Genomic DNA, 57,671 nt, shown 5'->3' on the forward strand with positions numbered 1-57,671 from the left:
ATATATATATCCTTGTCTTTCTAGCTCTCTATATGCCTTTTGAATAGTATTTGGGTTAATTGTAAGCTGTTTTGAAAGTGTACGTACCGAAGGTAGTTTTTCATCTACTTTTAATACCTCACTAATTATAAGTTCTTTAAATCTTTCTACTAATTGTTCATATATAGGTAGTCTGCTTCTTAAATCTAATTCAAACATGTATGCCCTCCTTTCATTCTATCTGTATCATATGTATTATCTGTATTATTATATGTAGTACAGTTTTAATTATAGCTCAAGTTTTATATTTTGTAAATACAAAAACAAAAAAAGAAGGCTAAAAGCCTTCTTCAATATTTATTATTCAGTTACTAACTTTAATTCAACAGGTATGAATTTTTCTAAACTCTCACCTTTTATTACCTTATCTGCACTTTCAACTCCTAAAGAACCTATTTGATCTGGTTGTTGAGCAACTGTTGCAGCCATTTTTCCTTCTTTTACAGATGCTACAGCATCATCTGTTGCGTCAAATCCTACAACCATAATTTCTTTTCCACTTGTTTGTATTGCCTTTAAAGCCCCTAGAGCCATTTCATCATTATGCGCAAATACTGCATTTATTTCCGGATTAGCTTGTAACATATTTTCCATTACTGAAAGTCCTTTTGTTCTATCAAAGTCAGCAGCTTGTTTTGCTACTACCTCTATTTCACTAGTTTTTATAGCATCATTGAACCCTTGTCCTCTATCTCTTGTAGCAGAAGCTCCTGGTATCCCTTCAAGTTCAACCATTTTACCTTTTCCACCTAATTTTTCTATTATATATTCTCCTGCCATTTTTCCACCAGCTACATTATCAGAAGCTATATGTGTTACAACATCTCCTCCATTAGCAGCTCTGTCTAATGTTATAACTGGAATATTAGCATTATTTGCAGTTTGAACAGCATTTACTACTGCATCTGAGTCAACAGGATTTATCATTATTAGAGATACTCCTCTTGTAGTTAAATCCTCCATATTTGCAATTTCCTTAGCAGGATCATTTTGAGAATCAAGTACAACAAGTTCATAACCTAATTCTTTCGCCTTAGCCTCTGCTCCATCTTTTAATGTTACAAAGAATGGATTATTAAGAGTTGATAATACTAACCCTATTTTTTTGCCACCTTCTTGTGTTGTATTGTCTTGTTGTTTTCCACATCCAGCAAGCATTCCTAAAGTTAAAATAGCAACAAGTAAAATCGAAAATATTTTTTTCATTTGTATTTCCTCCTCTTTAATTTTTATCCGAAAGCTAAGAGTTCTATATATACCCTCTTGCGATTGATGACAAAAACTCTATAGCTTCTAGATTGATTCAACTATAAATCCAGATTATAAAAATTGAATCTGAATTAAGTTTCACTTTATATTAAGGCATTAACCATAATATCTATTTTGATTTTCTGTCTAAAAGAACTGCTATTAATATTACTGCTCCTTTTGCAATCATTTGATAATAAGAGGATACATTTAGCAGGTTAAGCGAATTGTTTAATATTCCTATAATCAAAGCACCAACAACTGTTCCAAGTATACTTCCCTGTCCTCCCGCAAGACTTGTTCCTCCTAAAACTACAGCAGCAATAGCATCTAGTTCATATCCTGAACCAGCATTTGGCTGAGCAGAAAAAAGTCTTGAAGTTACTATAATTCCTGATAACGATGCTAGTATTCCACTTATTGTATAAACCCATATTTTTAATTTAGTAGTATTTAGTCCTGATAATCTTGAAGCTTCTTCATTTCCACCTACTGCATAGACATATCTACCTAGTTTTGTTTGAGTTAATATATAGTAACATATAGCAAATACTACAATCATAAAGTATACAGGTACTGGTATTCCTAATAATTGACCTGCTCCTAACTTTGAAAAAGCCATGGCACCTTTGCTATTTCCTAATCCTATAGGTCTTCCATCAGTAAAAACTAAAGTAGCTCCTCTAAGTATTGTCATCATTGCAAGAGTTGCAATGAAGGGTTGGATTTTTCCTTTACTTATAATTAACCCACTTACCGCTCCTAAAACTCCTCCTACTGCAAGTGCTGCTATAATAGCTACGAATACATTCATTCCTGAAGCTATTAAACTTGCACAAATAGCTCCCGAAAATGCAAGTACTGAACCTACCGACAGGTCTATTCCTCCAGTTAGTATTACAAATGTCATACCCGCTGCAATAACAGCATTTATAGATGTTTGTTTAAACACATTTAGCATATTAGGTACTGTTAAAAATCTAGGACTTAAAAAGGAAATTATTATAGAAAATACTATAAGTCCTATTATAGATTTAAATTTCATAAGTTTTTCTTTATTCATTATTAAGCCTCCTTTACACCGACTGCACTCTTCATTATCTTTTCTTGAGTTGCATCATTCATATTGAATTCTCCTGTAATTTTACCTTCATGAAGTACCAGTATTCTATCACTCATCCCTAAAATTTCAGGCATTTCTGAAGATATCATTATAATTGCTTTTCCTTGCTCTTTTAATATATTTATAAGATCATAAATTTCTTTTTTAGCTCCCACATCTACTCCTCTAGTAGGTTCATCTAATATCAAAACCTCTGGCTCTGTCATAATAGCTTTTGCAATAGCTACTTTTTGTTGGTTTCCTCCGCTTAGATTCTTAATTATTTGATTAATACTAGGAGTTTTTATAGACATTTTATTTATATAATCTTTTACATTACTTTCTTCTTTAGTTTTATCTATTTTAAATACAGTAGAAATCTTGTCCAAAGATGATATAGTCATGTTTTCCTTTACAGAAAGTCCCAATATTAATCCTTCTGACTTTCTATCCTCACATACATAAGCGATTGCTTCTTTTAATCCTTCTTTTGGAGAATTTATACTCACCTTTTTACCATTTATAAAAATCTCACCTGTATTTTTACTTATAGCTCCATATAAAGTTTTTGCAAGTTCTGTTCTTCCAGCTCCCATAAGTCCTGAAATCCCAAGTATTTCTCCTTTTTTAACTTCAAAATTTATATCTTTTACATATTGATTACTAAGATTACTAACCTTCAATACTGTTTCTCCAGTTGAAGTATTTATTTTTGGAAACTGTTCCGTAAGTTTTCTTCCTACCATCATTTCAATTACTTTATCTTCATCTAACTTGGAAACCTTTTCCTCTCCTACATACTTTCCATCTCTTAAAATAGTAATATCATCACATATTTCAAATATTTCCTTTAGTCTGTGTGAAATGTAAACGATTGCCTTGTCTTCATTCTTAAGTTCATTTATAACTTTAAATAAACTTACTGTTTCTTTATCTGTTAACGCATCTGTAGGCTCATCCATTATTATTATCTTTGCATTTAAAGAAAGAGCCTTTGCTATTTCAACCATTTGTTGCTCACCTAAACTAAGACTTCCCAACAATTCTTTAGGACTTTTATCTACTCTTAACTTCTTTAAAAGCACTTCTGAATCTTTATAAAGCTTTGACCAATCTATTTTTCCAAATGAATTTAGAGGTTCTCTTCCTAAAAATATATTCTCACCTATAGTTAACTGATGAATCAAGTTAAGCTCCTGATGTATTATTGCTATTCCTTTTTCTTGTGCATCTTTAGGTCCCCTAAGTTCTATTTTCTGTCCTTCATAATAAATTTCACCATCATTTTTCTTATAAACACCACTTAATATTTTCATTAGTGTTGATTTACCTGCTCCATTTTCTCCAAGTAGTGCCATTACTTTTCCTGTATATAACTTCAAATCAACTCCATCTAAAGCTTTTACTCCAGGAAACTCTTTAGTTATACCTCTCATTTCTAAAATTGGTTTCTTCATATTTTTCACCTCTTAAAATACTACTCCAGATTTTAATATCACATTAGCATATGGTGTAAACTCTCCCGTCCTAACTATAGCCATAGAATCTTTTGTTATATTCTTAAATTCTTCATGGTCTACTTTTACTATTTTTATATCATTAAATCTGTTTAAGATTTCTTCATATAATTTAGGACTTATTTCTTCCATTTGGGACGCTATAATAATTTCTTCAACTTTCAATTCTTCTAATACTGCATCTAACGTGTCTAAGAATGAAGGAGTTCCATGTTTCAAAGCTAAATCTATTCTTTGAGTATTTTGGGGAATCGGAAGACCACTATCACAAATAGTTAACATGTCTGTATGTCCCATCTTAGATATAATATAAGATATTTCACTGTTAATAAGTTTTCCTTTTTTCATTAATTATTCCCTCCTTCAAAGTTTATAACTTCTTCTAAATATGGTAATGAACTTTGTGCTCCTTCTTTTGTTACACTAAGTGCTCCAACCTTTGATGCAAAGTCTATAGCTTTATCTATAGTTTCATCATTAGCCAAAGAAACTACTACTGCTCCTGTAAAACTATCTCCTGCTGCTGTTGTATCTACTGCACTTACTTTGTATGATTTATACATTTTGTGCATATCTTTATTTATATATAAAGCACCTTTTGATCCTAGAGTAACTATAAGCTCTTTTACTCCTTTATTTATAAGTGTTTTTGCTGCACTCAATATATCCTCATCATTCTTTATTTGAATGCCACTTAATATTTCAAGTTCTGTTTCATTTGGAGTTAATAGATCTACATTTTTTATTATTTCATCTCCTAGTTTAACTGCTGGAGCTGGATTTAATATTGTATATTTGTTTAACTCTTTTGACTTTTCAAGTGTATATCTTACCGTATCTATTGGAACTTCAAGTTGAGTTACTATTATATCTGATTCTTTTATTGCATCTATACAATTATCTATATCATCTTTTTTTAATTCATAGTTTGCACCTGGCGCAACTACTATACTGTTATCTGCATCTTCATTAACTGTAATCATTGCAACACCTGATGCTATATTTTTTTCTGTCTTTACATACTCTATATTTACTTTATCTTTTTTAAGAGAATTTAATAATTCTTTTCCGAATCCGTCTTGTCCCACTTTTCCAATCATATTTACTTTTCCATTTAGTCTTGCCATAGCAACAGCTTGATTTGCTCCTTTGCCTCCTGGAACTTCTTTAAAATTCAATCCAATTACTGTTTGACCAACTTTTGGCATTTTCTCAACATTAACTACTAAATCCATATTTAAACTTCCTACCACAGTAATTTTTTTCATACTTTTCACCTCTTTGAAGTAGATTTTCTAACTACAAGCTGTGTAGATAAATCTATGTGTTTTATATTTTTTTCTTTATTTTCAATTGCATCTATAAGTATCTCAATAGCTTTATATCCCATTTTATAATTAGGTTGTCTAATTGTAGTTAGTTCCGGATCAATAAGGTTTGACATATATATATCATCAAATCCTACTACGCTTATATCTTTTGGAACATCTAGTTTCATTTCTTTTAGAGCTTTAATTGCTCCTATTGCAATCAAGTCGTTTCCGCAAAATACACTAGTGTATTTAAGTTTATTCCCTATATCCTTTATTGCTTTATATCCCCATTCACTTTTGTAATTTCCTTCTTTTATATACTCTTCTTTGAACTTAACATTAAACTCATTTAAAGCTTTTTTATATCCTTTTAATCTATCTAATGCAGTCTTACTTTCTAATGGTCCTGATAAATATAATATTCTTTCATGTCCTAATTGAAGTAAATGTTTAGTTCCTTCATATCCTCCCTTGAAATTATCTACAGTAACTTTTCCTATTATGCCGTTTATATCTACATCTCTATCTACTAACACTATTGGAACAGAGGTTTTTTTCTTACCTTCAAAACCTTTTTCTCTTTCAGAAGCTGCTGTAAATACTATCCCATCTACCATTTTTTCAACTAACATATTAATATATTTTTCTTCTTTATCTGAATCGTCATCTGTATTACAAAATATTATATTATATCCTTTTTCATTAGCCTTATCTTCAGCTCCTCTTGCAAGTTCAGGGAAGAAAGGATTTCTTATATCTGGTATTACAAGACCTATAGTATTTGTTTTCTTAGTAACTAAGCTTTTAGCTATTTTATTAGGTCTATAATTATGTTCTTCAATTAAATTTAGCACTCTTTCTCTTGTAGCATTACTTATATCCTTATCTTTATTATTAAGTATTTTTGACACTGTTGTTGTAGATACACCTGCAAACTTTGCAATATCTTTTATTGTAACACCCATTATATTTTGCCTCCATATTTTTAGGTAAACGTTTTACTAAATCGTTTACCTAAAGTATATCATCGCATAAAATATATTTCAATATCTTTTTTTGTAGTTTTCATATAGTGATTATGATATCCATTTATATAAATAAAAAAACTTGTATCTTATTAAGAAACAAGTTTTTTATCCTAAATTATTTTTTCTCTATACTGCCTAAAAACTTCATTAATTCTTTTTGGTTCTTTAATATAAATATATTTTTTTCATTTTTATATTTATCTAGTTTCTTTAATATCATATTCCTATCAGATTTTGGAAAATTCCAAATCCATTGGAAAAACTCTAAATCAAATGTTTCAACACAACCTTCTGTTATATCTGGTCTAGATTTATTTTTATACATAAATCTTCTTTTAATAGCTCTTAATAAACAAGTATATCTTGAAAAATCAAGAAAAATAATTGTATCAGCCTCAATTAAACGAATATCCATAGTACTTGCATAATTTCCGTCAATAATCCAAGATTTCTTCTTTACTTGTTTTTTTATAACCTCAATCCATTCATCGTGTTCAGTTTCCACCCAGTTACTTTTCCAAAATAATTTATCTAAGTGAATAACCTCTATATTCATTAGACCTCCTAATTTTCTTGCTAATGTAGACTTTCCAGCTCCCCCAGAACCAATTATCATTATTTTTTTCAATATATTCACCATACCTTTAAGCTTTGTATATAATTTTCATTCCTGTATTTGTGAATAAATTTTATCATGCTATTACTTTATTTTGTATAATTAAGGTTAAAAACATGGCATTAATTTCAAATAAATTACAAATATGAATAATATTTAAATATAGGTACCTAAAAAAAATATATAGTACGTAGTCTATAATAGATTAAAAAATGAAGGAGGCAAAGTTATGAAAAGAATAATTAGTTTTATATTGGCAGTAGCATTAATACTTCCGATGACTTTAACATCAAGTTATGCTAATTCTAAACATGGTTTTATTCCACCTGGATTAGCAAAAAAAGGAGGCTTACCACCGGGAATAGCCAAAAAATTTAGAGATATCGACGAATATGAGTGGGCTCAAAGTTCTATAGAAAGAATGTCATTAAAAGGTATAATAAAAGGAATTAGTGACAATGAGTTTTCACCTTCGAAAAATGTTACTAAAATAGAGTCATTAGCAATGATTATTCGTACAATGGGATGGGATGATGAAGCTAATGAATGTCTTGACTTAATAAAGAAAGGCAAGAAAGATGATAAGCTAGAAGAAAAATTACAAGATTGGGGAAAAGGATACATAGAAGTAGCTCTTGATAAAGGCATAATTGATGAAGTTGACATATGGCAGGATAATTTCACTACTCCTGCAACAAGACAAGAGGTAGCAAAATATATTATAAGAGCTTTAGGATATGAAGAAGAAGCTCAAAAATATATGAAAGAAGACCTTAGATTTAAAGATACATCAGCAGTTCAAATAGGAAACGTTGGATATATATACTTAATTGATAAAAAAGAAATTATGGCAGGATATCCAGATGATACATTTAGACCAAATCAATCAGTAAAAAGAGCAGAAATGGCCAAATTAATTGACAATTTAGATGAAAAGTTAAATGATGAAGACACCAAAGAAGATGAAGATAAAGATGAAGTAGAAACAAAAGATATTTTCAAAGGAAAAATAACTGAATTAGACTTAGACGATGAAGAAATTGTTGTAAAAATAGATAATAAAGAAAAATTATTCGAAATCGAAAATAATACAGTTATAAAAATAGATAATAAAGAAGAAAATATTGAAGATTTATATGTAGGAATGAATGTTAAAATCATAGTAGAAGATGAAAAAGTAGTTAAAGTATATGCTTATTATGATGAAGAAGAATATAAAGGAACTATGTTAAGTACTAATATAGAAAAAAACGAATTAACAATAAAAGTAAATGATATTGAAAAAACTTTTAAAATAGACGAAGATGCAGATATTGAATTAGATGACAAAAATGTAAAATTAGAAGAATTACAAAAAGGAATGGAATTAGAAATAAAATTAAAAGACGGAAAAATTATAGAAATAAATGCCGAATCTATAGAGCAGGAATATGATGGAAAGATAGTAGAAAAAATTGAAGGAAAAACAAATAAGCTTACTGTTAAAATAGATAATGATAATGAAACTTTTGAAGTAGATGAAGATGTAGAAATAGAACTTGAAAACAATGAAGATGGACAATTTGAAGACTTAATAGTAGGTTCAGAAATCGAAATAAAAGTAGTCAATAATGTTATTGTAGAAATAGAAGTTCAAGATTAGTATTTAAAAGCTCTATAATTTAAGCCATTAAATTTCCACAAGAAAGAATACCATAAAATAAAACCTTCAATTAATTGAAGGTTTTATTTTATGGTTATGTAATTAAATCTGTGTCTAAGCGACTTTTTCAATCCTCTGTAAACCTTTAAATATTGATATAAAAATACCTTAATTAAAAAAATACTCTCTAATTTTGATTTTTGGATTTTTATGGAATATATGTGTTGATTTATAAGATATCACAATGATTGATATGAATCAATAGGAGTTCATGTTTAATATATAGATACTCTATAGAGATATTTTACTATACGATATATATAAGTTTATGCTTTGTTATACTCATTTCGTAAATGCTATCAAACTTATATTTCATTAGTAAAGGTATATTCCCATAAAAATCAATATAACTGAAAATATGACTACACTCACGTTTAATTTGAACATTTTATTTTTATCATTTAATATATTACTAGCAAATTTACGGAACCCCTCATAATTGAATATAATTGTACTAATCTTAACAATAGTTACAGAAGATAGTGCTGATATAATCCAACTATAATTTACGTGAGTTGTAAAATGTTTATACCATGTATATCCTACTAAAAAATAAGCAATCAAGGCTACTATATAAATCCATTTAGATTTATTAACAGTATAGGCATTATTTAATTCCCATTCCTTCCATCTCGATCCCATTATTGACATCACAATCCTAGATCCAATTCCTATGGATGCCCATAAAAAACAAATAAACTGAAAATAACTAATAGAAATCATATTTTTTATCCCCTTTATACTAACCTAAATAATTAAAACTTATTTACTCACTTTTTTAAGCGTATTTTCAAATACTTGCCCCATTCTACTTCTTAAGTTATTTAATCTAACATTCTAATTATTTTTAGCCTTAATACAAAAAACTCTAATTTGATTTACATAAATATTTTATAAATTATTTATTAAGGTTTATAATTACTTTTGCTATTTTTATTAAATTATCCATTGATACTTCATCTGAAGGTGAACTTATAGTATAATACACTTTATTTTTAATCCAAAAAACACATTTATTATTTTCTTCATAAATCACTTCATAACCTTCTAATTCAATCTTTTGTTTTTTAGTAGCATTTTCTTTATATGATATTATATCATTTCCAACCCAATGTGACATGTTAATATTTATTATATTTACACCATCACTATAAGTAGCACCTATTCCTGCTACACTATCAGAAACATCAGTATATTTCACAAATACTGGATTGTCATATGTGGTACTTTTAGCTGCTTCTCTAGATATTTCTTCTGTATTCACATCTTTAGGTTGTTTAGTAATTCGTCCTTAAGTGAAATTATATTTTTCAACATGCCCATTTTGAATTTCATTTACTATATTCTCTATCGTATTCATCTTTTCACCTCATTTAATTAGCTCTCATATATATAACAAATTAATTATATATTTTGTGACACTTGTTTCACTCAAATTATCTGAATACAAGTTGAATCTATATCAATATTTCATTTTTCTACTTCCTCAGATGTTTTTTAATCTAATGCTCCATGAATAATTGCACATAAAACAAATGCATTTCATATGCAATTCTTGTATATGTTAGAGCTCTTTTGTAATTTAAAAACGATCACCACTCTTTAACCCCATAAGTTTAGCAAAACAAAAAAACTTTGATACATAATATCAAAGCCTATAAGCAAAACTCCTTTTTTCCTTATTTTGATTGAATTTATATTTCATTATAGATGCATAACCTTCATCATATGATTTCTTCGTTTCTTCAAATGTTCAAATTGTTTTATTTACTTAGTACTATCCCATTCATTATCTAGCATCCCATAAACAACATGACTTACATAATGATTATATAGCCATTCTGCTTCTCTTAATACTCCTTCATTCTTGAAACCTAATCTTTGTGGTATTGCCCTACTTTTTACATTTATTTTTATAAACATTATTCATCTTTAGTGAGATAATCTATTCAAGTCCCAATCTCTCACTAAATCTCACCTCATTTCTTTTTATACATTTCTTAATATATAGCAAACTAATGATTCTCTATATTTTCTAAATAAAAAGCAGCATTATATAAATACATTTTTTTGGTTTATTAGTATATTTTAACATAAAATATAATGTTTTAATTATTTTTATGTCTTTATGCAAAAATACTACTTTTGATTACTTGCTGATTTTATATAAATATTTCAAATCCAAAAAAGAAGTAAAATCCGAGGATTTCACTTCTTTCTTTATAGTTAACTTATTATTTTTTAATTCTTATCTAATTTTTTAACTCTTTAATATTATTTTCAAATTTTTCTATCTTATTGTCTTTTTGAAGCTGATCCATTTTTTCTTTGTATGAGTCTCGTTCTATAGTATCCTTTATTTGATTCTTAACATCTTCAAAAACCCTAATTTCATCAACTCTATCCATAACCTTTATTATATGGTATCCAAATTCAGTCTCTACTAAATCAGATATTTCTCCAGCTTTAAGTTCAAAAGTCGCCTTTTCAAACTCTGGAACCATAACGCCTTTTCCGAAGTATCCAAGATTTCCTCCGTTAATTCCAGAAACGGTATCCTCAGAGTATTTTTTAGCTAAGGATGCAAAGTCTTCTCCATTTTTAGCTCTTACTAATATGTCCTCTGCTTTTTTCTTTGCTATTTTTTTATCTTGATCAGATAAAGGCTGCATACTATCATCAACACTTTTGAATAATATATGAGAAGCTTTTGCCTCTTCTTTTTTGTATTGTTCTTTGTTTTTTTCGTAGTACACTTTTAGTTTTTCATCATTTAATTGTAAAGATGTTATATAGCTGTCTTTATATTTAGATACTAACATATCTTTTTTTAATTGATTCTTTAAAAATTTATCGTCTATACCATTGTCTTCTAAGTACTTCTTAAATTGTTGATTTAATTCAAGTTGAGTTTTAAACTGTTTGAATTTTTCTTCTACATCTTTATCATCTACATTTATACTTTCCTTTTGAGCTGCCTGATAAACTAATTCATCATCGATTATGTTATTAAGCACTTGTTCTTTTATAACCTCTATTACAGTTTTTCCTTTTTCAACTTCCACATTCCATATATCAGGTCCATATATAGCCTCAAAATTCTTTTTGTACATAGCTAAAACCTTTTCATACTCATTAACAGTTATTACAGTGTCGTTAACCTTAGCCACTATATCTTTTGATTCTTTATAAGTAAATCCTGTAATAGAAAACACCATTAAAGCCATAAGTAGTGCTGCTATTATTTTTTTCATATCGAACATCCTCTCATTTTTTAAGGCTATTATATCACCTTTTGTAACATATTTACAATTTATGATTTAATAAACCCTCTTTCATATCTACTCATTTTTAATCATTTTATCCATGTAATACTGATTCTACTGAATTGAAGTTTTTAACTAATTATATACTAATTATTCGTTTATATAAGTACCTACTATTTCCCCATAATATAATACATGATAATCGTCAGTTGAATATTTTTTTTCTTTTATTTCACTGTCTATTATACATTTAGGATCCATTTCTTGTTTGTAAACTATTTTACACTCAATATGAAGATCACAGTCTTCTATTATAGGTGAATTTATGTTTTTGCTATCTACTGCATGTATATTAGATTCTTTAAATTTATCTATATCTCTGCCTGATTTAGTTCCACATATACTTAATGCTTCTTTTAACTGTCCTTTTAGTGGAAAGCTTACAGAAAAATCTTTAGCATTTTCTATTAATTTGTATGTATGTCTTGAATATCTTACCATGGCAGTAAAAATAGGCTTATTCCACATAAAACCTAAATTTCCCCAAGCTATTGTCATTGTATTTACATTTCCATCATTATCTTTAACATTTAAAAAAGCTCCCTTTTGAAGCTGATTTAAAAGTTCTTTAGATAATTCATTATATTTTATTTCCCTCACAAAAATCACTCCTTAAAATTTATCCGAAAGCTAAAAGTTCTAAAACTCCATCCGCTTAAGGCTGTAGATAAGAACTTAACAGCTTCTGGATTAGCTTACCCCTAGGGCACTTACGCAGCTAAAAATTCAGTTGGAGTAAAAACTCCACCTAAATTAAGTTTCGCTTTATATTTCTATTCTATATAAGATTTAATATATATTAAATTTATCACTTAGCCATAGAGGCATCAAGCTAAGATATATATTTTCTTTAAATATTTTTTTTTAATCAAAAATTCTAGTCACGAGTAACTCTTGTCGTTGGATAGGCTAATTGAATATCTTCTTCATCTCTAAATACTCTAAGAATATCTTCCCATATATCATTAACAGTATTACGCATTTGACGTGGTGGACACAAGTATCTCATAGTTAACTGTATTCCACTTTCTTTAACATCTGTATATACAATTGGAGTTAGGTTATTATAATGAATCATATAATTTTTTTTTGCTTCATCTACGCTTCTAGCGGCTTCATCCGATAAGTGCAAAGAATGTTTATTGCTTATATCCGTCAAAATCATTTTAGCCTTTTCCCAATCACTTTCAAAAGTAATAAGTACCTTTATTTCACTCCAAATATATTTAAAGCCTTTATTATAGTTAATTAAAGAATGTGAAAAAATGTAATGGTTTGGAATAATAGCAATACACCCTGTACTCTGCTCCCCATTCTCAAAGGATGACACTTCCATTAAACTAAACTGAAACATCCTTATATCAATAACATCCCCTTTTTGATTATTTATACTTATACGATCACTTACTTTAAATGGTTTTTTTATAATTATAAATACCCATGCTGCTATATTTGAAAATAGATTTTTTAAAGCAATAGCAATACCAGCTGATACAAGCCCTAAATAGGTTGTTAAACTAGTTGTAGTATTCGACCAAAGAAATATACAAACGATCACAAAACTAGAACTAAAAAAATAATAAACTCTTTTTCTAACTAAATAATACTTATTCTTATCATCAATATTAGTATAAATAATATGATTAATAATTTTAATACTTAGCATAATAGCTATAAGAGCTATAAAAGTCCAGAATACCTTTATCACCAAATCATTTCCATTTATATATGTAAAAATCGAATTCATTAGTATAACTCCTTCCAATATAGATTATCATTTATATACATACTATATCGGCTCTAATCAAATTATTCTATATTTTTTATATATGTTCCAATCCTATACCGTTGCACCAAAGTGTTTAATCTATTGATGCATATTAAAATGTTATGTGCTGTAAACCTCTATGGTCAATTCGAAGTAATCTTATTGCATAATATATTCATCAATTCTTTTTTTGTAGATAGCTGCCCACAAAATATTTCATACTCTTTACTCCCAACTTCCATATAAAAATTAGAACCAAAGTCATCCCTAATACTTTTTATTCCTTCTATATCATATAACTTATTCCCTATTACTAAAATATTTTCTCTATACATAACCTTATATTTGATATACATACTTATTTTCATTGAAATATATTGTACTATCATAACTATGATCATATCATTGCACACTGTCCTTAAAAACTTTGTTCTGATAATCATGCCTATATTTATGCACCATGCTATAGCAATGAAACCAATAAAAAGTATGCAGTATTTTACTATCGATGACTTTCCGTAAGGTTTTATATAATTCAAATCTAAATCCTTCACTCTGTACTTTACTATTTTTCCCTCTATAAAACTAAGAATTAGAACTAATACATTCATATATATATAATAACGACTCACTAACTTAGACCCATTTCTTGCTCCTATATTTTCATACATTTTAATATTCATAAAAACTAGTGCTATTCCTAATAATATAATCAAATATTTAAAAATAGACTCTCTTATCTTAATAATTCTTTTCATATATGTTCCCTTAAAATATCCATATATTATTTCACACCCTTTTATAAAGTTTATAAGATTAAATCGTTCCACTGTTCTAATACTAAGCTATTAATAAATCATGCAACGAGTAGCTGCTTATGCAGCCCTCGATCCCATTAGTAGATAAGATATAAGTAAATAATATTGTTACATGGTATTGCTATATTCTCCAATCAGGACCTGATATTCCACCAAACTTTACCCATCCTTCCTTTTTTATACCATCAACTTCATATTCTATTCTATAAATCATTCGCCCCTTACCAACAAACATAAATGGCCCAATCCCTGTAAAAAAATTACGTCGCTCATAACCAATTAAGCGTCCCCCAAGAGAATCAATCTTACTCGCGATACTATCCTGGTGGCTTTCAATTCTTGAAATATATATTATAATAATTATTATTATAAAAGCCAACATACCTAAAGCATCCATACAATTCTCTCCTATCTAAATATATGTTTTTATTCATAAATTCATTATATTTTCATATCTAATTAATATTGAACTCTAATACTTAATCTTATATGCAAAAAATATCAATTTACTTATTGTAACAAAAGTTGCACTAACGATCTAAATTGTGATAATTTTATAAAGCATAATCTGTAGTTTTATTAAAACGTTGACAAAGTAGCGTTATTTTAATGTGTATTATTTTGAGCCCAAGTGCAAACAGTCTCTATATCCACCATCCATATCCATACTATCAAATAAAACCAAATTTTTCCACGATATTTTTGTGTATTGTACTAAAAAAGACCCTGATATATAACATATCTAGATTTAACTCTTTTACAACAGCTATAGACAGTGGTGCAAAAATCTTATTATAGGTTAGAGTTATATATCACTGTTATAGTAAAACAAATCCTATAAAATTATTAAGAGAATGTACAATAATACATGCTTATAATAAATTTATTTTATTGAAAAATTTAACACCTTTCCTATTGTATAGGATTCTTATATCTTTGAAAAACTATTAAAAGATATATAATTTTAGGAGTGATATAATGAATCATATTTCATTAGACATGTTGGCACCACCTATTACAGCACAAGCATATGTAAATGGAACACAAAAACAAATCTCTCTTGGAGACTATACAGGAGAATGGCTCATACTCCTTTTTTATGGTAGTGACTTCACATTTGTATGACCAACCGAATTGGCAGCAGTTGCTGATAGATATACTGAAATCACTGGACTTGGAGCAGATGTTTTAGGTATCAGTACAGATAGTATTTATTCTCATAAAGTATTTCATGAAGTTTCTCCAAGTGCAAAAAAAGTAATGTATCCTTTAATTTCTGATAGAACACTTAATATTTCTAGATCCTATGGTGTTTTAGATGATAAAAGTGCATCATCTTACAGAGCTACTTTTATAATTGATCCTAATGGGAAAATAAAACTTTGGGAAGTCTATCCTTCTACTGTAGGTAGAAATATTGATGAAATAATTCGAGCATTAAAAGCAATACAATATAATGCTCAAAGTAATGAAGGCACACCAGCAAATTGGCAACCTGGTGAAAATGGCATAAAACCCGATTTACAATCTGCAGGGAAAATATGATATAAATTTGATAGTAACTTATACAGTGTAAGAGTAAAATTGCAAAATAATACACATTAAAACGTTGACAAAGTAGGGTTATTTTAATGTGTATTATTTTGATTTTAAGCACAAAAAAGACTCTGATGCATAACACATCAAAGCCCCAAACGAACACTATCTTTTAACTACAACAGCAGTACCCATTCCACCACCAATGCACAAAGTAGCAAGCCCATACGTAGAATCCCTTCTCTTCATCTCATGAAGTAATGTTACAAATATCCTAGCCCCAGATGCTCCTATTGGATGACCTAGTGCTATTGCTCCACCGTTTACATTTACCTTTTTCATATCAAGATTTAACTCTCTAGCAACAGCTATAGACTGTGCTGCAAAAGCTTCATTAGCTTCTATTAAGTCCATATCATCAATACACAAATTAGCTTTATCAAGAGCTTTTTTAACAGCATCAACTGGTCCTATTCCCATTATAGACGGATCTACTCCTTTTGATGCATAACTAACTATAGTTGCTAAAGGTTCAAGCCCTAACTCTTCGCACTTTTCTTTACTCATTATAACAAGACCTGCTGCACCATCATTTATTCCAGATGCATTTGCTGCAGTTACTGTTCCATCCTTTTTAAACGCAGATTTTAGCTTTTGTAATTTTTCTAATTTAGCACCATATTTTATAAACTCGTCTTTATCAAATACTATAGGATTTTTTTTTCTTTGAGGTATAACAACTGGAACTATTTCATCATCGAATTTTCCATCTAACTGTGCTTTCTCAGCCTTATTCTGAGATCTAAGTGCAAATTCATCTTGTTCTTCTCTAGTTATATTATATTTTGTAGCTAAATTCTCAGCAGTAATTCCCATATGGTAGCCATTAAAAGCATCCCAAAGTCCGTCCTTTATCATCATATCATTTATATCAGAATCACCCATTCTATATCCCCATCTAGCATTTTGAAGTAAATAAGGTGATTTTGACATATTCTCAACTCCACCTACTACAACTATATCATTATCCCCTGATAATATAGTTTGAGCAGCAAGTGATACACTTCTAAGACCTGATCCACATACCTTATTTATAGTCATTGCAGGGACATTATCCGGAATACCTGCATCTAATGAACACTGTCTAGCTATATTTTGACCAAGGCCACCTTGAAGGACACATCCAAATATAACTTCATCTACATCATTTGGACTTATATTAGATGTTTTTAAAGCTTCTTTAATAACCAAACTTCCAAGTTGTCTAGCTTCTATATCCTTAAGTGATCCCCCATAATTTCCTATAGGTGTTCTAACTGCTGAGACAACTACAGCTTCTCTCATCCCAACTCCCCCTTTAATATTTATAAAATCCGTTCTTTGTTTTTCTTCCTAGTAAATTTCCTCTGACCATCTTTTTAAGAAGGGTATGAGGTCTATATTTGTCATCTCCAAATTCTTTATGTAGTATTTCCATTATGAATAAAACAACATCATTTCCTATAAGGTCAGATAACTCAAGTGGTCCCATAGGATGACCAGCTCCTAGCTTCATAGCCTTATCTATCTCTTCACTAGTAGCTATTCCATCACCTAAAATACCTATTGCTTCATTTATCATAGGTATTAATATTCTATTAACTATAAATCCCGGAGCCTCTTTAACCATAACGGGATCCTTACCTATTTGAGTACATAGTTCATGAACCTTATCTACAGTATCTTGTGAAGATGCTATCCCTTCTATTATTTCAACTAATTTCATAACTGGTGCAGGATTGAAAAAATGCATTCCTATTACCTTATCAGGTCTTTTTGTTGAAAGTGCTACTTCTGTTATACTAAGAGATGATGTATTGGTTGCAAGTACTGCATCTTCTTTTACGATTTCATCTAATTTTTTAAACAATTCTTTTTTTACTTCTATATTTTCAACTATTGCTTCAATTATAATGTCACATTCTTTTAATTCCTCTATTTCAACACAAATATTAAGTTTTTCTAAAATACCTTCTTTATCTTCTGATGTTATTTTTTCTTTTTTAACTTTTCTATCTAAATTTTTATCTATAATATTAAAACCTTTCTTTACTCCATTTTCACTATTTCCTTTTAGAACAACCTCATATCCTTTTTCTATAAAAACTTGTGCGATACCACTTCCCATAGTTCCAGTTCCTATTACCCCTATTTTCATAAAAATTACCCCCTATTTATTCTCAAAATTAGCTTTTCTCTTTTCATCAAATGCACTCATTCCCTCTTTTTGATCACTTGTACTAAAGCAAGAGGCAAAACATTCTACCTCATAATCAATATATAAATTTTTATTATAGGCAAAATTTATAGATTTTTTAGCTTGTTTTACGGCTATAGGAGCTTTTTTAATTATCTTATTTGCCATTTCTATTGATTCTTTTATAGGATCTTCCTCTATTTTATTTAAAATCCCCAATCTTAAAGCCTCTTTTGAATCTACAATATCTCCTGTATATATCATTTCCTTAGCTTTTGAAATACCTATAGCATTTGATAGTCTCTGAGTTGCTCCAAATCCTGGAATTATACCAAGACCAACCTCAGGTTGAGCAAATTTAGACTTTTCATTTCCTATTCTAATATCACATGCTAGTGCAAGCTCTAATCCTCCACCTAAACAATATCCATTTATTGCAGCTATCACAATTTTTTCTAAGTTTTCTATCTTTTTAAATACATTATTTCCAAGCTTTGAAAATCTCATAGCTTCAACGCATCCCATGTCCTTCATCTGCTTAATATCAGCTCCAGCTACAAAAGCCTTATTACCTTCACCAGATATTAGTAAAACATGGATATTTTTGTCTTTTTCTATTTCATCTAAAAATATATCTAACTCAATCAAAGTATCTTTATTTAAACTGTTCATATACTTAGCTCTATCTATTTTTAAAATACCTATATTATCATTAATCTTCTCATAAAATAAATTTTCCATAGTAATCCCCCTATACTATTTGTTTATTTATCATCTCTGTAACTGCAAATGTAGCTACATCATTCGCGTATTTTCCAGCACCAAATCCAGCATCATATCCAAGTTCTTTGGCTAATTCATGATCAATTCTAGCTCCTCCACATATTAAAATAATCTTATCTCTTAACCCTTCAGCCTCTAATATTTCTACTAAATTAGTTAGATTGTTTATATGTACATTTTTTTGAGTTACAGTTTGAGATACTAAAAGCACGTCTGCTTTAAGCTCTATAGCTTTTTTTACAAACTCTTCATTAGCAACTTGACTTCCTAGGTTATAAGCTTCTATCATATCGTATCTTTCAAGCCCATAATGTCCTGCATATCCCTTCATATTCATTATTGCGTCTATTCCAACAGTATGAGCATCAGTTCCAGTACTAGCTCCTACAACCACTACTTTTCTCTTTATATTATCTTTTATATATTCATCTACCTCTTTCATAGACATTGTATCCACTTCAACAGTTTCAACATGTACAGTAGTATAATCAACAGTGTGATTCAAACTTCCATACACAACATAATATGTAAATTCTTTATCTAGCATCCTATGATAAGCTACAGACGGCTCACTAAGTCCCATCTTTGAAGCAAGTATTTTTGCACACTCTATACCCTTTTCATCATCTTTGACAGGAAGAGTAAAACTTAATTGAACCTTTCCATCATTCATTGTATCTCCGTAAGGCTTTAGTTTTGTTAAATCAAGAGTCTTATCGAATTCCTTGTTATCCATAGAGTAAAGTCCACCGCTCATTATCTCTTCCCTCCTAACATAATATCTATAAATGGATTGAAATACTTTGTATCCTTTTTTATAACTCCTTCAAGCCCTTTACCTGAATCTATAGGTCTTTTTATTCCACCAAAAGTTCCCATTTCTAATGTCTTGAATAATCCTTTAGCTTCTATTTCCTTTAATAATTCGTATGCCTTATTTAATACCTCATTAGCTCTATTTTCTATTATTCCGCCTTTTTTAAATATTATCTCTTCTCCTAAAGAACTCATAGTATTAGATACATAACTAGCATTTTCTATTGAAAGCGCTCTATCAGACATAAAAGGTGTATGAAGAGCTTCTGTTAGCATCCCTAGAAGATGTATTTTTTGATTTGTCATTATAGTTATCATATTAAACATAGCATCTTGTATATGACCCTTAAATATATTTCCTGTCATAAACTTTGTAGGTGGCATATATTTTAATGGAGCCTTCGGAAATATCTCCCTAGCCATTTGTGCTTGTGAAAGCTCTAATAAAAAACCATCTTTTATATCAGGATTCATTTCAAAAGCATGCCCGAGTCCCATTAATTCCTCTGAGAGTCCTGCCACTAAAGCAAATTGTTCATTTATAAATTGAGATGCAAGTACAGTATGAGCTTCTTCTACTGCATCAGCTGTAGTTAGATAGTTGTCTTCACCTGTATTTATAATAACTCCTGCATATCCGTTTATAGCTCTTGAGAAGTACTGATCTATCATTGTTCTTTTCATATTTATATCTCTAAATAATATTCCATAAAGAGCGTCATTTAACATTACATCGAGTCTTTCAATAGCTCCCATGGCAGCAATCTCTGGCATACAAAGCCCTGAACAATAATTACAAAGTCTTATATATCTTCCAAGTTCTTCTCCAACCTCATCAAGAGCCTCTCTCATTAATCTAAAATTTTCTTGAGTTGCATAAGTTCCACCAAAACCTTCAGTAGTTGCACCATATGGCACATAGTCAAGAAGACTTTGCCCAGTAGTTCTTATAACTGCTATTATATCCGCTCCTTGCTTTGCAGCAGCCTTTGCCTGAACTATATCTTCATATATATTTCCAGTAGCAACTATTACATATAAATATGGTCCTTTTTTATCTGAAAATGTATTTAAATACTCTTCTCTTTTCATTTTATTAGCATCTATTTTATCCATAGTTTCCTTTACTGTAGATACTAAATTCATCTTTATATCAAATAAGTCATGAAGAGGTATTTTGGTTATATCTATTTCTTTTTTACTAATCCTTTTTGCTACCTCCTGTGCGCTTATCTCATAAGTTAGCATTGCATTTCCAACAAATAAAGCAGCCCCTAAGGATAACATATTTTTACTTTTTATACTATCTACAACTATATTAGAAAGAGGTACACCATATTCATCAATTCCATCTATTCCCATCAATCTACATACAGTTCTTTCAACCGCTACGGTAGTATGATCATCTATAAATCCCTGAACATCATTTGCAATATTTTTAGCACACTGCCTAGCTTTATCTACAATATCAAAATTCAAATTAAGCTTGCTTTCCATTTTATCTCATCCCCCCAGTAACTATTTAATAATATTGTTTTGCTATATTCACTATTGATTCATCAAGTCCCATGAGAATGGATATATTTAGAGCATCCTTTGGAACCTCACAATCTTTTGTAACTCTTTCTAATCTATAGTCCATATTATCTTGTATTATTTGTATAGATTTTGATTTATTCAAATGTATTTTATATTTTAATGAATCAAAGTCTATGTCTTTTAGTCCTCTAACTTGATAATGAACTGTATTATAATCTATAACGCCATCATAATGAGTCGATATTACACTTATACTATCAAAATTTTCTAAATATTCACACACAGATTTTACTAATATAGAGCCTTCTTTTGGATTTGTTCCTCTTGCAAATTCATCAAGAGCAACAAATCCATTTTCTCTTTTTATGGATTCTACAACTTCCTTTAACTTATGTATTTCAGCTCCAAATGTACTAAGACCCTTAGTTACAGATTGCATATCATCGGATATAAAATATATAAAATCTAGTATTGGAAATATAGCCTTTTTACAGAATACGAAAAATCCCATTTGCCCAAGCATTAAATTCAATACTATAGTATTTAAACTAATGCTCTTCCCCCCCATGTTAGCTCCTGTTATTACTGTCGATCCGCTATTTAAATCTATACTTATAGGTGTGAATTTCTTATTATTTTTTTCAACAATATCTTTTACATATGGATTTACACTGTCATTTATAGTTATAATCATTTCATCACATATTTCAGGCCTTACCCCTTTATATTTAATGGCTAATTTTGTTTTCCCTATTAGAAAATCGAGTTTTGCTAAAGAACCTATATTGATTCGTATATTGTCTACAAACTGTTTTATTTCATTTGATAAATATTTCTTTATTTGTAGTTCTTCTTTTTCCTCAAGTATTACTATCTCTAGTCGTTCTTGTTTTAAGTTGTATATTATTTCTTCATCTATTTGATTAAATATTTTTTGCTCTATCTCCATTTTTCTATATCTTATTTTTCTTAAATTCGCACTATACGAATCGTATATATAAAATGTAGGTATTCTTGTTTTTTGAGGGTCTAATAAATCTATTATTTTATCTGGTGATTTAAATTTTATATCATATATTTGAATATTTATTTCTTTATATATCTCTATTAACTCCTCAATCAAAATACAAAAACATTTTATTTCAAATATCTCAACCTCGTCCAAAACATTAGATTTTTCACATCTTTCAAGAGATTTTCTTATATCTTTAAATTTATATAGAATGTTTTCTACTTTCATATAATAATCTTTGTTTTTGATAAAGCTATTTTTCATTGTTTCTATGTAATTTAATTCCTTTACAAGAATGTCCTTTTGATTTTTTTTATAAGGTTTTATATCTTTTTTCATCTGTAATCCATACGGTGTTAAAATATCTAGATTTCTCATTATATAATTAAATCCTATGGCTTCTCTTTGACTATCATCTAAAAATCTAATATTAACCACCTCCAATAACGTCAAATACAGGTAGTTTAACTTGTGCTCTTATTTTCTCTAAAAATTGATTTTTATCAAATTCATATCCATATATTGATTTAGGATTTACACTTATCCCTATTAAATTTATTTTATTTATCACTTTTATATTTCCACCAGTTTTTAAGAATCTATACATTGTGCTGTTGCTTACAAATGACTTGGTTGAATCTTGTATTAATATGGTTAGTTCCTTATACAAATCAGTGGATTTCATTATATCTTGAACTACTTTATCAAGAAGTAAACCTTTTATAACTATATGAGTTGAATTCTTATTTAAATTTTGTACTATTTCTTTTGATGAATCTATAGATGTTAAAAGATTCAAATCTTTAAATTGTAAATCTTCGTATATAACTCCAACTCTAGATATATTGTTTGCTTTTTCTAATACAATTTCATCTTCCTCCTTATCTAAAGATAAAGTATTGACAATATGTATAGTGTCTTTTACAACATCATTCATGCTTTTAGATACACAAGCACCCGTACAAAGTATTGTTGCATCTGTAATAAATGGTGATGCAGAAGTTTTTCTTGATAAGGCTCCATCTACTAATGCAAGTTCAGCTCCTAATTTAATCAAGCTGCCACATATACCCTTTATATCTTTATTAGAAGATGCTCCAGCAAGTTCTACATGTCCATCACTTAACGATTTGGATATTATAACCTGTCCCATAGGAGTGTTTATATTTGTGCTAATTAGTATTTCTTTAGTTACATCGCTATTTAAAAAACACGTTTTACTAGTTGCAATCAATGTACCTTTAGAAATATATATCTTAGGCTTATAAGTACTTGTAACTACATCTTTTTCTTCTCCATCTCTACCTATGGAAGTAAGACCAAGGGTCATCTTGCCCTTGGTTTTACTTAATATATAATTTAAAGTTGTAGTTTTACCAACATTCTTATCCATACCTATTATGGATACACTTTTATATTTTTTAAGAGTTTTTATTATATTCTTCATGATTTTTAATGCCTCTTAACTTTCTTTCAAGACCTTCTGGTTCAAGTGCCATCCTTTGATTATTTAAAAGACCTGAAACTCCTACAAGTTCAACTTTTTCACCTTCCTTGCAAACATCACATGAACATGATGGAATATAAGTATCTGGCTCTTGATATGTTGTAATTACTCCTTCAAAGTTTCTAAGTATAACTTTATTATGGTTTTGAGAAATTACATAGTTTGGCATAACAGGTGTTTTCCCTCCGCCTCCAGGAGCATCAACTACAAATGTAGGAACACAATATCCTGATGTATGGCCTCTTAATCCTTCAATTATTTCTATTCCCTTTGATACACTAGTTCTAAAGTGTTCAAGCCCCATAGATAAATCGCACTGATATATATAATAAGGTCTAACCCTTATTTTTACTAATTCATTTACAAGTTTTTTCATCAAATGAACACAGTCATTCACTCCTCTTAGTAGAACTGATTGGTTTCCAAGAGGAATACCTGCATTAGCAAGCATTTCACATGCTTTTTTAGATTCTGGTGTTATCTCATTAGGATGATTAAAGTGAGTATTTAACCAAATAGGATGATATTTTTTAAGCATATTCACTAAATCTTCAGTTATTCTTTGTGGCATAACTACAGGTACTCTAGATCCTATCCTAACTATTTCAACATGAGGTATTTCTCTTAATCTCTTAATTATATATTCTAGTTTGTCATTAGATATTAATAACGCATCTCCTCCAGATAATAATACGTCTCTTATTTGAGGTGTTTCTTTTATATAATCAATAGCCTTATCTATTTGGTTCATAGGAAGAGTACAGTCATTTTGACCTGCAAACCTTCTTCTGGTACAATGTCTGCAATACATAGAACATTGATCTGTTACTAGCAAAAGAGCTCTGTCTGGATATCTATGAGTTAATCCTTCAACAGGCGAATCTTCGTCTTCATGAAGTGGATCAAGTAAGTCAGCTTCAGATTCATTCAGCTCAAGAGATGTTGGAATTGCTTGTTTTCTTATAGGGTCATTCAAATCATTACTATCTATTAAAGATAAATAATACGGTGTTATAGACATTCTTAAAGTTTCAAGACACTTAATAGCTCCTTTTTCTTCTTCTTCTGTTAAAGGTATATACTTTTTTAGTTCATCAACTGTCTCTATTCTATTTTTTAGCTGCCATTTCCAATCTTTCCACTGCTCATCTGTAACATTTTCAAACATCTCAAACCTTCTACTATCTTTCATAATATCCCCCTTCTATCCCCTATTGTTTTTATGCATATAAATTTTTAAATATATTTCTAAGAGTCTCGCACTCTCTCAAATCTTCTAATGTTATATCAGCATGTTTCTTTGTATATCCATTACCTATTATCATAGTTACATCTTTACCTACACCTTCTGCTCCAAGTGCTGCTTTTGTAAAGCTTGTTGCCATTGAAAAGAAATACACTATTCCTTCATCTCTAACTGGCAATATACTAGACATTTCTGTATTTTCTACATTTACACAGTTGATAGATATATCCACTTCGTTTCCATCGTTAACTTTTAATACCTGATTTAAAACCTCAGTTGGATTTTTAGCATCTGCAACTATTATTTCATTGCAAAATCCAGTATAGCTGAGAATATCTTTACTTTTCTCATTTCTTACAAGTCCTATAACTTTTCCATTTTGACCAACTGCTTTTTTAGCTTCATAGCAACAAAGTAATCCTGATTTCCCAGCAGCTCCTAATATAAGTACTGTCTCTCCTTTTTTAGCTAATTTTCTAGTTTGTGCAGGTGCTCCAGCAACATCAAGAGCTGCAAGCGCTAGAGTTTCCTCCATATCATCAGGTAAGACTGAGTATATTCCACTTTCAAACAGTATTGCCTTTCCTTTTATTTCAACTCTATCTATTTCAGGCTTTATATCTACAATTTCATCTATTTTAAGCGGAGTTAGGGAAAGAGAAACTAGTGTTGCTATTTTATCTCCTTCTTTCAAATTAACTTTATCACTCACTCTATTTCCTATTTTTTCTACTCTTCCGATTAACATTCCACCTGACCCTGTTACTGGATTTTGCATTTTTCCTTTTTCATTTACTATTTCAATTATTCTAGATTTTATCTTTTCTATATCTCCCAAACATTCATTTTCTATTTGGGTAAAGCTTGCAGAATCTATATTAAGAGCATCAACGTCTATTAATATCTCGTTATCGTATATATTCATGTCATTCGATATTCTATTAGCTGGTTGTGGCAAAACCTCTTTTGGCTCAATTACTCTATGTGTTCCATATTTACATAATTTCATAGTGTATCCCCCTTTAATTTAATCCATATATTTCAAATTTTTTGAAATCATAAGTTTTGCATCAGTTACTTCTTGTATTTCTTCAACTGTAATATCTTTGTTTATTTCTTTTAATACAAGCCCTTCCTTTGTGACCTCCATGACCCCGTATTCAGTAACAATCAAGTCAACTACCCCTTTTGCTGTAAATGGAAGCTTGCACTCTTTTAATATCTTTGGCTTTCCTTTTGCTGTATGTATCATTGCAACTACAACTTTTTTGGCTCCTACTACTAAATCCATTGCCCCTCCCATACCAGGAACTAATTTGCCTGGAATTATCCAATTTGCAAGATTTCCTTTTTCATCAACCTGAAGGGCACCTAAAACAGTAACATCCACATGTCCTCCTCTTATTAATCCAAATGACATAGAGCTATCAAAGAATGCTCCTTCATTTAATATAGATACAAACTGTCCTCCTGCATTAGTTATATCCTCATCCACACCTTCATCTCTTACTAACTTTCCCATTCCAACCATTCCATTTTCAGATTGAAATGTAATATTAATATCATCAGGTATATAATTTACAACCTTAGTCGGAAGCCCTATTCCCAAGTTCACCAATTGCCCATCACTTAATTCTTTAGCTACTCTTTTTGCAATTATTTCTTTAGCTTTTTTTGAATCTATCATGAATTTATTCATCTCCTTTGACTATGTAATCAATTAAAACACCTGGTGTCATTACTGATTCTTGCTTTATATCACCTGTATTTACTACAGATTCTGCTTCTACTATGACTTTATCTGAAGCCATGGCAATCATTGGATTGAAATTTTTAGTAGTGCCTTTATAGTATACATTTCCAAATTTATCTACTACACTTCCCTTAATAAGCCCTATATCAGCCTTCAGAGGAAGCTCTAACAAATACTCTTTTTTATTTACATTTATTTTTTGTTTATTTTCTTCTACCAAAGTTCCAATTCCAGTTTCAGTAAGTACTCCTCCAAGACCAAAACCACCTGCTCTTATTCTTTCAATTAAAGTTCCCTGTGGAGATAATTCAACCTCCATTTTTCCTTCATTCATCAATCTTCCTGTTTCACTATTAGTTCCTATATGAGATGCTATAACCTTTTTTACTTGATTATTTGCAATAAGTCTTCCAATTCCTTTATCAACAAAACTTGTATCATTTCCTATAATAGTCAACTCTTTTATATTCATATCTATTAGTAAATCAACTAATTTTTCTGGTGTTCCACATCCTAAGAATCCACCTATCATAATAGTCATTCCATCTTTAAATAAACTCTTTAAAGAATCTACTTTAACTACCTTATTCATATTCTCACCCCTTGAGTTTAAGTATTTTTCTAGCTTCATGACAAGAAGCTATGTCTCTTCCTAATACTTTAGATATTTCAACTGCTTTCTCAACTAACTCTGCATTAGACTTAGCTAAAATACCTTTTGATATGTATACATTATCTTCAAATCCAACCCTAACATGCCCTCCTAAAAGTATTGATACAGCTGCCATTTCAAATTCATATCTTCCAATTCCAGCAACAGTAAAAGTTGCATTTTTAGGTATACTTTCTTTCAAGAATAATAAATCTCTACAACTTGCATTTATCCCTCCATTAACCCCCATAACAAAGTTAAAATGCATATTGTCATTTATATATCCTTTTTTAAACAACCTTATCGCAGTATCTATCATGCCTTTATCAAATACCTCTATTTCAGGTTTTACATTAATTTCTTTCATTTTAAGTGAAAATTCTTTAATTGTATTCTCAGAATTTACAAATATATCGTCTCCTCCGAAATTACATGTTCCACAATCAAGTGTTGCCATTTCTGGACTTAAATAGATAGGTTGAAGTCTTTCTTCGTTGCTCATACCAACTGCTCCACCTGTTGATGGTTGTATTATAATGTCTGGGCATCTACTTTTTATTTCATCTATACACATTCTGAATCTCTCTATATTTTGGGTTGGTTGTCCATTATCTTCTCTTACATGTAGATGTATTATACTAGCTCCAGCGTCATATGCCCTTTGTGCCTCATCTCCTATTTCTTTAACAGTATAAGGAACGGCAGGATTATGATCCTTTGTAACCTCTGCTCCACATATAGCAGCAGTTATAATTAACTTATCCATATTTTCTCCTCCTTATCTTCTTTGCTTTTCTTTTGGAACAATACAAGTTCCGCTTGCTCTACATACAACAATAGGTTCATCTAATATATCAGCCGCAGAATCATTTATATCTGGTCTTTGAACTGCAACCTTTCTAGCTTCAAACTCCATCTTTCTAGAAGAATTTCCAATACTAACTATATGACCATATGCCTCTATATAATCACCCGCATAAACAGGAGCTAAAAACTCCACATTATCATATGCTTTAAAAAGCCCTTCATCTCCATCATTTTTAATCAAAAGCTCTGTAGCTACATCTCCGAATAGTTGAAGCATCTTAGCTCCATCAACTAAATTTCCTCCATAATGTGCATCCTGTAAGCTCATTCTAACTCTTATCAAAGCATTCATAATTTATCCCCCTTTTATTCGTTCATTGCTCAACTTCCTTAGAGCTAAAAAGCGTTGAAAATAGAAATTTTCAACGCTTTAAAATAATACTAATTTACGCAATGAAAATCTTTATTTCCACCGCATAAATAGCACATCATAATACAAATGACAGTTACAAGACTATACACCTTGTCCCCAAGAACTTATCTAAGAACAAACAAATTCTTTCGGCAAGAAAACCATTCATCTTTAATATCAGAGGTTCTTCTCCTTAAAAACTAAAGACTACCCTTTTTCCTGCGGCCTCTATTCATGCAAATAATTAAGTTTTTTCTTTTACATTAATACATATGATTAAATATTTATTTATATGCAAAAAAAATACGCTATCTAAAAATATAGATAACGTATTTTTGCTTAATTATTTAAACATATTAGTTTTTCTTACACTTCTCCAATCTAAATCTCCTCTTTCAATAGCTTTTATGAATATCTCAGCACTTGCTAAGTTAGTAGCTACTGGAACATAATGAACATCACACAACCTTATTAAAGCTTGTATATCCGGCTCATGAGGTTGAGCTTCTAATGCATCTCTTAAAAATATGACTAGATCCATATCTTCTTCTGCAATTTTTGCCCCTATTTGCTGATCTCCTCCTAAAGGTCCAGATAAAAATCTATTTATATCAAGTCCAGTTGCCTCTTTAATTCTAAGACCTGTAGTTCCAGTAGCATATAAATTATGTTTTTTTAATATGTCCTTATATGCTACTGTAAAGTTAGCCATAGTCTCTTTTTTTCTATCATGAGCTATTAGAGCTATATTCATATATATGCACTCCCTTTAAAAGTTTATCTTCTTTCTTCTCATAGAAACATTCAATACAATTCCAAGCGCCATCATACTAGTAACCAAAGAACTACCTCCATAACTAACAAAAGGAAGGGTAACTCCAGTAACAGGCATAAGACCTATAGCCATCCCTATATTTTGAATAATTTGATATAAGAACATAAACAATACTCCTATTGTTATTAAAGTTCCATAAAAATCTTTTGCGTTTTTCGCTATTTTAATTATTCTGTTTAAAAACAATGAAAACAATAAAACTAACACAAATCCTCCAATCAAACCTAACTCTTCCCCTAATACAGCAAATATAAAGTCCGTTTCCTGTACAGGAAGAAAATCATATTGATTCTGAGTTCCTTTAAAAAGACCTTTTCCAAATATCTTTCCAGATCCTATAGCTACCATAGATTGAATGACCTGATAATTTCCAGGATATTTAGGATCACCCGGATGCAAGAAAGCATCTATCCTAATTCTTTGGTGTGGCTTTAAAAAGTTATATACTATAGGTATAGATAGTATTGCAGTAATCGATGTATATGCTATTATCTTATAATTAAGACCTGCAATAAATGTCATACCAAATATTATAGATATAAATACTATTGCAGTTCCCAAATCTGGCTGTTTCAAAATCAACAATAATATAGGTGCCGCATATCCAATTATAGGCAACAAATCTTTAAATGTGTTCAACTTATCTTTTTTATTTTCCATAAACTTAGCAAAGCTTATTATAAACCCTAACTTAACTATTTCTGAAGTTTGAATATCTATTGGTCCTAATTTAATCCACGAACTAGCACCTGCATGGGATACTCCTATGCCTGGAATATAAACCGCCAATAAAAAAAATATATTAAACCCATATATATACTTATGATATTTGCCTATCTCATTATAGTCAAATAAAAGCATTATAAATATTATTCCCAAACCTATAACAAAGGATATAGCTTGAACATTAAGTTGCCTGAAGCTTCCTGAATCATTAACATGTGTTGCACTACTTATAATAACCATTCCTATTGAAAATATTGCTACTACAGTTGCAACTAATATCCAATCAATATCCTTAAACATTTTTAACTCTATCTTCAATGTATCATCACCTACTTACAAAAATTCATGTAGTCGCTACTCACTGACTCCTAAAAATATTATTGGGAAATCCTATAGGATTCCCCAATAATATTTTTATCTTTTTCCTTCTCTTACTTTTTTTATAGGTATGTTTGCAATAAGTGCAGACATAGGAGCATCATCATCTGAATTTCTAGACTTTGCAACTCTAACCTCTAAGCCACTTTCATCAATCTCTACATATTCAGATATAATATTTATAATATCTCCTTTTATCATATCTAGAAATTTAGAAGAACAATCTACTCTATCATGAACCAACACTAATTTAAGCCTTTCTTTGGCTACATTCTTACTGGTTTTAGATTCATTTCCAAATATCTTAAATAAATCTAACAAAGCTTCCCCCCCCTATCTAGCAATACCAAATATTTTTTTCAATTTATCCATGAAGGAATCTTGTGTCTCCATATTTAAAAACGGAACTTGATGACCCATTATTCTTTGACAAACATTCCTATAGGCTTGACCTGCTAATGATTTAGAATCTGTAACCGCAGGTTCCCCCTTATTAGTAGATATTATAACACTTTCATCATCAGGAATTACTCCTAATAAATCTATAGCTAATATATCTATTATATCTTCCATATTCATCATATCTCCACGCTTAACCATCTCAAGTCTGATTCTGTTTATTATTAATTCTGGATCATGTATTTCATTAGCCTCTAAAAGTCCTATTATTCTATCTGCATCTCTAACAGCGGAAACTTCAGGAGTTGTAACTACTACTGCCCTATTTGCTCCTGCTATTGCATTTTTAAATCCTTGTTCAATTCCAGCAGGACAATCAATTAATGAATAATCAAACGATTCTCTTAATGAATCACATAACTTTTTCATCTGATCTGGCGTTATAGCATTTTTATCTCTAGTTTGAGCAGCAGGTAAAAGATATAAATTTTCAAATCTCTTATCTTTTATAAGTGCTTGCTTTAATCTGCAAGTACCTTCAACTACATCAACAATATCATAAACTATTCTATTTTCAAGACCCATTACAACGTCTAAATTTCTAAGACCAATATCTGCATCAACCACTACAGTTTTTTTACCAGCAAGGCTCAGAGCTGTTCCTAAATTAGCAGTAGTTGTAGTCTTTCCAACTCCACCTTTACCTGATGTAATTACAATAACTTCACTCACAATACTACCCCCATTCGTGCATATTAACTATCTTTTATTTAAATATGGCTCTATTACTATGCAATTATCCTTTATAAATGCTATTTCAGGGTAATTAGGTTTTTGGAACTCTTCATCAGGAGCTATAGATATCAAATTTTCAATTCTAAGCTGCATAGGATTTAAATCGTATGCAACAACGATTGCATCTTTATTTCCATTTGCTCCTGCATGAACAACCCCTCTTAAGCATCCCATTATAACAACATTACCATAAGCTACTATTTGAGCTCCTGGATTTACATCTCCTATAATAACTACATTTCCTTTAAATTCAATCTTCATTCCAGATCTTAAAGTAGTTCTAACAAATTTAGTTTTACCTTCATATATTCCATCAAATACAGGTTCTTCTTCGACAAATTCTATTTTAAATTTGCTACTTATAATTTCTTTAAGCTCTATTCGTTGGAGATCTGTAATTGTATCACTATTAATAGAATCTATTTTAGCTCCTATGAAAAATCTTCCAGCACATTCAATCTTCTGTATTATTTCTTGTTTTACTTTTTCAAAATCATTACAATTTTTTATATTTATAACTAAACCTTTTTTATTTCCTTTAAATTCTACATTATCTTTTTTTGAATTTTTTTTATTTCCTTTAAATTCTATTATTTCTCCTAAAGCCATATAATTTCCTCCAAAAGATTATATATTTTTATTATTCTTCAAAAACTATATAAATCCTTCTTTTTATCTTTTTAATTCTTCCTGAATACTTAATTTTTCTTTAACTTCATAATCATCCTCATTCTTTGTGAGACCGAAATACTCAACCATTATGTCCCTAGCTATAGGAGATGCATAGCCCCCATGTCCACCTTGGAATAGAAGGGATACAACTGCTATCTCAGGATCATCATAAGGTGCAAATGACACAAACCAAGCAAAGTTATCATAAGTATCCTTAAATCTATTTATTTCATCATAAGTAAGACGTGGGTTTAGCTTGTACAAAGCTTTTCTTATATAATAGTCTTTGCTATACTTGCTATCATCTGCCTTTTCATATTTATCGGCAAGATTTAAAGCCTCTTCAGTACTAACTCCAAAACTTGACATATGAGAAACTAAATATTCAACTTCATCAGCAGTTGGAATTCTACCACTTTTTTGTGCAGTACCCGTTTTGGCTCCAACTTTAATAGGGAAGTTTCCAAATACTTTTTTCGCCGTTCCCTGCTGAGTAACTCTTAACATACCTTTTTTAATTTCTTCTAAATTTGAAGTCTCGTTTAAAGGTATTTTTTTTCTTTTAACATCACTCTTATCTATATTCATTTTATCATACGACTCTGTTTTATCAACTACAGTAACTTCATTTTTATAGCCCCCATTAACAAGCCCAGATATATAATTTGCCATTTGAAGTGGTGTATATGCATTTGCACCTTGGCCTATTGATATATTGAATGTATCTCCTGTAGTCCACTTAGATTGATTAAAGTAACTATACTTAACCATGTCGGTAACTTCACCTATTTTATCTTCTTTTATATGCAACTCTTCTAATCTCTCTAACATAGTATTTCTACTTGGATTCTCCCCCATCCAGCTAACTATTTCATCTATTCTTTTTTCATACTCTTCTTTATTTGAACTAGTTATATCGTCAAAATAAGTTTTAAGTTTTCTATCAAGAGCATATTTAAGAGACTTTTTAGTAGTATCAAACTTAGATTCTGGGTTTGGAACCTTACCAGGAATTTCTTCTATTTCAACCCCACTTTTCTCATCAAGACCAAATAATCTTGCATATCTAAGTATTTCATCTACATTCATTTTAACAGGAAGAGGCTTCCCTTTCGCATAATCATATCCAACACTTACACTGTACATATAATAGTTACAGGACTGCTCTATTGCTTTGTATAGATTTGTAGCTCCATGACTTCCTCTACTTTCATTCCATATCCAGCATCCAAATGACTTGTTTCCAAGCATTATACTTCCTTTATCATATATTTGATAGTTTGGATCTAATCCATTCTCTATAGCTGCAAGTCCAGTTATCATCTTAAATACAGAACCAGGTTGAACTGATGTCATTGTAGCTATATTATAAAGTGGCTTTGCCTCAAGTGGATTATTTTTATTCTCAGGAAGAAGTTTATCCATATCCTCAATTGTTATCCCAGTTGCAAATAAATTAGGATCATAGTCTGGATAACTAGCCATAGCTAAAATTTCTCCAGTTTTAACATCAAGTGCAACAACGGCGCCCGAAGTAGCTTTTCTATATATTTTTCTACCATCATTTAATCTATAATTTCCCCAAGGACTTTCAAATGTTCCTCCTACCTGTATTGTTTTTAATGCTTTTTCAAGAGAATCTTCTGCTACTTTTTGTAAATCTTTGTCTATTGTTAAATAAACAGTATCTCCAGCTTTAGGAGACTGTATATTAATCTTTTCTATAAGTCTTCCAGCTGAATCAACTATAACCTTTTTATATCCTTTTTCTCCATGAAGCTTATCTTCAAACGTCTTTTCAATACCAGTTTTTCCTATCATATCACTTACACTATAACCTTTATCTGCAGTATAAGTATCAATTTCTCTTTGTTGCGATATCTTACCTATTTGTCCAAGTATATGAGATGCTAGATTTTCATTTGGATAATATCTAATAGGCTCTGTTTCTATACTAACGCCTGGAAGCTCTATTGCAAGTTCTTCTATTTCAGCAACAGTCTCTTTTTTTACATCAATAGCAAGCTTTATAGGTTGATACTGCAAATACCCCTGAGACTTAAGCAGATCTCTAAATAAAAGTATTTTTCTAGCTTCACTATCATTTAAATTATCCGCAATATCGAAATATTCTTTTAACTTATTAAAAGCATCCTCTGCGCCTATAGTTTCTTCTTTTATTCTGTACCTATATAGCCATTGACTTTTTTTTACATTTTCCGCAAATTCCCATTTCGAAACATATATAGGAGGATAATACCCATGTTCATTTAATAGTTTTTGCAAGTCATATCCGGTAGCATCATTATCCACTATGATACTTCCTTCATTTACCAATTTATCTACTATAAAGTAAAAACTTTCTTTTGCATTATATTTCAAAGGAATTTCATTTTTCAATTTCCATTCTTCGATGTTTTTATCATAAGTGTATATAAACTTGCCGTTTTCCTTTATTATAGGAAATTCGTCTATGTACTTTTCTCCGTTATTTTCTAATATTTTTATAACCTTTTGAGCAATTTCATTTCCGTTTGCTTTTTCTATTTCATTCTTCAGGAGTTGAACAGTAAAAGATGCTCTATTTCCAGCTAGCAATCTTCCATACCTATCTCTTATTTCTCCCCTAGGACTTTCTACTAGTATTTTTTTATATACCTTATTTTGAGCCTGATCAAAATAGTAGTCACCCTTTATAGTTGTCATATATCCTAGTTTTAATATAACAATAGAAAATATGACAACAAAAGAAAACTTTAAAACATCATATCTATCTTTAATTTTTTTATTTATCATATAATCACCACTAAATATTATCTATTTTTTTTACAAAGTCTATTAAAACTTTATATATAACTAGAGCAAATACCGTATTTAAAACAGGTATAAAAATAACTCCTTTAATAAAAGAAAATAGTATCTTTTCATTTGCAAATAAGCTTTTTAATAAAAGAAAATTTATAAAAAACTCAAATACAGAAGAAAAAAATGCTAATATCAATATAGTTGTAACGCTATCTTTGAATATTTTGTCTTGCAATATTCCATACAAATATCCTATAACGAAGAATATAAGAGCATTTACACCTATAATTTTACCAATTAATATATCCTTTAAAAGACCCAGTATCAAACCAATTAAAGCTCCTTCATTTCTTTTAACAAATAAAGAAATAATACTTACATATACAATACATATATTTAAACTCATATTAAATATATCTATATAATTCACAATACTATTTTCTATAATTATTATGAATATTCCTATTAAAATTAATATTATATTTTTCATAATTATTACCTCTTTATTCTACTATTCTAGGTCTTGTTATTAATACTTTATCTATGTGTTTAAAGTCTACATAGGGTTTTACTTTTACATATTTCAACAAATTATTTTTATCCTCTATAACCTTTTCAACCTCTCCTAAAGGTATCCCTTTAGGATATATACCTATTCCAGAAGTTATAAGTATATCGCCAGGAACCACTTCGTATTTAATATCAAATAAATAACCTTTAAGGTATCCTTCAAAATTTTCACTTGAATCTATAGATATATTTTGACTTATAACACCGGTATATTCTCCTTTTCTTAAAACTTCAAAACTAACGGCAGATTTATTATTTAAAAGTGAAATTGCTTTACAATAATTATCCGATACTTCATATACTTTCCCAACAAGACCTGTTCCAGATATCACTATACTATCTTCAACCACACCATCTTTTTTACCAGCAGATATTGTAAATGAATCATACCAGTTCCCATCATTTTTACTTATAACAGATGCACTAATGTAGTTTTGATCATACCCTTCTGGTATATAATTTAAAGATTTTTTAAGATTTTGAAGTTCACTTAATTCATCTTTACTCAAGTCTATATCTATTATCTTCTTTTTTAAATCCTCATTTTCTTTTGAAATCTGTTCTATCTTATTCAAATTCTTTTTGTAATTGATTATACCTACAATATTTTCACTTGTTACACTAAAAACCTTGTTTAACCCCCTTTGTGCTGGGGTAATAACATCAAGTACAGCACTTGGAAGATAATTATTGTACCCTCCTTCTATTGATATTCCTATAATTACAAGTAGAGTGATAGTAATTAAACTAATCACTATCACTTCTTTATTTAGCTTGTTTGTATTTTTCTTTTTCCTTCTCACACGATCACCATCTTTTATTCTTTTCTTCCATACATAAGAATTTTATCAAAGATTTCTTTATCCTCAACAGATTTACCAGTTCCTTTTGCAACACAATCAAGTGGATCTTCAGCTATATGAACTGGCATTCCTGTTTCTTCTCTAACTAATTTATCAAGTCCTTTTAAAAGAGCTCCTCCTCCTGTAAGCATTATACCATTTTCCATAATATCAGATGCAAGCTCTGGTGGCGTTCTTTCAAGTGTAGCTTTTATTCCCTCTAATATACTAGTTATAGGCTCTTTTAACGCTTCTCTTACCTCATTAGATGTTATATTCATAGTTTTAGGAAGTCCAGATACTAAATCTCTTCCTCTTATATCCATACTCTCTTCTTCCGATTCATCTTTAAAAGCAGATCCTATCTTCATTTTCACGTCTTCTGCAGTTCTTTCTCCAATCATAAGGTTGTACTCTTTTTTAACATAGTTTACTATTGATTCATCAAATTCATCTCCACCAATTCTAATTGACTTTGCTGTAACTATGCCACCTAATGATATAACGGCTATTTCACTAGTACCTCCACCTATATCAACTACCATATTTCCATCTGGTTCTTCTACTTTAAGACCAGCTCCAATAGCTGCAGCCATAGGCTCTTCTATTAAGTAAGCATCTTTAGCCCCAGCTTGACGAGCAGCTTCTTCTATTGCTCTTTTCTCTACTTCTGTAACTCCATAAGGAACGCATACTGCAATTCTTGGACTGCTAAACAGTGATTTCTTAGGATACGCCTTTTTTATAAAGTATCTAAGCATACTTTGTGTAACATCAAAATCAGCAATAACTCCATCTTTCATAGGTCTTATGGCTATTATATTTCCAGGAGTTCTTCCTATCATTTTCTTAGCATCTTCTCCAACAGCTAAAACTTCTTTGTTATCATCTCTTATAGCAACAACAGATGGTTCTCTTACTACAATTCCATTTCCTCTTACGTAAACTAATGTATTTGCTGTTCCTAAATCTATCCCCATATCATTTGATCTTGTATTAAAAAAACTCGTTTTTTGCTTAGTTTTTTTTGCAGTTTTATTCTTTTTCATTTTGATTTCTCCTCTCTAGATTAAAGCTTTTTCTTTGAAGCTAAAATACGCTCCATCTCCAACTATTATATGATCTATTATATCTATACCTAATATTTTACCACACTCAATTAGCCTTTTAGTTATGTTTTTATCTTCTCTACTAGGCTCAGGATTACCAGAAGGGTGATTGTGCATAAGAATAATTTTATTCGTACTCCTTTTTATAGCTTCAATAAAGACTTCTCTTGGATGTACTAATGATGAATTCAAAGTTCCTACTGAAACTTCAACATCACATATAATCTCATTCTTTGTGTTTAATAGAATTACTTTAAACACTTCTTTTTTTAGGTATCTAATATCTTCCATATACATGCTTACTATATCATCTGGACTTGTTATTTTTGGTTTTTTATCAGGAATATATCTAGCAATTCTTCTGCCTATCTCTATTGCAGCCATTATTTGACAAGCTTTTGCCGTACCTACTCCTTTTATTTCTTTAAGTTCTTCTATATTAGTATCAGCTAATTTTCTTAACCCTAAAGACTTATCCATATTTATTATACAATTTGCAAGCTCTATAGACGACATATTTTTGTTTCCTGTTCTAATCAAAATAGCCAAAAGTTCTGTATCTGATAAGCTATTTACTCCATTTAATATTATTTTTTCTCTGGGTCTTTGATTCTTAGCCATATCTTTTATTGATATTTTATTTATATGACCCATATACCTTCCTCCTAATTTATATAATATTTACATCAAAATGTCTATATAAAATTTGTCCCAACTTTGAAACCGGAAGTCCTACTACATTGAAATAATCTCCATTTATTTTTTCTACTAATAAAGAACCATACCCTTGTATACCGTACGAACCCGCTTTATCCATAGGTTCTTTTGTTTTTATGTATCTTTTTATTTGAGCATCACTAAATTCCCTCATCTTTACTTTTGTTACTTCATAATCTACAATTTTTTTATTGTCTGAAAGTCTCAATACACAAATACCTGTAATAACTTTATGGTATTTACCCGATAACTGGGCTAATGTATTAAAAGCATCTTGTTCGTTCATTGGCTTTCCTAATATTTTCTCATCAAGAACAACTATCGTATCTGCTGCAATTACTATACTGTTCTCAGATGTTTTATTTGCAATATCAATTGCCTTTTGAAATGATAAACTCATAGCTACAGATTCTGGTGTATCCTTATCATTTACGAACTCTTCTATATCACTTTTTATAATCTCAAAATCCAATTTCAAATTAGAAAGTAATTCCTTCCTTCTAGGCGAAGCTGATGCTAATACAATATTCATAAAATCACCTCTACATAATACATTGTCCTTAAACAGTTTATCATTTCAGTCAAAAAAAAACAATAAGGTGTGGTAAATACCACACCTTATATTTTTACCTTTTTATTTCATTTTTATAGCACCTTTAGGACATTTTTTAGCGCATTCGCTACATCCTATGCACTTTTCTTCTATAATAACGTGTTTTTTCTTAAGCTCTCCTTCAATTGCTTCAACAGGACACTTCTTCATACATATAGTACATCCAACACATTTTTCTTCCTCTATTGAAGCTTTCTTTCTCTTACTTAGTTCTCCTGATATAGCTTTAGTTGGACATTTTTGTGTACAAACCATACATTGTGTACACTTTGTATAATCTATTTTAGCTAACTTGCCTTCCATAGTTATAGCTTCGAATGGGCATGCCTTAGCACATATTCCACATCCTATACACCCAACTGCACACTTAGATTTTACATCTTTTCCGAATTCTTTACTATTACACTCAACAACTACTTCTTGAGAATAAGGAACCCAATCTATTACAGACTTTGGACAAACTTCTAAACATTTACCACAAGATACACACTTATCTTTGTCTATGCTAGCTATTCCATCTTCTATTATAATAGCTCCAAATTGACATACATTAACACAAGTTCCAAGACCTAGACATCCATATTGACAAGATTTAGATCCACCAGATACTAAGGCTGCTGCTCTACAGTCATTTATTCCATAGTATTCACTTTTCTCCTTAGCATTGTTACACGTTCCTTTACATATAACCTTTGCTACTGTTTTTTCTCCATCTTGAGCAACTTGGCCCATGATTTCTGCTATTTTAGCTGTAGTATCTGATCCTCCTACTGGACATGCATTTACTGGAGCTTCTCCTGCAACTATTGCATTTGCTAATCCTCCACAACCAGGATAACCACATCCTCCACAGTTAGCTCCTGGTAAAGCTTCATTTATAGCTTCTACTCTTGAATCAACCTCTACTGCAAACTTCTTAGAAGCATACGCAAGACCCGAACCGAATAAAAGTCCCATAGCACCAAGACTTATTACTGAATTTAATATTAAAGACATACTTTTCACCTCCTACTTAAACTAATCCTGAAAATCCTAAGAATGCTATTGCCATAAGACTCGCTGTAATTAAAGCAATCGGAAATCCTTTAAAACTTTCTGGTACGTCTGCAATCTCAAGTCTTTCTCTAATTCCTGCAAATAAAACTATTGCAAGTGTAAATCCAATAGCAGCTCCCATACCATTTACTATTGTTTGAATTAAATTGTAATTACTGTCTATGTTTATTATAGCAACCCCTAGAACCGCACAGTTTGTAGTTATAAGTGGTAAGAATACTCCTAACGCTTGATAAAGCGTAGGACTCATCTTTTGAATTACCATCTCAACAAACTGAACAAGAGATGCTATTACAAGTATAAACGCAATCGTTTGTAAAAACTGTATTCCAAGTGGCTCAAGCACATAATATTGAACAAAATAAGTTATTATAGATGCTAAAGTCATAACAAAAGTAACCGCCATACCCATACCTACTGCAGTTTCAACTTTTTTAGAAACTCCAAGGAATGGACATATACCTAAGAATCTAGATAACACAAAGTTATTTACTAATATAGAACTTACTAATATTAAAAATATTTCCATCCAATTCCCCTCCTAACTAGCTTTTTTATTAGCAATTTTATTAATTGTTGCAAGAAGTAAACCTAATGCTAAAAATGCACCTGGAGGTAATATCATTATAAGTGCTGGCTTATATGCACTACCTAACACTAAATGTCCAAATATAGTTCCGTTTCCAAATATCTCTCTAACAAGACCAAGTAAAGTTAAAGAAGCAGTGAATCCAAGTCCCATTCCAAGTCCATCTACTATAGATGCTATCGGTCCATTTTTAGATGCAAAACTCTCTGCTCTTGCTAATATTAAGCAGTTAACAACTATAAGAGGTATAAATAATCCAAGCTTTTTGTCCAATGCTGGAGCATAAGCCTTTAAAAGCATTCCTACTAGAGTAACAAATGTAGCTATTACTACTATGAATGCAGGTATTCTTATCTTAGAAGGTATCAGTTTTCTAACAAGAGATATAACTAAGTTTGCACATATCAAAACTGCAGCCGTTGCTAGTCCCATAGCTAATCCATTTTCGGCAGAAGTTGTAACTCCAAGAGTTGGACACATACCTAAAACTTGTACAAATACAGGGTTTTCTTTTATAATACCATTTTTTAATAATTTACCTAATTTCATTGTTTCACCTCCAACCTATTTTAAAGCTTCATTGTATATTCTTATCGCTTCATTAACACCATCAGTTACTGCTTTTGAAGTTATTGTTGCTCCAGCTATTGCAACAATTTCATTTTCTTTTGGTCCTGGAGTTTTAATAACCTCAATGTTTTTATCTACACTTTTTCCATTATATTGACTTTTAAATGGTTCATCAGCAGCCTTTGCTCCTAGTCCTGGAGTCTCTGCATGATTTCCTATAGAAATGCCTTGGATAGTCCCATCTGCACCTATACCTACCATAACTTCAACTTCTCCTGCATATCCTTTAGGAGCTGTTTTTATAGTATATCCTACTACTTCAGATCCGTCTAATCCTTGATATATCTCTTTAACCATAGCTGATTCTACTTCTTCTTCAACAGGTTTAAATTCTTTAGCATCTGATAAAACAGTTTTACGAGACTCAATATTGGCCTTTTCATTTTGTTCTTGTATTGCAGGTAATGTAACGTCATTAGTAAATCCTAAAATAACAGCTGATATAGATGTTATTATTAAGAGAATTACCCCAAGTTTTAATATCTCTTTCATTACTTAGCCACCTCCCCAAACACTTTAGGGTTTACATATTTATCTATAAGTGGTGCTGCTACATTCATTAATAATATTGAGTAAGAAACCCCTTCTGGATATCCTCCCCATAGTCTTATTATAGTAGTTAAAGCTCCACATCCAATTGCATATATTATTTGACCTTTTTGAGTCATAGGCGATGATGAATAATCTGTTGCCATAAAGAATGCACCTATCATTAATCCACCTGCAAATAAGTGATAAATCGAATTAGCTATATCGAATCCACCAAATAAGAATGTTAACACAAATACTGTTACTATATAATAAGTAGGTATTACATAAGTAATTACACCTCTATATAAAAGGTATACTCCACCTAATATTAAAAGAATTGCAGATGTTTCTCCAATACAACCTCCTATATTACCTACCAAAAGATCAAATACACTTGGTTTTGCCATATCTATTGCCTCTGCACCTTTAATTATTGCAAGAGGAGTAGCTGTCGATACAGCATCTGGTCCTGGAGTTACCCAACTTGTCATTTCAACCGGCCAAGAAGCAAGTAACATAGCACGAGCTGCAAGAGCAGGGTTCATAAAGTTATGTCCTATTCCTCCAAATAATTGCTTTACTATTACAATTGCAAATACAGATCCTACAAACGGTAGCCATAAAGGAGCACTTGCAGGTATATTAAATGCTACTAATAATCCTGTAACTACTGCCGACCAATCGTTTATAGTTATTGGTTTTCTCATAAATTTTTGACATATTGCTTCTGATGCAACTGCACCTATTAATGCAGATATAATTACCCCTAATGCTCCCATTCCAAAATAATAAACAGCAGCTATAGTTGCTGGAATTAATGCTATTACTACATCCCTCATTATACTAGAAGTATCTTCTTTTGATCTTAAATGAGGAGAAGAAGATATTATAAGCTTACTATCCATTCTTTTACCTCCTTTTTACTTACTTTGTTTTCTTTTTTGTGCTATTATTTCTCTCTTTGCAACTCTTATTGACTGAAGAAGAGGTCTCTTTGATGGGCATATAAATGAACATGATCCACACTCTATACAGTCGAGCGCTTTATAATCTTCAGCTCTATCAAAATTATATTTTAATGAATGAGCACTTATAAAAAGTGGCTGTAAAAATGCAGGACATATGTCTACACATTTACCACATCTTATACAATTGCTTGGGTTTGGTAAAGTAGCTTCTTCTCTATTAAGACATAATATACCAGATCCACCTTTAGTAACAGGTACCTCCAGTGTATATTGAGTAAGTCCCATCATAGGTCCTCCCATTATAACTTTACCTGGCTCTTCTTTAAATCCACCGCATTGATTTATTATTTCCTCAAATGTAGTTCCTATCTTAATAAGTAGATTAGTAGGATTTTTTATAGCACTACCTGTTATAGTAGTTATTCTTTCCACAAGTGGCATACCAGTTTTTATAGTCTCGTATACTTGAGCTGCTGTTGCAACGTTATTTACTACAACTCCAGCCTCCATAGGTAATCCACCAGATGGTACTTCTCTATTTGTACAAGCATATATAAGTTGTTTTTCTGCTCCTTGAGGATATTTAGTTCTAAGTCCTACAACTTCTATATTACTTTCTTTTTCAGCAGCCTTTATCATAGCCTCTATTGCATCAGGCTTATTATCCTCTATTCCTATATATCCTTTTTGAACATTTAAAACTTTCATAATAGCTTTAAGTCCATAAACTACAGATTCTGGATTTTCAAGCATAAGTCTATGGTCTGCTGTAAGATAAGGCTCACACTCAGCTCCATTTAATATAACCGTATCTATTTTTTTGTCTTTTGGTGGTGATAGTTTTACATGAGTTGGGAACGTAGCTCCACCCATACCAACTATACCTGCTTCCTTTATTATTTCTAATATTTCCTCTCCTGTTAGAGAGTCTATACTTCCTTTAGGAACGACACTTTCATGAATTTCATTTGCGAAATCGTTTTCAACCACTACGCATAATCCCATTCCTCCTGGCACTGGACATTCCTTAATTGCCTTTACCTTACCAGAAACAGAAGAATGTACAGGCGCAGAAACAAAACCTTGTGCTTCTCCTATTTTTTGCCCTACTTTAACCGTATCTCCAACATTAACAATAGCCTTACATGGTGCACCTATATGTTGTTGAAGAGGTATATACAATATAGCAGGATCGTTAGCTCTTTCTACTTTTATATTTTCAGTACTTTTCTTTCTATGTGGCGGATGAACCCCACCTCTAAAACTTAAGAGCTTCATTTATATTACCTCCTTACAATAAATTATAAATTAACTTGAATTTACCAAGTATAAGTATTTATATTCTCTGAAAAACATTTCAACATATAGTATACTATATTTTTTTTATAAAGTCCTATAAATCTTTTTTTTAACATAATTTAAATGCAGTATTTTGAGTTACTTTGCAAAATAAAAGTAGGCAATTAACTACCTACTTTTAAACTAATCTATATATTTTTAATTTTATTTATAAATTCATTATACTGGAATAAGCTCGATAAGAAAAGATTTTCACAGGATTTTAAATTCCCATTTTTCAGATTTAGGTTTACAGATTCTACATTTTTTCTATTGTATTCGCAAAATTTCGACATTTGTTTTTCAAAATTTTCTGTTTCTTTTCCTTTGAATTTTTTCAAATTCTTTGTTAATGAATCTACTAATTTACTTTTATTATTAATAAGATTTATATAATCATCATAATTCGATGTCCCCAATTTGTATTCGTTCCAAAATTTAGACTCTTGCTTTATATTTTCAATCATAAGTTCTAAATCCTTACATACATCATTCATATATTCATATTTTTTTGTATATTCTAAATCCATAGAGCCTATTTGGATTTTAGATATGAATGCATCCGAATAACTAGATTTAATATTTTCCAAATATCTTCTTGCATTAGATTCTTTTAAAGATGTGTATATATATATTTTATAAGAACCCTCTTTTTCATGCACATAATTAGGAATATCTGTACTTTCAAGATTATTTACTATACTTTGCGCTTCCTTATAATCATTTACAGATGCTACTTGTATAGAATATATCCAAAACCCATTTATTTGCTTTTTGATTTCATCTTTCACTTCTATCTTTACAGCATTTATAGTTTTTTTATCAGATAGTTTACTAAATACATACTTTGATGTAGCCCATGATGCTATGAGTGGTATTATTAAAAAAAATATAAGTAAAGATTTTCTTTGTTTTCTATATCTTTTATTCATTAGTTATTCCTCCCTATTTACTATTCTATATATTATTTATATAATATAGTTGTATAAAATATTACTAAATAAGGAGTAGTATGTATGAATAATTTAATAAATAAAATTTATTTAGATAAACTCACTGAAATACAAAGCAGAGTACCTGTAAATATAATGCCTAATAAAAATATGAATAATTTCAAAGAAATACTAAACGAAAAATCTGAAAATATCACTCAACAATATACTAATAAAGACCTATCTGCGAGTATCAATTCATCTTCTTCTATTGATAATGCAATAAGGGAAGCTTCTTTAAAATATAATATTGATGAAAGTTTAATAAAATCTGTTATACAGGCTGAATCAAATTTTAATCCAAATGCTACTTCAAGCAAAGGAGCCATGGGACTTATGCAATTAATGCCCGCAACAGCTAAGTCCTTAAACGTACAAAATCCATACAATGTAAAAGAAAATGTGCTAGGTGGTACAAAGTACCTTGATTCTCTTTTAGATAAATATGATAATGTTCCTTTAGCTGTAGCTTCTTACAACGCCGGACCAGGAAATGTAGATAAATATAATGGTATCCCACCATTTAAAGAAACACAAGGTTATGTTAATAAGGTTATGGAAACATATAATAAACTAAAAAATGAAACTAAAAAAAGTGGTCTATAGACCACTTTTTTATATGAATAAATTATGTAATTTTGAATCGGTATATAGCATTGATTGAAAATCTAAATTTGCAACTATTTCTGAGCAACGAAGCCCATAGAACTAGTTGGCGATATGAGTCAATGCGTAGTATTAGACGAATCTTAGTTTATTATTCTTCTTGCCGTAACATATGTATTTTGATAATATCCTTCACTTAAGCTAGATATCATAACATTCGATTTAGCGGAAGATGCATGTATGAAATTTCCCTTTCCTATATACATCCCAACATGACCTATACTAGAATTTCTACTAGTATCAAAGAATACCAAATCTCCTAATTTTAGTTGATCTTTAGAAACCGCAGTTCCTACACTACTCTGTGCTTGGGAACTATGAGGAAGATTAATTCCTGCTCCAGCTTTATAGACATACATAGTAAATCCTGAGCAATCAAAAGTATCAGGACCACTAGCCGCCCATACATATTTACTTCCTAGCTTACTATGAGCAACTTCATATAATTTAGTTAATTTATCACTAGACCCTCTTGTTACAGTCATATTATCCTTTTTTATTTCTATTAGAGAATGATATATATATCCTATTTGATTATCATTTATCTTAACCTTATACCAATCTTCATTTTTATTTAATATCGTAACTTCATTTCCAATATTTAAATTAGCTATAGATTCACTTAAAGTTGTATTTGAACTTCTTACATTTACATTATTTCCTTTTATAACTCCTATAGCTTGTTTTTTAGTTGAGTATTGAGAACTAATCCATCCTTCTTGAGAAGAGTTTAATTTAATTTTATACCATCCTTTTTGTTCTTCAAGAATTAAGTACTTTTGACCTGAATTCACCTTAGTTAAAATATTAGAATTTACATTATTTTGGGTTCTTACATTCAAATTATCAGCATTTATTTGAGCTTCTTCATACATATTAGCTGATGGTGTAGATATATTAAAAGTTAGTGATATAATCATAGCTAATACAGGTGCTACTATTTTTCTCATATTTGTCATGCTATTCCTCCTTAGTTATATAATGCTATCTTTTTACTGTATTCGACATCATTTTGAAATATCCTCTATTTTTTTAAATATTTTTTTCATTCTACTAATAATATTCCAATTAAATTAATTATACTATAATCCGAATAATCTATTACTATGTCTAATTTTCCTATAGTTTTATTTATATTAATCCCTACAGCTTCAGGGGAGAATCTTCTAAGGCTTGGTTTAGAACATTTTTCTTTACAACTTTCACATTCATTACACGATCCAGGTCTTAAAAGATGTGCAAAAGTGTATCCATTATTAAAGGCAAACTTTTCTATTTCAATCATTTTTCTAAAAGATTCTCGCCTTGCATATCCCCATACATCTATCATATTTTCTTTTGAAGAAGTTTTATACTCTTGCAAAAGTATAAGAGCACTATCATATTCACTCAATATTTTTTTAAATTTATCTATACTAATACAATTAGGTGGACAGTTAAGCCTTTTCCCAAAATCCTCACATCCATAAGCACATTTCAAGTAGACCCTTTCCTCAACTATAATATCTTTAGATTTTATATCGTATGCTTTTATATTGTGAGTGTTTGAAAATTCTACAATATCTTTCATACATACCTCCTTTAAAACTCAAAACATTACAATTTAAATTATACATTATATATATAATTTTTAAAATACAAAAATTCTCTTAATGTTATCTTATGGTTCATATTTTCAGCAATGTCATCCATAATTTAAAAATATTATAATTTTCTATAAAGCCAAAAAGAATTAGATATTATCTAATTCTTTAGTACTACTTTTTAGGAGGAATTATCTCTATCCAGTAATTATCTGGATCTGCAATAAAATATATTCCCATTTCTTTATTTTCATAGCATATGCATCCCATATTTTTATGATGCTGATATGCTTTTTCAAAATCATCAGTTTCAAACGCTAGATGAAATTCATTTTCTCCTAAATTATACTTCTCTTTCCTGTCTTTAAGCCAAGTGAGCTCAAGTTTATGATTGTTCTCTCCATCCCCTAAAAATACTAGTATAAAACTTTCATCACTAGCTACTTTTCTTCTAGTTTCTACAAGACCTAAAGCTTCTTCATAAAATTTTATACTTTTTTCAAGATTTAATACATTAAAGTTATTGTGATTAAATTTAAATTTCATTTTAATTATCCTCCATTTATTAATTTATCAACATAATAGTATCATAAATAAAATCCCAATTCATGTCAAATTTAGTTTTAAAAAATAGCTACCTCATTTTAGAAAATATTTTCTATTTTGAGATAGCTACTTTTATTTATTTATTTTCATCCATTTCATTAATCGTGGCAACATCTGATGCTTCTATTTGATTTATATCTTTAGGCATAAATTTATTTTTCACAACATCCATTATATTAACACCAGTTAAAGCCTCTACTGCATCTGGAAGCTGGCTCATTATATCAGTTACATATCCCGTAACTTTTGATGCACCACCTTTACCTTCAGTATTTCCATTGTCTATTATAACTATTTTTTCAGTTTTAGTTAGAGGTTCTGCTATTGATTTTGCTATTTCAGGCAATTTTTCAACTAACATTTGAGTAATAGCCGCTTCATTGTATTGCTTGAATGCTTCTGCTTTAGCTTGCATAGCTTCTGCTTCTGCTTTACCTCTTTCCTTTATAATGTCAACATCGGCTAAACCTTCAAGTCTTCTAGCTTCAGCCCTTGCCTGACCTTCAAGCTTTATAGACTCAGCTCTTGCTTGAGCATCTTGTATTTGTTTATACTTCTCAGCATCTGCACGTTTTTCTGCTTCATATTTATTTGCATCTGCTTGTTTTTTAACCTTTGCATCAAGCTCTTTTTCTACTTTTACTGCTTCTTTTTCAGCTATTTCAATTTGTCTATCTTGTTCTAAAAGTTTAACCTGCATTTCGGTTTCTACGACCTCTTTTTTAACCTTATTTTGCTCAATTTCATAAGCTAGGTCAGCCTGTGCAGTTTGTGATTGTTGTTCTTGTCTATACACTTGAACCTTTAATTCTTTGTTTTTATTGAATTCAGCTATCTCTGTTTCAGATTCAAGTCTTGCTCTTTCTCCTTCTTTATAAGCTATTGCCGTTTGAATCTTAGAATCCCTTTGAGCCTCTGATTTTTTGATTTCAGTTTCTGATTTAGCTTTAGCTTCAGCGATTTCAGCATCTCTTTTAACTTCAGATATTCTCTTTTTACCTAAAGCTTTTAAATATCCATTTTCATCAGATATATCTCTTATTGTGAATGCCTTTATTTCAAGACCCATTTGAGCAAGGTCAACTGCAGCTACTTCTTGAACTTGAGATGCAAATTTTTCTCTATTCTTATATATTTCTTCTACTGTCATTGTAGAAATAATCTCACGTAATTTCCCTTCAAGAACATCTTTTGATGTTTCTTTTATTCTGTCTATCGTGTCAGCTTCTTTACCAGTATTAAACTGTTCCATAGCAGAATATATAGATTCTTCATCAGATTTAACCTTAACAACAGTAACTCCATCTACAGTAAGTTCCACTCCTTCTTCAGTAAGTGCTCCATCTGTTCTAAGCTCAATCTTCATGTTTTCCAAGGAAATAATATCAGTTCTTTCAAGAAGAGGAATTACAATACCTCCTCCACCAGATATAACTCTCTTTTTAAGTCCAGTTACAACTCTAGCCTTATCTTGAGGAACTTTCTTCCACATAGATAAAAATCCTCCAACAATAACAAGTATAACTAGAACTATAATAATTGGATAAATCAATGTTCCTAAGTCCATTTAATACTCCCCCTTAATTTTTAATTAGTTTTTCTAAATAGTATCTACATAAAATACATCTTTTTCTATTAAAACTATTACAACTTTGCTATTAAACTCAACTCTTTTTCCTTCTATATGCTTTGCTGGTGAATTATATGTATTGCCATTCATACTGTATTTTATCTGCCCAAATCCATCTTGCACAATAGTAGATATAACTTTAGCATATTGCCCTATTAGTTTTTTTTGAGATTCACTAGATGTATTTTCTGCTTTTTTCAAAAAACTGAATATATATTTATCTATCAAATAAGAAGTTATAAATGCTGCAACGAAAGAAATAAATAGTGCATATAATGATTGTTGACTAGATTTCGTTTGTATAATTCCAATTCCACCAAATACAGTTATAAATATGGCTATAACAGCTGGTTTAATAGGCATTATATTAAAATAACCAAAATCTATATCTGTATCAAAATCCATGTCCATTATGCTGCCTAGTATGAAACTTGCTAAACTATATAAAACTCCAACCCAAAATAGAAAGTAATATATTTTTAAAATAAATATCACCCCTTTAAAGCAATATTTCCATTATAAATATTAACATATTTTACCTTTAATGTATATAGATTGACTATAAAAAAAGAAAAAAGAGAACTTTAGTCCTCTTTTTTCCTTTTTTATTTAACTGGAATAGATAGCCTTTGCCCAGGATATATTAAATTTGCATTTTTTAATGAATTAAGTTCAGCTATTGCTTTCCAGTCAACATTGTATTTCTTTCCGATTTTATAAAGAGCATCTCCCTTTATAACTATATAAGTTCCAGTTTGTGGTTTAATCTCTGGTTTAATTTCTGGTTTAACTTCTGCTTTAACTTCTTGTTTAATTTCTGGCTTAACCGGTGCTTTAACTTCTTTCGCTATTAATCTATCTTGTTTTTTGTAGTCTATAACCTTAACGTTTTTAATTTCATCAATTAAAGCATCTCTTATAGCTATAGTTTCACCTAATGCTTTAGCTTGTTTGAATGATGTAAATCCATCTCCACCAGCTGCCATAAAGTCATTAGTTACAACTTTGTATGTCTTATTTAAATCAACTTCTTGTCCATTGTCTAAAGTCATCTTTACTACTTTACTTCCTTTTTCAGCTCCTTTTATATACTCAACTGTAACTCCTGAGAACTGAATTGATCCTATTTCTTGATTTTCGATTCCATTTTCAAAAGCTTCCTTTATTTGAGCTCCTGTCATTTCAAAAGATGCTAGTACATTATCAAATGGCATTACTTCATACATTTTTCCAACAGTTATATCTCCAGCTGGAACATTAACTCTAAGTCCACCACCATTAGTCATTGCAATATCTGCATTGTCTAATTTTTTCATAACATCTGTAGTCCATTGTCCTAAAGTACTAGTTGTAAAATCATTACGATCATGGTCTAATTCATTAACTGTTTTACCTATAACTTCATCTAATATAGGTGCTACTTTCTCTCTATCTTTAGCTATCATTTCTTTTACAGTCACATCTTCTGATAAAGTATCTGGTCTTGAGTATAATAAATCTATTGATGCTTCTTTTTTAACTATTTTTTTTGTATCTTTATCTACTACAAATGATATTTTTCCTAAAGCTCTACCCTGCTTGTATCCTTGAACTACAGGTATATTATTTACTAATCCTGAAACTCTTTGGTGAGAATGTCCTAGTATAATTCCATCAACATCTTCTACATCAGTAAGTTCTGGAACTTCCATTTTTATTTCTTTTGTTTTTGAATCTTGGAAGGCTCCTATATGTGATAAAAGAACAACTATATCTGCTCCTTCTGCTTTAATCTTTGGTACCATTTCTCTTGCAACTTCTGATGGATTTTTAAATTCTATATCAGCAACATTCGCAGGGTTAGTTTTATAAGCTGTTTCTTGAGTTGTAAGACCTATAATGCCTACTTTTATTCCATCTAATTCAACTATTTTATAAGGATCAGCCCATTCAACTGGCTTATTAGTTTTTTTGTCGTAAATATTAGCTGCTAAGAATGGTATTCCTGAAGTTTCTTCCCACTTACTTATCTTATCCATTCCCCAATCAAATTCATGGTTACCAACTGCTGAATACATTATTCCAGCTTCTTTCATAAATTTAGCAACAGGCTCTCCATACAAGAGATTTGATTCTGGTGAACCATTATAATTGTCTCCTGCTGATAATATTATCGTATTTGGATTATTTTGTTTCGCTTTTTTTAACTCATTTGCTAGTTTTGCTGCACCTACATTTTTTCCATCTTCATTAAGTGCACCATGAAAATCATTAATTTGTAAAATGTCTATATTTACCTCTTCGGCAGCTTTAGCTACTGGAACTTGTCCAAACATAGTTAAAACCATTAAAAACGAAACTATAAAGGCTGTAAAACGTTTTCTCATCTTCAACTAAACCATCCCCCATTCTTTTATTTAAACACTATCGTTCTATTATTATACTAAATATAATCTTTTTTTTCAATATTTGTATAATTTATTCCAATTTTATTCCATTCTTACTAATGAAATAAACTGTAGCGAATTTTTTATTTTGAATAAACATAGTTTTTTTATAATATGTAAATACTAATATTATATTTTATTAAGGAGGTTTTAATATGTTAAATAAAAGTCATATAGATTTAAATAAGTTAAATAAAGTTCCATCAAACCATCCATTTGAGTATAAAGACGTTGTAAGTGATAATTTACCAACAGAGGATCATGGAATAGATGGTAGGAGATTCAAATCAGAAGTTGAAAATGGTAAATATGAAAATGTAGTAGTTAACAAAGAAACTGATAATAGAGTCCAATATAGAAAACTATAATGAAAGCCATGGACATCAAGGTCCATGGCTTTCATTATAGTTTTCTAAGCTTCTTCTTCAAATTGATCTTTACCTACTGCACATAACGGACATAACCAATCTTCTGGTACATCTTCCCACTTAGTTCCCGCTGCTACTCCGTTATCTGGATCTCCTTCTGTTGGATCATATACATAACCACATACTACACATACATATTTTTTCATTTTCTATTCCTCCATTTATTTTATATTTATTAATTTCTTATTTATATTTATTATTTACCCTTTGTCTTTAATTTAAAACATATTTTTAAGCTTCTTCTTCAAATTGATCTTTACCTACTGCACATAGCGGACATAACCAATCTTCTGGTACATCTTCCCACTTAGTTCCCGCTGATACTCCGTTATCTGGATCTCCTTCTGTTGGGTCATACACATAACCACATACTACACATACATATTTTTTCATTTTCTATTCCTCCATTTATTTTATATTTATTAATTTCTTATTTGTATTTATTATATACCCTACAAAATTAGTATTAAACATATATTTTCAATTTGTAGATAACTTTAATTAAAAATCTACATTTGCAAGTATTTTGAGCAACTAGACAAATTTTATATATTTTTTTCAAAAGCTAAATCTTTATATACAAAAAATCCATTGTTCTTATAGAATTTGATTAAATCTTTTCGCTTTATATACTTTTTATTCTCGTTTACATAGCCTTTTATGTAGTTTACACTTCTAGGAAATTTCATGTTTTTTATCAATGAACCTAAATTAGAAAGTGCAAATGTAGCATGACCACATCTTAATTTATCGGTAGATGCATTTATTCTATCTATGTATATATAATCATCTTTATACTTAAATTCCATTTTCAAAGAACTTTTATACTCACTCTTAGTCTTGTGTAGATTTCCATAAACAATATATATATTTCCTTTTTCATTATTATAATACCTCATTTTGTCGCAAACTAAACATACTAAATCATAGTTTTTATCAAATCCAAACCTAATAAACAAATCGTCTATATTGTATTCATTTTTTAAATAAAATATATCTTTAAATGTATTTATATATTGATTGTATTTATTTATATACTTTTGAATATTTTCATTTAAATAATGATTTTTTTTAATGGATTCATCTATGCAAGATTTACATTTTCCCTTTTTGAAATCCATGCACTTAATTGAATTTATATTTCCGTTACTATTTGTCAACATACTTTCAATATCTATTTCATTAAACTCATTCTTATTCTGTAAAATTTCATTTATATTATCACAATCTATAATTTTTTTTAATTCATTCATTTTACCGTGCAGTATATTATGTATAGAAATTAAGTCTTTTATAGAAGTCTCGATTTTTATCCTTCTTTTTTTCCTACATTTCTTATATACCACAATATCCCCCCATAAAGTGAAACTTAATTCAGATGAAGTTTTTACTCCAACTGAATTTGTAGCTGAACTAATCCATAAGCTTTTAAGTTCTTACCTCCATACTTAAAAAGGTGGGGTATTAGAACTTTTAGCTTCCGGATACACTAATATCCTATGATATATATCTATTATGGTGAGTCTTCTTATATGCAAAAAATTAAGACCTCTAAATTTTAGAGATCTTAATTTTCTATTATTAAATTCTTCATACTTATATCTAATGCTTTCACCGAATGTGTAAGGGCGCCACATGATATATAGTCTACACCAGTTTGTGCTATACTTCTAATTTTATCTATCGAAACATTACCTGAAGCTTCTATTATAGCTTTTCCATCAATTATTCTAACAGCCTCTTTCATATTTTCTATACTCATATTATCTAACATTATTATTTCTACCCCTACAGATAGGGCTTCTTTAACTTCTTCTATACTCTCAACTTCAACTTCGATTTTTCTAACGAATGATGTGTTTTCTTTTGCAAGCTTTACAGCATTTTCTATTCCTCCCGCTGCTCGTATATGATTATCCTTAAGCATAACAGAATCCGATAAACTGAACCTATGATTACATCCTCCTCCAACTTTAACTGAATACTTTTCAAGGATTCTTAGATTTGGAGTTGTCTTTCTTGTATCTAAAAGTTTTGCTTTAGTTCCATATATTTTTTCTACCATTCTATTTGTTATTGTTGCTATACCACTCATTCTTTGTAAAAAGTTTAGAGCCACTCTTTCCCCTGTAAGCACATTTTTTGTATTTCCTTTTATATTAGCTATAATCTGATTATTCTCAACTTTTTCACCATCTTTAACCTTAAATTCAATCTTAACATTTCCTAGTAAATCAAATACTCTTTTGAAAACATCTAAGCCTGCAATAACTCCATTTTCCTTTACTATGAGTTGTACCGAACACAAACTATGTTCACTTAATATTGAATTTGTTGAAATATCTCCATAAACACTGTCTTCTATCAATGCATTCTTGATAATTTCATCAACAATTAACCAATTCATTTTTTAGGTCTCCCCTCACTTTAATAAGCTCATTTAATGCTATTTTCACGTTTTCCTGCTTAACAGCTGCTGCATTCACATATTTATATATTTCATCAGATTCTAACTTATTAAGCTCTATATCATCTACATAATCATTTATAACTATAGATGCTCTTCTAGAAAATACTAATGCTTCCTGAAGTGAATTACTTGCCAATCTGTTTGCTCCATGAACACCTGTACAGCTAACTTCTCCACAAGCAAATAATCCATTCATTGATGTTCTTGAATACGTATCCACAGTAATCCCTCCCATCAAATAATGTTGGGCAGGAGTAACAGGTATTCTATTCTTCGTTATATCAATTCCTTTATTAATACAAGCCTCATATATACTTGGAAATCTATTAACTATATACTGACTATTTTTATGAGTTATATCTAAGAAAACATATTCCGAATTCGATTTTGACTCTTCTATAAAAATAGCTTTTGAAACTACATCTCTTGGCAATAGTTCATCCACAAATCTCATACCTCTGTTGTTTAATAGATATCCACCTTCTCCTCTGACTGCTTCTGAAATAAGAAACCTCCTATTTCCACCTTTTTCATATAAAGAAGTTGGATGAAATTGTATATAATTTATATCTTTAAGATCAATTTTATGCTTACAAGCTATAGAAATACCATCACCAGTAAGTGTTTTTATATTAGTTGAATTTTTAAATAACCCTCCAATACCACCACAAGCTAATATCGTTATCTTAGAATGAATATTTATTACTTCATTATTTTTTACAGCTATTCCACCAAAACATGTATTATTTTTCTCAATAATATCAATTAAACAACTTTCTTCTATTATTTCTATATTTTTTTTCTCTTTAACTCTTTTTAATAATACATTAAATACTTCTTTACCCGTTCTGTCCTTGCAATGAACTATTCTGTTTTTGCAATGAGCAGCTTCTCTAGTATATTGAAGTTCTCCATCTATTCTGTCAAACTCAACACCTAGTTTTATAAGGTTATTGATATTATCAATAGATTCTTCTGCCAAAATCCTAACTGCCTCTTCATTATTTTTATATTTACCCGCTTTTAAAGTGTCTTGTACATAATTATCAATATCACATTTATCTCTTGCTGTAGCTATACCTCCCTGAGCTAAATACGAGTTGCAATCATCTACATTTTCCTTAGTAAGCATTACTACTTTAAGACTATTTTTTAAATGAAGTGCACTATATAAGCCTGCAATACCAGTACCTACAATAAGTACATCTGCATAAACTTTCATTTTATACGCCTCCAAAAATTTACTTATACTAATTCATGCATTTTTCTTAAAGCATTTTCAGCCTTAATTCTTACCCCTTCATCAATATAAATTTCATTCGATAAACTTACAAGACAATTATACACATCTCCTATAGTTGTAATTTTCATGTTATTACACACCATATTTAAAGGATAAAATCTCTTAGTAGGATTTCTTTTTCTAAGTTCATGTAATATCCCCACATCAGTAACAACTATAAATTCCTTCTTATCACTGTTAGATGCATACTCTATTATTTGTCCTGTACTACCTACAAAATCACCAAGTTCTCTAACTTCTTTCGTACATTCTGGATGGATTAAAACTTCTATATTTTCTCCATATTCTTCTTTCACTTTTATAACATCTTCTGGTATTATATTGTTGTGAATACAGCAGAATCCATTCCACAGTATTATTCTTTTTTCTGGTACTTTTTCTTGAATATATGATCCTAAATTTTTGTCTGGAACAAATATTATTTCATCACTTTGGATATTTCTACATATATTCATAGCACTTGATGAAGTGCAACATACATCAGAAATAGCCTTTACTTCTGTGCTTGAATTTACATAACACAATACCTTAGCATTTGGGTATTCTTTCTTCATTTTTTCAATTTCATCAGCTCTAGCCATAACCGCCATACTACATAGAGCTTCTTCATTGGGCAGCAACACTGTCTTCTTGGGAGATAATATTTTTGCACTCTCAGCCATAAATTTAACACCACAGAAAACTATTACATCTGCATCACTATCAACTCCTACCTTACTCAAATAGTAAGAATCACCAACATAATCTGCTATATCTTGAATTTCAGAGTTCTGATAATAGTGAGCCAAAATAATAGCATTTTTCTCTATTTTCAATTTTTTTATTTCATCAACTATAGAATTCATCATACTCACCTCTATATAATTTTTAAACTTTTATTTAGTACATACAGGTGTATATACACTTGTATGTACACTATACCACCTTAATATATATTTATCAACACAAAATTCGCTTTATGCTAACGCATAGCTCATGTCGCCAACTAGCCCTACTGGCTCCGTTGCTCAAAATACTTGCTAGTACAGTTCTTTTATCAATGTTATTCGTAGTTTAAAAATCATATAACTTCCTTGGAAATAAAAAAACTGACACCTAACGGTTGTCAGTTTTTGTTTTAAATTAATTTTTAATTATATATCGTAAAATGCTAAAGCTCCAGCCCCAACAAGTCCACAATCATCCCTTTGGGCTTTTTTTACTTTACAAATTTGAGTG

At 30.0% G+C, this 57,671-nt stretch carries 64 protein-coding genes and 1 riboswitch (2 of these 65 only partly in view); of the genes, 4 read left to right on the top strand and 60 right to left on the bottom strand.

Annotated elements, in window-relative coordinates; translation table 11 throughout:
• The 8 genes from Tmeso_RS01375 to Tmeso_RS01410 all read right to left on the bottom strand — a co-directional run.
• Positions 1–198: the beginning of a GntR family transcriptional regulator gene (locus tag Tmeso_RS01375; protein ID WP_099187495.1), read on the bottom strand. Its footprint begins 210 nt before the window's first position; the window shows 198 of its 408 coding nt (coding positions 1–198); its start codon is at positions 196–198; the stop codon falls past the left edge of the window.
• Between the two features lie 141 nt (positions 199–339).
• A complete protein-coding gene (rbsB, locus tag Tmeso_RS01380) occupies positions 340–1,245 on the bottom strand; it encodes a ribose ABC transporter substrate-binding protein RbsB (RefSeq protein ID WP_099187497.1) in 906 nt (301 codons plus the stop codon).
• Positions 1,246–1,417: 172 nt separating this feature from the next.
• On the bottom strand, positions 1,418–2,350 hold the full coding sequence (rbsC, locus tag Tmeso_RS01385; RefSeq protein ID WP_099187498.1) for a ribose ABC transporter permease: 933 nt from the start codon (positions 2,348–2,350) through the stop codon (positions 1,418–1,420).
• A gap of 2 nt (positions 2,351–2,352) precedes the next feature.
• Complete coding sequence (gene rbsA / locus Tmeso_RS01390) at positions 2,353–3,846, bottom strand: ribose ABC transporter ATP-binding protein RbsA (RefSeq protein WP_099187500.1); 1,494 nt, start codon at positions 3,844–3,846, stop codon at positions 2,353–2,355.
• Between the two features lie 12 nt (positions 3,847–3,858).
• Positions 3,859–4,254: a D-ribose pyranase gene (rbsD, locus tag Tmeso_RS01395; RefSeq protein ID WP_099187502.1), complete on the bottom strand. Its 396-nt coding sequence runs from the start codon at positions 4,252–4,254 to the stop codon at positions 3,859–3,861.
• Positions 4,254–5,174, bottom strand: a complete 921-nt coding sequence (gene rbsK, locus Tmeso_RS01400) for a ribokinase (protein ID WP_099187504.1) — start codon at positions 5,172–5,174, stop codon at positions 4,254–4,256. The genes rbsD and rbsK overlap by 1 nt, the downstream gene beginning before the upstream one ends.
• Before the next feature lie 5 nt (positions 5,175–5,179).
• Positions 5,180–6,184, bottom strand: a complete 1,005-nt coding sequence (locus tag Tmeso_RS01405; protein ID WP_099187506.1) for a LacI family DNA-binding transcriptional regulator — start codon at positions 6,182–6,184, stop codon at positions 5,180–5,182.
• Positions 6,185–6,362: 178 nt separating this feature from the next.
• On the bottom strand, positions 6,363–6,875 hold the full coding sequence (locus Tmeso_RS01410; protein WP_099187508.1) for a DNA topology modulation protein: 513 nt from the start codon (positions 6,873–6,875) through the stop codon (positions 6,363–6,365).
• Positions 6,876–7,092: 217 nt separating this feature from the next.
• On the opposite strand from Tmeso_RS01410, the gene Tmeso_RS01415 reads away from it, so the two are divergent.
• Positions 7,093–8,505 carry an S-layer homology domain-containing protein gene (locus tag Tmeso_RS01415; protein WP_099187510.1) on the top strand — a complete coding sequence of 471 codons (1,413 nt, stop codon included), beginning with the start codon at positions 7,093–7,095 and terminating at the stop codon, positions 8,503–8,505.
• 375 nt (positions 8,506–8,880) lie between these two features.
• Here Tmeso_RS01415 and Tmeso_RS01420 read toward each other — a convergent pair whose 3' ends face one another.
• The 8 genes from Tmeso_RS01420 to Tmeso_RS01450 all read right to left on the bottom strand — a co-directional run bounded on the left by Tmeso_RS01420 (position 8,881) and on the right by Tmeso_RS01450 (position 14,874).
• A complete protein-coding gene (locus Tmeso_RS01420; protein ID WP_099187512.1) occupies positions 8,881–9,288 on the bottom strand; it encodes a hypothetical protein in 408 nt (135 codons plus the stop codon).
• Positions 9,289–9,463: 175 nt separating this feature from the next.
• On the bottom strand, positions 9,464–9,829 hold the full coding sequence (locus Tmeso_RS01425) for a DUF4367 domain-containing protein (RefSeq protein ID WP_099187514.1): 366 nt from the start codon (positions 9,827–9,829) through the stop codon (positions 9,464–9,466).
• A gap of 503 nt (positions 9,830–10,332) precedes the next feature.
• Positions 10,333–10,488: a GNAT family N-acetyltransferase gene (locus tag Tmeso_RS16185; protein ID WP_242967796.1), complete on the bottom strand. Its 156-nt coding sequence runs from the start codon at positions 10,486–10,488 to the stop codon at positions 10,333–10,335.
• 329 nt (positions 10,489–10,817) lie between these two features.
• Positions 10,818–11,819: a peptidylprolyl isomerase gene (locus Tmeso_RS01430; protein ID WP_187296180.1), complete on the bottom strand. Its 1,002-nt coding sequence runs from the start codon at positions 11,817–11,819 to the stop codon at positions 10,818–10,820.
• Between the two features lie 162 nt (positions 11,820–11,981).
• Positions 11,982–12,491, bottom strand: a complete 510-nt coding sequence (locus Tmeso_RS01435; protein ID WP_099187518.1) for a flavin reductase family protein — start codon at positions 12,489–12,491, stop codon at positions 11,982–11,984.
• Positions 12,492–12,768: 277 nt separating this feature from the next.
• Positions 12,769–13,638, bottom strand: coding sequence for a mechanosensitive ion channel family protein (locus Tmeso_RS01440; RefSeq protein WP_099187520.1), 870 nt, complete (start codon positions 13,636–13,638; stop codon positions 12,769–12,771).
• A gap of 164 nt (positions 13,639–13,802) precedes the next feature.
• Entirely contained in the window at positions 13,803–14,417 is a 615-nt protein-coding gene (locus Tmeso_RS01445; RefSeq protein WP_099187522.1) for a hypothetical protein, read from the bottom strand.
• 181 nt (positions 14,418–14,598) lie between these two features.
• Positions 14,599–14,874 carry a hypothetical protein gene (locus Tmeso_RS01450; protein WP_099187524.1) on the bottom strand — a complete coding sequence of 92 codons (276 nt, stop codon included), beginning with the start codon at positions 14,872–14,874 and terminating at the stop codon, positions 14,599–14,601.
• Positions 14,875–15,455: 581 nt separating this feature from the next.
• On the opposite strand from Tmeso_RS01450, the gene Tmeso_RS01460 reads away from it, so the two are divergent.
• Complete coding sequence (locus Tmeso_RS01460) at positions 15,456–16,022, top strand: peroxiredoxin (protein ID WP_278281311.1); 567 nt, start codon at positions 15,456–15,458, stop codon at positions 16,020–16,022.
• Positions 16,023–16,178: 156 nt separating this feature from the next.
• Here the strand turns inward: Tmeso_RS01460 and Tmeso_RS01465 are convergent, their stop codons facing one another.
• The 31 genes from Tmeso_RS01465 to Tmeso_RS01615 all read right to left on the bottom strand — a co-directional run bounded on the left by Tmeso_RS01465 (position 16,179) and on the right by Tmeso_RS01615 (position 45,281).
• Positions 16,179–17,357, bottom strand: coding sequence for an acetyl-CoA C-acetyltransferase (locus Tmeso_RS01465; protein WP_099187530.1), 1,179 nt, complete (start codon positions 17,355–17,357; stop codon positions 16,179–16,181).
• Between the two features lie 13 nt (positions 17,358–17,370).
• Positions 17,371–18,210, bottom strand: coding sequence for a 3-hydroxybutyryl-CoA dehydrogenase (locus Tmeso_RS01470; RefSeq protein WP_099187531.1), 840 nt, complete (start codon positions 18,208–18,210; stop codon positions 17,371–17,373).
• Between the two features lie 12 nt (positions 18,211–18,222).
• On the bottom strand, positions 18,223–18,990 hold the full coding sequence (locus tag Tmeso_RS01475; RefSeq protein WP_099187533.1) for an enoyl-CoA hydratase-related protein: 768 nt from the start codon (positions 18,988–18,990) through the stop codon (positions 18,223–18,225).
• 10 nt (positions 18,991–19,000) lie between these two features.
• The gene (gene kamE, locus Tmeso_RS01480; RefSeq protein WP_099187535.1) at positions 19,001–19,789 is read right to left on the bottom strand and encodes a lysine 5,6-aminomutase subunit beta; all 789 of its coding nucleotides are present in this window, start codon (positions 19,787–19,789) and stop codon (positions 19,001–19,003) included.
• Complete coding sequence (kamD, locus tag Tmeso_RS01485; protein ID WP_099187537.1) at positions 19,789–21,345, bottom strand: lysine 5,6-aminomutase subunit alpha; 1,557 nt, start codon at positions 21,343–21,345, stop codon at positions 19,789–19,791. Before kamD ends, kamE begins: the two co-directional genes overlap by 1 nt.
• Positions 21,346–21,370: 25 nt before the next feature.
• Complete coding sequence (gene kamC / locus Tmeso_RS01490; protein ID WP_242967800.1) at positions 21,371–22,837, bottom strand: lysine 5,6-aminomutase reactivase ATPase KamC; 1,467 nt, start codon at positions 22,835–22,837, stop codon at positions 21,371–21,373.
• A complete protein-coding gene (gene kamB, locus Tmeso_RS01495; protein WP_099187539.1) occupies positions 22,830–23,846 on the bottom strand; it encodes a lysine 5,6-aminomutase reactivase subunit KamB in 1,017 nt (338 codons plus the stop codon). The genes kamC and kamB overlap by 8 nt, the downstream gene beginning before the upstream one ends.
• Positions 23,821–25,098, bottom strand: a complete 1,278-nt coding sequence (kamA, locus tag Tmeso_RS01500; RefSeq protein ID WP_099187541.1) for a lysine 2,3-aminomutase — start codon at positions 25,096–25,098, stop codon at positions 23,821–23,823. The genes kamB and kamA overlap by 26 nt, the downstream gene beginning before the upstream one ends.
• Before the next feature lie 28 nt (positions 25,099–25,126).
• Positions 25,127–26,161 (bottom strand): L-erythro-3,5-diaminohexanoate dehydrogenase, encoded by a 1,035-nt coding sequence (gene kdd, locus Tmeso_RS01505; RefSeq protein ID WP_099187543.1) that lies wholly within the window; start codon positions 26,159–26,161, stop codon positions 25,127–25,129.
• 18 nt (positions 26,162–26,179) lie between these two features.
• The gene (locus Tmeso_RS01510) at positions 26,180–26,839 is read right to left on the bottom strand and encodes a 3-oxoacid CoA-transferase subunit B (protein WP_099187545.1); all 660 of its coding nucleotides are present in this window, start codon (positions 26,837–26,839) and stop codon (positions 26,180–26,182) included.
• A gap of 4 nt (positions 26,840–26,843) precedes the next feature.
• Positions 26,844–27,497: a 3-oxoacid CoA-transferase subunit A gene (locus Tmeso_RS01515; RefSeq protein WP_099187547.1), complete on the bottom strand. Its 654-nt coding sequence runs from the start codon at positions 27,495–27,497 to the stop codon at positions 26,844–26,846.
• Between the two features lie 4 nt (positions 27,498–27,501).
• Entirely contained in the window at positions 27,502–28,323 is an 822-nt protein-coding gene (gene kce, locus Tmeso_RS01520; protein WP_099187549.1) for a 3-keto-5-aminohexanoate cleavage enzyme, read from the bottom strand.
• 12 nt (positions 28,324–28,335) lie between these two features.
• A complete protein-coding gene (gene kal, locus Tmeso_RS01525; RefSeq protein WP_099187551.1) occupies positions 28,336–28,716 on the bottom strand; it encodes a 3-aminobutyryl-CoA ammonia lyase in 381 nt (126 codons plus the stop codon).
• Positions 28,717–28,837: 121 nt separating this feature from the next.
• Positions 28,838–29,015, bottom strand: a riboswitch (Lysine riboswitch).
• Positions 29,016–29,119: 104 nt separating this feature from the next.
• On the bottom strand, positions 29,120–29,530 hold the full coding sequence (mgsA, locus tag Tmeso_RS01530) for a methylglyoxal synthase (RefSeq protein ID WP_099187553.1): 411 nt from the start codon (positions 29,528–29,530) through the stop codon (positions 29,120–29,122).
• Positions 29,531–29,545: 15 nt separating this feature from the next.
• Complete coding sequence (gene rodA / locus Tmeso_RS01535) at positions 29,546–30,637, bottom strand: rod shape-determining protein RodA (protein WP_099187642.1); 1,092 nt, start codon at positions 30,635–30,637, stop codon at positions 29,546–29,548.
• A gap of 114 nt (positions 30,638–30,751) precedes the next feature.
• Entirely contained in the window at positions 30,752–31,036 is a 285-nt protein-coding gene (gene minE / locus Tmeso_RS01540) for a cell division topological specificity factor MinE (protein WP_099187555.1), read from the bottom strand.
• Positions 31,037–31,048: 12 nt separating this feature from the next.
• Positions 31,049–31,846: a septum site-determining protein MinD gene (gene minD, locus Tmeso_RS01545; RefSeq protein WP_099187557.1), complete on the bottom strand. Its 798-nt coding sequence runs from the start codon at positions 31,844–31,846 to the stop codon at positions 31,049–31,051.
• Positions 31,847–31,873: 27 nt separating this feature from the next.
• Complete coding sequence (gene minC / locus Tmeso_RS01550) at positions 31,874–32,518, bottom strand: septum site-determining protein MinC (protein WP_099187559.1); 645 nt, start codon at positions 32,516–32,518, stop codon at positions 31,874–31,876.
• Positions 32,519–32,581: 63 nt separating this feature from the next.
• Positions 32,582–35,377 carry a penicillin-binding transpeptidase domain-containing protein gene (locus Tmeso_RS01555; RefSeq protein ID WP_099187561.1) on the bottom strand — a complete coding sequence of 932 codons (2,796 nt, stop codon included), beginning with the start codon at positions 35,375–35,377 and terminating at the stop codon, positions 32,582–32,584.
• A gap of 10 nt (positions 35,378–35,387) precedes the next feature.
• Complete coding sequence (gene mreD, locus Tmeso_RS01560) at positions 35,388–35,876, bottom strand: rod shape-determining protein MreD (RefSeq protein ID WP_099187563.1); 489 nt, start codon at positions 35,874–35,876, stop codon at positions 35,388–35,390.
• Between the two features lie 13 nt (positions 35,877–35,889).
• Complete coding sequence (mreC, locus tag Tmeso_RS01565; protein WP_099187565.1) at positions 35,890–36,759, bottom strand: rod shape-determining protein MreC; 870 nt, start codon at positions 36,757–36,759, stop codon at positions 35,890–35,892.
• 14 nt (positions 36,760–36,773) lie between these two features.
• Positions 36,774–37,847, bottom strand: coding sequence for a rod shape-determining protein (locus Tmeso_RS01570; protein ID WP_099187567.1), 1,074 nt, complete (start codon positions 37,845–37,847; stop codon positions 36,774–36,776).
• Positions 37,848–37,862: 15 nt separating this feature from the next.
• Positions 37,863–38,561: a RadC family protein gene (gene radC / locus Tmeso_RS01575; RefSeq protein WP_099187569.1), complete on the bottom strand. Its 699-nt coding sequence runs from the start codon at positions 38,559–38,561 to the stop codon at positions 37,863–37,865.
• Between the two features lie 16 nt (positions 38,562–38,577).
• On the bottom strand, positions 38,578–39,156 hold the full coding sequence (locus tag Tmeso_RS01580) for a Maf family protein (RefSeq protein WP_099187571.1): 579 nt from the start codon (positions 39,154–39,156) through the stop codon (positions 38,578–38,580).
• A gap of 102 nt (positions 39,157–39,258) precedes the next feature.
• On the bottom strand, positions 39,259–40,233 hold the full coding sequence (rnfB, locus tag Tmeso_RS01585; protein ID WP_099187573.1) for an RnfABCDGE type electron transport complex subunit B: 975 nt from the start codon (positions 40,231–40,233) through the stop codon (positions 39,259–39,261).
• A gap of 16 nt (positions 40,234–40,249) precedes the next feature.
• Positions 40,250–40,822 (bottom strand): electron transport complex subunit RsxA, encoded by a 573-nt coding sequence (gene rsxA, locus Tmeso_RS01590; RefSeq protein WP_099187575.1) that lies wholly within the window; start codon positions 40,820–40,822, stop codon positions 40,250–40,252.
• A gap of 12 nt (positions 40,823–40,834) precedes the next feature.
• On the bottom strand, positions 40,835–41,431 hold the full coding sequence (rsxE, locus tag Tmeso_RS01595) for an electron transport complex subunit RsxE (protein WP_099187577.1): 597 nt from the start codon (positions 41,429–41,431) through the stop codon (positions 40,835–40,837).
• A gap of 15 nt (positions 41,432–41,446) precedes the next feature.
• Positions 41,447–42,004 (bottom strand): RnfABCDGE type electron transport complex subunit G, encoded by a 558-nt coding sequence (locus Tmeso_RS01600; RefSeq protein ID WP_099187579.1) that lies wholly within the window; start codon positions 42,002–42,004, stop codon positions 41,447–41,449.
• Entirely contained in the window at positions 42,004–42,948 is a 945-nt protein-coding gene (locus tag Tmeso_RS01605; RefSeq protein WP_099187581.1) for an RnfABCDGE type electron transport complex subunit D, read from the bottom strand. Before Tmeso_RS01605 ends, Tmeso_RS01600 begins: the two co-directional genes overlap by 1 nt.
• A 15-nt stretch (positions 42,949–42,963) precedes the next feature.
• Positions 42,964–44,289: an electron transport complex subunit RsxC gene (gene rsxC / locus Tmeso_RS01610; RefSeq protein ID WP_099187583.1), complete on the bottom strand. Its 1,326-nt coding sequence runs from the start codon at positions 44,287–44,289 to the stop codon at positions 42,964–42,966.
• Between the two features lie 209 nt (positions 44,290–44,498).
• Entirely contained in the window at positions 44,499–45,281 is a 783-nt protein-coding gene (locus Tmeso_RS01615; RefSeq protein ID WP_099187585.1) for an SPOR domain-containing protein, read from the bottom strand.
• Positions 45,282–45,365: 84 nt separating this feature from the next.
• On the opposite strand from Tmeso_RS01615, the gene Tmeso_RS01620 reads away from it, so the two are divergent.
• A complete protein-coding gene (locus Tmeso_RS01620) occupies positions 45,366–45,947 on the top strand; it encodes a lytic transglycosylase domain-containing protein (protein WP_099187587.1) in 582 nt (193 codons plus the stop codon).
• A 143-nt stretch (positions 45,948–46,090) separates the two neighbouring features.
• Here Tmeso_RS01620 and Tmeso_RS01625 read toward each other — a convergent pair whose 3' ends face one another.
• The 6 genes from Tmeso_RS01625 to Tmeso_RS01650 form a co-directional block, all read right to left on the bottom strand.
• Positions 46,091–46,966 (bottom strand): C40 family peptidase, encoded by an 876-nt coding sequence (locus Tmeso_RS01625; RefSeq protein WP_099187589.1) that lies wholly within the window; start codon positions 46,964–46,966, stop codon positions 46,091–46,093.
• An 86-nt stretch (positions 46,967–47,052) separates the two neighbouring features.
• Positions 47,053–47,577, bottom strand: a complete 525-nt coding sequence (locus tag Tmeso_RS01630; RefSeq protein WP_099187591.1) for a DUF2284 domain-containing protein — start codon at positions 47,575–47,577, stop codon at positions 47,053–47,055.
• 187 nt (positions 47,578–47,764) lie between these two features.
• Positions 47,765–48,136 (bottom strand): VOC family protein, encoded by a 372-nt coding sequence (locus Tmeso_RS01635; RefSeq protein WP_099187593.1) that lies wholly within the window; start codon positions 48,134–48,136, stop codon positions 47,765–47,767.
• A 136-nt stretch (positions 48,137–48,272) separates the two neighbouring features.
• Positions 48,273–49,763, bottom strand: coding sequence for a flotillin family protein (locus tag Tmeso_RS01640; RefSeq protein WP_099187595.1), 1,491 nt, complete (start codon positions 49,761–49,763; stop codon positions 48,273–48,275).
• A gap of 33 nt (positions 49,764–49,796) precedes the next feature.
• Positions 49,797–50,231, bottom strand: a complete 435-nt coding sequence (locus Tmeso_RS01645; RefSeq protein ID WP_099187597.1) for an NfeD family protein — start codon at positions 50,229–50,231, stop codon at positions 49,797–49,799.
• Between the two features lie 200 nt (positions 50,232–50,431).
• Complete coding sequence (locus Tmeso_RS01650; protein WP_242967815.1) at positions 50,432–52,192, bottom strand: 5'-nucleotidase C-terminal domain-containing protein; 1,761 nt, start codon at positions 52,190–52,192, stop codon at positions 50,432–50,434.
• Positions 52,193–52,407: 215 nt separating this feature from the next.
• Here Tmeso_RS01650 and Tmeso_RS01655 point away from each other — a divergent pair, with 215 nt between their 5' ends.
• Positions 52,408–52,620: a hypothetical protein gene (locus Tmeso_RS01655; RefSeq protein WP_099187601.1), complete on the top strand. Its 213-nt coding sequence runs from the start codon at positions 52,408–52,410 to the stop codon at positions 52,618–52,620.
• Positions 52,621–52,664: 44 nt separating this feature from the next.
• Here the strand turns inward: Tmeso_RS01655 and rd (Tmeso_RS01660) are convergent, their stop codons facing one another.
• The 7 genes from rd (Tmeso_RS01660) to Tmeso_RS01690 all read right to left on the bottom strand — a co-directional run.
• Positions 52,665–52,826: a rubredoxin gene (gene rd, locus Tmeso_RS01660; RefSeq protein WP_099187603.1), complete on the bottom strand. Its 162-nt coding sequence runs from the start codon at positions 52,824–52,826 to the stop codon at positions 52,665–52,667.
• Positions 52,827–52,911: 85 nt separating this feature from the next.
• Positions 52,912–53,073: a rubredoxin gene (gene rd, locus Tmeso_RS01665; protein ID WP_099187605.1), complete on the bottom strand. Its 162-nt coding sequence runs from the start codon at positions 53,071–53,073 to the stop codon at positions 52,912–52,914.
• Between the two features lie 152 nt (positions 53,074–53,225).
• Entirely contained in the window at positions 53,226–54,026 is an 801-nt protein-coding gene (locus Tmeso_RS01670) for a hypothetical protein (RefSeq protein ID WP_099187607.1), read from the bottom strand.
• A 221-nt stretch (positions 54,027–54,247) separates the two neighbouring features.
• Positions 54,248–55,087 (bottom strand): carboxylating nicotinate-nucleotide diphosphorylase, encoded by an 840-nt coding sequence (gene nadC, locus Tmeso_RS01675; RefSeq protein WP_099187609.1) that lies wholly within the window; start codon positions 55,085–55,087, stop codon positions 54,248–54,250.
• On the bottom strand, positions 55,068–56,372 hold the full coding sequence (locus Tmeso_RS01680) for an L-aspartate oxidase (protein WP_099187610.1): 1,305 nt from the start codon (positions 56,370–56,372) through the stop codon (positions 55,068–55,070). Before Tmeso_RS01680 ends, nadC begins: the two co-directional genes overlap by 20 nt.
• A 23-nt stretch (positions 56,373–56,395) precedes the next feature.
• Positions 56,396–57,298 carry a quinolinate synthase NadA gene (gene nadA, locus Tmeso_RS01685; protein WP_330400274.1) on the bottom strand — a complete coding sequence of 301 codons (903 nt, stop codon included), beginning with the start codon at positions 57,296–57,298 and terminating at the stop codon, positions 56,396–56,398.
• 288 nt (positions 57,299–57,586) lie between these two features.
• Positions 57,587–57,671 carry the end of an ROK family protein gene (locus tag Tmeso_RS01690; protein ID WP_099187612.1) on the bottom strand. The gene runs 869 nt beyond the window's last position, so the window shows 85 of its 954 coding nt (coding positions 870–954); the start codon falls outside the window, past its right edge; its stop codon occupies positions 57,587–57,589.

The sequence above is a fragment of the Tepidibacter mesophilus genome, assembly GCF_002724055.1.
Taxonomy (GTDB): Bacteria; Bacillota; Clostridia; order Peptostreptococcales; family Peptostreptococcaceae; genus Tepidibacter_A; species Tepidibacter_A mesophilus.

Excerpts from the sequence above, each read along its gene's own strand:
- rsxA (WP_099187575.1), bottom strand. The coding sequence starts at position 40,822 with ATGGAAATATTTTTAATATTAGTAAGTTCTATATTAGTAAATAACTTT.
- Tmeso_RS01605 (WP_099187581.1), bottom strand. The coding sequence starts at position 42,948 with ATGGATAGTAAGCTTATAATATCTTCTTCTCCTCATTTAAGATCAAAA.
- Tmeso_RS01415 (WP_099187510.1), top strand. The coding sequence starts at position 7,093 with ATGAAAAGAATAATTAGTTTTATATTGGCAGTAGCATTAATACTTCCG.
- Tmeso_RS01420 (WP_099187512.1), bottom strand. The coding sequence starts at position 9,288 with ATGATTTCTATTAGTTATTTTCAGTTTATTTGTTTTTTATGGGCATCC.
- rbsA (WP_099187500.1), bottom strand. The coding sequence starts at position 3,846 with ATGAAGAAACCAATTTTAGAAATGAGAGGTATAACTAAAGAGTTTCCT.
- kamE (WP_099187535.1), bottom strand. The coding sequence starts at position 19,789 with ATGAGCGGTGGACTTTACTCTATGGATAACAAGGAATTCGATAAGACT.
- Tmeso_RS01600 (WP_099187579.1), bottom strand. The coding sequence starts at position 42,004 with ATGAAAGAGATATTAAAACTTGGGGTAATTCTCTTAATAATAACATCT.
- Tmeso_RS01475 (WP_099187533.1), bottom strand. The coding sequence starts at position 18,990 with ATGGAAAATTTATTTTATGAGAAGATTAATGATAATATAGGTATTTTA.
- kal (WP_099187551.1), bottom strand. The coding sequence starts at position 28,716 with ATGAATGCTTTGATAAGAGTTAGAATGAGCTTACAGGATGCACATTAT.
- Tmeso_RS01635 (WP_099187593.1), bottom strand. The coding sequence starts at position 48,136 with ATGAAATTTAAATTTAATCACAATAACTTTAATGTATTAAATCTTGAA.
- kamB (WP_099187539.1), bottom strand. The coding sequence starts at position 23,846 with ATGAAGAATATAATAAAAACTCTTAAAAAATATAAAAGTGTATCCATA.
- Tmeso_RS01630 (WP_099187591.1), bottom strand. The coding sequence starts at position 47,577 with ATGAAAGATATTGTAGAATTTTCAAACACTCACAATATAAAAGCATAC.
- rsxE (WP_099187577.1), bottom strand. The coding sequence starts at position 41,431 with ATGAAATTAGGTAAATTATTAAAAAATGGTATTATAAAAGAAAACCCT.
- Tmeso_RS01555 (WP_099187561.1), bottom strand. The coding sequence starts at position 35,377 with ATGATAAATAAAAAAATTAAAGATAGATATGATGTTTTAAAGTTTTCT.
- Tmeso_RS01655 (WP_099187601.1), top strand. The coding sequence starts at position 52,408 with ATGTTAAATAAAAGTCATATAGATTTAAATAAGTTAAATAAAGTTCCA.
- Tmeso_RS01405 (WP_099187506.1), bottom strand. The coding sequence starts at position 6,184 with ATGGGTGTTACAATAAAAGATATTGCAAAGTTTGCAGGTGTATCTACA.
- Tmeso_RS01645 (WP_099187597.1), bottom strand. The coding sequence starts at position 50,231 with ATGGATTTTGATACAGATATAGATTTTGGTTATTTTAATATAATGCCT.
- Tmeso_RS01580 (WP_099187571.1), bottom strand. The coding sequence starts at position 39,156 with ATGAATATTGTATTAGCATCAGCTTCGCCTAGAAGGAAGGAATTACTT.
- Tmeso_RS01625 (WP_099187589.1), bottom strand. The coding sequence starts at position 46,966 with ATGACAAATATGAGAAAAATAGTAGCACCTGTATTAGCTATGATTATA.
- radC (WP_099187569.1), bottom strand. The coding sequence starts at position 38,561 with ATGGGTCATATAAATAAAATATCAATAAAAGATATGGCTAAGAATCAA.
- Tmeso_RS01510 (WP_099187545.1), bottom strand. The coding sequence starts at position 26,839 with ATGATAGATTCAAAAAAAGCTAAAGAAATAATTGCAAAAAGAGTAGCT.
- nadA (WP_330400274.1), bottom strand. The coding sequence starts at position 57,298 with ATGAATTCTATAGTTGATGAAATAAAAAAATTGAAAATAGAGAAAAAT.
- rbsD (WP_099187502.1), bottom strand. The coding sequence starts at position 4,254 with ATGAAAAAAGGAAAACTTATTAACAGTGAAATATCTTATATTATATCT.
- Tmeso_RS01470 (WP_099187531.1), bottom strand. The coding sequence starts at position 18,210 with ATGAAAATAGGGGTAATAGGAACTGGAACTATGGGAAGTGGTATCGCA.
- rd (WP_099187603.1), bottom strand. The coding sequence starts at position 52,826 with ATGAAAAAATATGTATGTGTAGTATGTGGTTATGTATATGATCCAACA.
- rbsC (WP_099187498.1), bottom strand. The coding sequence starts at position 2,350 with ATGAATAAAGAAAAACTTATGAAATTTAAATCTATAATAGGACTTATA.
- rbsB (WP_099187497.1), bottom strand. The coding sequence starts at position 1,245 with ATGAAAAAAATATTTTCGATTTTACTTGTTGCTATTTTAACTTTAGGA.
- Tmeso_RS01650 (WP_242967815.1), bottom strand. The coding sequence starts at position 52,192 with ATGAGAAAACGTTTTACAGCCTTTATAGTTTCGTTTTTAATGGTTTTA.
- nadC (WP_099187609.1), bottom strand. The coding sequence starts at position 55,087 with ATGAATTGGTTAATTGTTGATGAAATTATCAAGAATGCATTGATAGAA.
- mreD (WP_099187563.1), bottom strand. The coding sequence starts at position 35,876 with ATGAAAAATATAATATTAATTTTAATAGGAATATTCATAATAATTATA.
- rodA (WP_099187642.1), bottom strand. The coding sequence starts at position 30,637 with ATGTTTAAGGATATTGATTGGATATTAGTTGCAACTGTAGTAGCAATA.
- rsxC (WP_099187583.1), bottom strand. The coding sequence starts at position 44,289 with ATGAAGCTCTTAAGTTTTAGAGGTGGGGTTCATCCGCCACATAGAAAG.
- Tmeso_RS01620 (WP_099187587.1), top strand. The coding sequence starts at position 45,366 with ATGAATAATTTAATAAATAAAATTTATTTAGATAAACTCACTGAAATA.
- Tmeso_RS01570 (WP_099187567.1), bottom strand. The coding sequence starts at position 37,847 with ATGAAAAAGAATAAAACTGCAAAAAAAACTAAGCAAAAAACGAGTTTT.
- minC (WP_099187559.1), bottom strand. The coding sequence starts at position 32,518 with ATGGCTTTAGGAGAAATAATAGAATTTAAAGGAAATAAAAAAAATTCA.
- mgsA (WP_099187553.1), bottom strand. The coding sequence starts at position 29,530 with ATGAATATAGCTCTAATAGCTCATGATAGAAAAAAAGAGACTATGGCT.
- kamD (WP_099187537.1), bottom strand. The coding sequence starts at position 21,345 with ATGGAAAGCAAGCTTAATTTGAATTTTGATATTGTAGATAAAGCTAGG.
- rd (WP_099187605.1), bottom strand. The coding sequence starts at position 53,073 with ATGAAAAAATATGTATGTGTAGTATGTGGTTATGTGTATGACCCAACA.
- Tmeso_RS01680 (WP_099187610.1), bottom strand. The coding sequence starts at position 56,372 with ATGAAAGTTTATGCAGATGTACTTATTGTAGGTACTGGTATTGCAGGC.
- rnfB (WP_099187573.1), bottom strand. The coding sequence starts at position 40,233 with ATGTCTTTAATATTAAATTCAGTAATAAGTCTTGGTGCTATGGGACTT.
- Tmeso_RS01445 (WP_099187522.1), bottom strand. The coding sequence starts at position 14,417 with ATGAAAAGAATTATTAAGATAAGAGAGTCTATTTTTAAATATTTGATT.
- kamA (WP_099187541.1), bottom strand. The coding sequence starts at position 25,098 with ATGAAAGATAGTAGAAGGTTTGAGATGTTTGAAAATGTTACAGATGAG.
- Tmeso_RS01430 (WP_187296180.1), bottom strand. The coding sequence starts at position 11,819 with ATGAAAAAAATAATAGCAGCACTACTTATGGCTTTAATGGTGTTTTCT.
- Tmeso_RS16185 (WP_242967796.1), bottom strand. The coding sequence starts at position 10,488 with ATGTTTATAAAAATAAATGTAAAAAGTAGGGCAATACCACAAAGATTA.
- Tmeso_RS01465 (WP_099187530.1), bottom strand. The coding sequence starts at position 17,357 with ATGAGAGAAGCTGTAGTTGTCTCAGCAGTTAGAACACCTATAGGAAAT.
- Tmeso_RS01615 (WP_099187585.1), bottom strand. The coding sequence starts at position 45,281 with ATGAATAAAAGATATAGAAAACAAAGAAAATCTTTACTTATATTTTTT.
- Tmeso_RS01640 (WP_099187595.1), bottom strand. The coding sequence starts at position 49,763 with ATGGACTTAGGAACATTGATTTATCCAATTATTATAGTTCTAGTTATA.
- kdd (WP_099187543.1), bottom strand. The coding sequence starts at position 26,161 with ATGAAATTATGTAAATATGGAACACATAGAGTAATTGAGCCAAAAGAG.
- Tmeso_RS01450 (WP_099187524.1), bottom strand. The coding sequence starts at position 14,874 with ATGGATGCTTTAGGTATGTTGGCTTTTATAATAATAATTATTATAATA.
- Tmeso_RS01440 (WP_099187520.1), bottom strand. The coding sequence starts at position 13,638 with ATGAATTCGATTTTTACATATATAAATGGAAATGATTTGGTGATAAAG.
- rbsK (WP_099187504.1), bottom strand. The coding sequence starts at position 5,174 with ATGAAAAAAATTACTGTGGTAGGAAGTTTAAATATGGATTTAGTAGTT.
- Tmeso_RS01515 (WP_099187547.1), bottom strand. The coding sequence starts at position 27,497 with ATGAATAAGGTAGTTAAAGTAGATTCTTTAAAGAGTTTATTTAAAGAT.
- kce (WP_099187549.1), bottom strand. The coding sequence starts at position 28,323 with ATGGATAAGTTAATTATAACTGCTGCTATATGTGGAGCAGAGGTTACA.